Origin of the sequence: Haloterrigena sp. KLK7, assembly GCF_037914945.1 — an archaeon.
GTDB lineage: Archaea > Halobacteriota > Halobacteria > Halobacteriales > Natrialbaceae > Haloterrigena > Haloterrigena salinisoli.
In genome coordinates, this window is sequence record NZ_CP149787.1 from 55,091 (window position 1) to 110,894 (window position 55,804).

Annotated in this window: 55 protein-coding genes and 1 tRNA gene (2 of these 56 cut by a window edge); 34 read left to right on the plus strand and 22 right to left on the minus strand. The window is 67.0% G+C overall.

Annotated elements, in window-relative coordinates; all coding sequences use genetic code 11:
* The 3 genes from surE to WD430_RS00300 all read left to right on the plus strand — a co-directional run.
* On the plus strand, positions 1-738 hold the 3' portion of the coding sequence (gene surE / locus WD430_RS00290; protein ID WP_339104038.1) for a 5'/3'-nucleotidase SurE. Its footprint begins 69 nt before the window's first position; 738 of the gene's 807 nt are visible here — the last part of the coding sequence; its start codon lies off the left edge, out of view; its stop codon occupies positions 736-738.
* Positions 739-1,182: 444 nt separating this feature from the next.
* Complete coding sequence (locus tag WD430_RS00295) at positions 1,183-1,569, plus strand: hypothetical protein (protein ID WP_339104039.1); 387 nt, start codon at positions 1,183-1,185, stop codon at positions 1,567-1,569.
* A 316-nt stretch (positions 1,570-1,885) separates the two neighbouring features.
* On the plus strand, positions 1,886-2,032 hold the full coding sequence (locus WD430_RS00300; RefSeq protein WP_339104040.1) for a DUF1328 family protein: 147 nt from the start codon (positions 1,886-1,888) through the stop codon (positions 2,030-2,032).
* Between the two features lie 67 nt (positions 2,033-2,099).
* On the opposite strand, the gene WD430_RS00305 is transcribed toward WD430_RS00300, so the two are convergent.
* Positions 2,100-2,420 carry a HalOD1 output domain-containing protein gene (locus WD430_RS00305; protein ID WP_339104041.1) on the minus strand — a complete coding sequence of 107 codons (321 nt, stop codon included), beginning with the start codon at positions 2,418-2,420 and terminating at the stop codon, positions 2,100-2,102.
* A 706-nt stretch (positions 2,421-3,126) separates the two neighbouring features.
* Between WD430_RS00305 and WD430_RS00310 the strand changes: the two genes are divergently transcribed.
* From WD430_RS00310 to WD430_RS00355, 10 genes are all read left to right on the plus strand, one after another.
* Positions 3,127-3,288, plus strand: coding sequence for a hypothetical protein (locus WD430_RS00310; RefSeq protein ID WP_339104042.1), 162 nt, complete (start codon positions 3,127-3,129; stop codon positions 3,286-3,288).
* A 170-nt stretch (positions 3,289-3,458) separates the two neighbouring features.
* Entirely contained in the window at positions 3,459-3,851 is a 393-nt protein-coding gene (locus WD430_RS00315; protein ID WP_339104043.1) for a hypothetical protein, read from the plus strand.
* A gap of 172 nt (positions 3,852-4,023) precedes the next feature.
* The gene (locus tag WD430_RS00320) at positions 4,024-5,538 is read left to right on the plus strand and encodes an SLC13 family permease (RefSeq protein ID WP_339104044.1); all 1,515 of its coding nucleotides are present in this window, start codon (positions 4,024-4,026) and stop codon (positions 5,536-5,538) included.
* A 107-nt stretch (positions 5,539-5,645) separates the two neighbouring features.
* Positions 5,646-6,296, plus strand: a complete 651-nt coding sequence (locus WD430_RS00325; protein WP_339104045.1) for a helix-turn-helix domain-containing protein — start codon at positions 5,646-5,648, stop codon at positions 6,294-6,296.
* 124 nt (positions 6,297-6,420) lie between these two features.
* Positions 6,421-8,331 (plus strand): ABC transporter substrate-binding protein, encoded by a 1,911-nt coding sequence (locus WD430_RS00330; protein ID WP_339104046.1) that lies wholly within the window; start codon positions 6,421-6,423, stop codon positions 8,329-8,331.
* Between the two features lie 14 nt (positions 8,332-8,345).
* The gene (locus tag WD430_RS00335) at positions 8,346-8,522 is read left to right on the plus strand and encodes a hypothetical protein (protein WP_339104047.1); all 177 of its coding nucleotides are present in this window, start codon (positions 8,346-8,348) and stop codon (positions 8,520-8,522) included.
* Positions 8,519-9,514, plus strand: a complete 996-nt coding sequence (locus tag WD430_RS00340; protein WP_339104048.1) for an ABC transporter permease — start codon at positions 8,519-8,521, stop codon at positions 9,512-9,514. Before WD430_RS00335 ends, WD430_RS00340 begins: the two co-directional genes overlap by 4 nt.
* Positions 9,511-10,431 carry an ABC transporter permease gene (locus WD430_RS00345; RefSeq protein ID WP_339104049.1) on the plus strand — a complete coding sequence of 307 codons (921 nt, stop codon included), beginning with the start codon at positions 9,511-9,513 and terminating at the stop codon, positions 10,429-10,431. Before WD430_RS00340 ends, WD430_RS00345 begins: the two co-directional genes overlap by 4 nt.
* Positions 10,428-12,530, plus strand: a complete 2,103-nt coding sequence (locus WD430_RS00350) for an ABC transporter ATP-binding protein (protein ID WP_339104050.1) — start codon at positions 10,428-10,430, stop codon at positions 12,528-12,530. The genes WD430_RS00345 and WD430_RS00350 overlap by 4 nt, the downstream gene beginning before the upstream one ends.
* A gap of 5 nt (positions 12,531-12,535) precedes the next feature.
* Positions 12,536-13,906 (plus strand): hemolysin family protein, encoded by a 1,371-nt coding sequence (locus WD430_RS00355; RefSeq protein ID WP_339104051.1) that lies wholly within the window; start codon positions 12,536-12,538, stop codon positions 13,904-13,906.
* Positions 13,907-14,062: 156 nt separating this feature from the next.
* Here WD430_RS00355 and WD430_RS00360 read toward each other — a convergent pair whose 3' ends face one another.
* The 3 genes from WD430_RS00360 to WD430_RS00370 all read right to left on the minus strand — a co-directional run bounded on the left by WD430_RS00360 (position 14,063) and on the right by WD430_RS00370 (position 15,721).
* Complete coding sequence (locus WD430_RS00360; protein ID WP_345786463.1) at positions 14,063-14,779, minus strand: hypothetical protein; 717 nt, start codon at positions 14,777-14,779, stop codon at positions 14,063-14,065.
* A 313-nt stretch (positions 14,780-15,092) separates the two neighbouring features.
* The gene (locus tag WD430_RS00365) at positions 15,093-15,515 is read right to left on the minus strand and encodes a hypothetical protein (RefSeq protein WP_339104053.1); all 423 of its coding nucleotides are present in this window, start codon (positions 15,513-15,515) and stop codon (positions 15,093-15,095) included.
* Complete coding sequence (locus WD430_RS00370; protein ID WP_339104054.1) at positions 15,515-15,721, minus strand: hypothetical protein; 207 nt, start codon at positions 15,719-15,721, stop codon at positions 15,515-15,517. Before WD430_RS00370 ends, WD430_RS00365 begins: the two co-directional genes overlap by 1 nt.
* 248 nt (positions 15,722-15,969) lie before the next feature.
* Between WD430_RS00370 and WD430_RS00375 the strand changes: the two genes are divergently transcribed.
* Positions 15,970-16,977 carry a site-specific integrase gene (locus WD430_RS00375; protein WP_339104055.1) on the plus strand — a complete coding sequence of 336 codons (1,008 nt, stop codon included), beginning with the start codon at positions 15,970-15,972 and terminating at the stop codon, positions 16,975-16,977.
* 86 nt (positions 16,978-17,063) lie between these two features.
* Here the strand turns inward: WD430_RS00375 and WD430_RS00380 are convergent.
* Positions 17,064-17,135, minus strand: a tRNA-Ala gene (locus tag WD430_RS00380).
* A gap of 159 nt (positions 17,136-17,294) precedes the next feature.
* On the opposite strand from WD430_RS00380, the gene WD430_RS00385 reads away from it, so the two are divergent.
* The 6 genes from WD430_RS00385 to WD430_RS00410 all read left to right on the plus strand — a co-directional run bounded on the left by WD430_RS00385 (position 17,295) and on the right by WD430_RS00410 (position 23,202).
* Positions 17,295-18,893 (plus strand): long-chain-fatty-acid--CoA ligase, encoded by a 1,599-nt coding sequence (locus WD430_RS00385; protein WP_339104056.1) that lies wholly within the window; start codon positions 17,295-17,297, stop codon positions 18,891-18,893.
* Positions 18,894-19,170: 277 nt separating this feature from the next.
* On the plus strand, positions 19,171-19,641 hold the full coding sequence (locus tag WD430_RS00390) for a 30S ribosomal protein S15 (protein WP_339104057.1): 471 nt from the start codon (positions 19,171-19,173) through the stop codon (positions 19,639-19,641).
* 8 nt (positions 19,642-19,649) lie between these two features.
* On the plus strand, positions 19,650-20,855 hold the full coding sequence (locus WD430_RS00395) for an exonuclease (protein WP_339104058.1): 1,206 nt from the start codon (positions 19,650-19,652) through the stop codon (positions 20,853-20,855).
* Entirely contained in the window at positions 20,852-21,172 is a 321-nt protein-coding gene (locus tag WD430_RS00400; RefSeq protein WP_339104059.1) for a KEOPS complex subunit Pcc1, read from the plus strand. Before WD430_RS00395 ends, WD430_RS00400 begins: the two co-directional genes overlap by 4 nt.
* On the plus strand, positions 21,169-21,807 hold the full coding sequence (locus WD430_RS00405; RefSeq protein WP_339104060.1) for a 30S ribosomal protein S3ae: 639 nt from the start codon (positions 21,169-21,171) through the stop codon (positions 21,805-21,807). Before WD430_RS00400 ends, WD430_RS00405 begins: the two co-directional genes overlap by 4 nt.
* A gap of 168 nt (positions 21,808-21,975) precedes the next feature.
* Positions 21,976-23,202, plus strand: coding sequence for an iron-containing alcohol dehydrogenase family protein (locus WD430_RS00410; protein ID WP_339104061.1), 1,227 nt, complete (start codon positions 21,976-21,978; stop codon positions 23,200-23,202).
* 23 nt (positions 23,203-23,225) lie between these two features.
* Here WD430_RS00410 and WD430_RS00415 read toward each other — a convergent pair whose 3' ends face one another.
* The 6 genes from WD430_RS00415 to WD430_RS00440 form a co-directional block, all read right to left on the minus strand.
* Complete coding sequence (locus WD430_RS00415; RefSeq protein ID WP_339104062.1) at positions 23,226-23,690, minus strand: hypothetical protein; 465 nt, start codon at positions 23,688-23,690, stop codon at positions 23,226-23,228.
* A 107-nt stretch (positions 23,691-23,797) separates the two neighbouring features.
* Positions 23,798-26,176, minus strand: a complete 2,379-nt coding sequence (locus WD430_RS00420) for an MEDS domain-containing protein (RefSeq protein ID WP_339104063.1) — start codon at positions 26,174-26,176, stop codon at positions 23,798-23,800.
* 77 nt (positions 26,177-26,253) lie between these two features.
* A complete protein-coding gene (gene queC, locus WD430_RS00425) occupies positions 26,254-26,985 on the minus strand; it encodes a 7-cyano-7-deazaguanine synthase QueC (protein WP_339104064.1) in 732 nt (243 codons plus the stop codon).
* Between the two features lie 18 nt (positions 26,986-27,003).
* Positions 27,004-27,828: a 7-carboxy-7-deazaguanine synthase QueE gene (locus tag WD430_RS00430; RefSeq protein ID WP_339104065.1), complete on the minus strand. Its 825-nt coding sequence runs from the start codon at positions 27,826-27,828 to the stop codon at positions 27,004-27,006.
* A 1-nt stretch (position 27,829) separates the two neighbouring features.
* The gene (locus tag WD430_RS00435) at positions 27,830-28,354 is read right to left on the minus strand and encodes a 6-carboxytetrahydropterin synthase (RefSeq protein ID WP_339104066.1); all 525 of its coding nucleotides are present in this window, start codon (positions 28,352-28,354) and stop codon (positions 27,830-27,832) included.
* Between the two features lie 245 nt (positions 28,355-28,599).
* The gene (locus WD430_RS00440) at positions 28,600-28,956 is read right to left on the minus strand and encodes a helix-turn-helix domain-containing protein (RefSeq protein ID WP_339104067.1); all 357 of its coding nucleotides are present in this window, start codon (positions 28,954-28,956) and stop codon (positions 28,600-28,602) included.
* A gap of 206 nt (positions 28,957-29,162) precedes the next feature.
* Between WD430_RS00440 and WD430_RS00445 the strand changes: the two genes are divergently transcribed.
* Positions 29,163-29,849, plus strand: coding sequence for a molybdopterin-binding protein (locus WD430_RS00445; protein ID WP_339104068.1), 687 nt, complete (start codon positions 29,163-29,165; stop codon positions 29,847-29,849).
* Positions 29,850-29,870: 21 nt separating this feature from the next.
* Here the strand turns inward: WD430_RS00445 and WD430_RS00450 are convergent, their stop codons facing one another.
* Positions 29,871-29,996 carry a hypothetical protein gene (locus WD430_RS00450; protein WP_339104069.1) on the minus strand — a complete coding sequence of 42 codons (126 nt, stop codon included), beginning with the start codon at positions 29,994-29,996 and terminating at the stop codon, positions 29,871-29,873.
* Between the two features lie 210 nt (positions 29,997-30,206).
* Between WD430_RS00450 and WD430_RS00455 the strand changes: the two genes are divergently transcribed.
* From WD430_RS00455 to WD430_RS00470, 4 genes are all read left to right on the plus strand, one after another.
* Complete coding sequence (locus WD430_RS00455) at positions 30,207-31,415, plus strand: ATP-NAD kinase family protein (protein ID WP_339104070.1); 1,209 nt, start codon at positions 30,207-30,209, stop codon at positions 31,413-31,415.
* A 119-nt stretch (positions 31,416-31,534) separates the two neighbouring features.
* Positions 31,535-32,566: a PhoU domain-containing protein gene (locus WD430_RS00460; RefSeq protein WP_339104071.1), complete on the plus strand. Its 1,032-nt coding sequence runs from the start codon at positions 31,535-31,537 to the stop codon at positions 32,564-32,566.
* A gap of 201 nt (positions 32,567-32,767) precedes the next feature.
* On the plus strand, positions 32,768-34,057 hold the full coding sequence (locus WD430_RS00465) for an MFS transporter (RefSeq protein WP_339104072.1): 1,290 nt from the start codon (positions 32,768-32,770) through the stop codon (positions 34,055-34,057).
* 77 nt (positions 34,058-34,134) lie between these two features.
* Positions 34,135-34,638 carry a DUF5797 family protein gene (locus tag WD430_RS00470; RefSeq protein WP_339104073.1) on the plus strand — a complete coding sequence of 168 codons (504 nt, stop codon included), beginning with the start codon at positions 34,135-34,137 and terminating at the stop codon, positions 34,636-34,638.
* Positions 34,639-35,021: 383 nt separating this feature from the next.
* Here WD430_RS00470 and WD430_RS00475 read toward each other — a convergent pair whose 3' ends face one another.
* Positions 35,022-36,071, minus strand: a complete 1,050-nt coding sequence (locus WD430_RS00475) for a DUF5787 family protein (RefSeq protein ID WP_339104074.1) — start codon at positions 36,069-36,071, stop codon at positions 35,022-35,024.
* Positions 36,072-36,184: 113 nt separating this feature from the next.
* Entirely contained in the window at positions 36,185-36,619 is a 435-nt protein-coding gene (locus WD430_RS00480; protein ID WP_012942575.1) for a bis(5'-nucleosyl)-tetraphosphatase, read from the minus strand.
* A gap of 227 nt (positions 36,620-36,846) precedes the next feature.
* Between WD430_RS00480 and WD430_RS00485 the strand changes: the two genes are divergently transcribed.
* The 4 genes from WD430_RS00485 (at position 36,847) to WD430_RS00500 (ending at position 40,655) form a co-directional block, all read left to right on the plus strand.
* Positions 36,847-37,182, plus strand: coding sequence for an uS10/mL48 family ribosomal protein (locus tag WD430_RS00485; RefSeq protein ID WP_339104076.1), 336 nt, complete (start codon positions 36,847-36,849; stop codon positions 37,180-37,182).
* A 133-nt stretch (positions 37,183-37,315) separates the two neighbouring features.
* A complete protein-coding gene (locus WD430_RS00490; protein ID WP_339104077.1) occupies positions 37,316-37,843 on the plus strand; it encodes a DUF302 domain-containing protein in 528 nt (175 codons plus the stop codon).
* A 56-nt stretch (positions 37,844-37,899) separates the two neighbouring features.
* A complete protein-coding gene (locus WD430_RS00495; RefSeq protein ID WP_339104078.1) occupies positions 37,900-39,183 on the plus strand; it encodes an amidohydrolase in 1,284 nt (427 codons plus the stop codon).
* A 218-nt stretch (positions 39,184-39,401) separates the two neighbouring features.
* The gene (locus WD430_RS00500; protein ID WP_339104079.1) at positions 39,402-40,655 is read left to right on the plus strand and encodes a M48 family metallopeptidase; all 1,254 of its coding nucleotides are present in this window, start codon (positions 39,402-39,404) and stop codon (positions 40,653-40,655) included.
* Here the strand turns inward: WD430_RS00500 and WD430_RS00505 are convergent.
* Positions 40,649-41,473, minus strand: coding sequence for a DUF4397 domain-containing protein (locus tag WD430_RS00505; protein ID WP_339104080.1), 825 nt, complete (start codon positions 41,471-41,473; stop codon positions 40,649-40,651). The genes WD430_RS00500 and WD430_RS00505 overlap by 7 nt on opposite strands.
* A gap of 361 nt (positions 41,474-41,834) precedes the next feature.
* A complete protein-coding gene (locus WD430_RS00510) occupies positions 41,835-43,238 on the minus strand; it encodes a geranylgeranyl reductase family protein (RefSeq protein WP_339104081.1) in 1,404 nt (467 codons plus the stop codon).
* A 216-nt stretch (positions 43,239-43,454) separates the two neighbouring features.
* On the opposite strand from WD430_RS00510, the gene WD430_RS00515 reads away from it, so the two are divergent.
* Positions 43,455-43,790: a 2Fe-2S iron-sulfur cluster-binding protein gene (locus tag WD430_RS00515; protein ID WP_339104082.1), complete on the plus strand. Its 336-nt coding sequence runs from the start codon at positions 43,455-43,457 to the stop codon at positions 43,788-43,790.
* Positions 43,791-43,847: 57 nt separating this feature from the next.
* Here WD430_RS00515 and WD430_RS00520 read toward each other — a convergent pair whose 3' ends face one another.
* On the minus strand, positions 43,848-45,023 hold the full coding sequence (locus WD430_RS00520) for an MBL fold metallo-hydrolase (RefSeq protein WP_339104083.1): 1,176 nt from the start codon (positions 45,021-45,023) through the stop codon (positions 43,848-43,850).
* 101 nt (positions 45,024-45,124) lie between these two features.
* Here WD430_RS00520 and WD430_RS00525 point away from each other — a divergent pair, with 101 nt between their 5' ends.
* Positions 45,125-45,769: a rubrerythrin family protein gene (locus WD430_RS00525; RefSeq protein ID WP_339104084.1), complete on the plus strand. Its 645-nt coding sequence runs from the start codon at positions 45,125-45,127 to the stop codon at positions 45,767-45,769.
* Positions 45,770-45,862: 93 nt separating this feature from the next.
* On the opposite strand, the gene WD430_RS00530 is transcribed toward WD430_RS00525, so the two are convergent.
* The 4 genes from WD430_RS00530 to WD430_RS00545 form a co-directional block, all read right to left on the minus strand.
* On the minus strand, positions 45,863-47,377 hold the full coding sequence (locus WD430_RS00530; RefSeq protein WP_339104085.1) for a glycosyl hydrolase family 28-related protein: 1,515 nt from the start codon (positions 47,375-47,377) through the stop codon (positions 45,863-45,865).
* 2 nt (positions 47,378-47,379) lie between these two features.
* Positions 47,380-47,550, minus strand: coding sequence for a hypothetical protein (locus tag WD430_RS00535; RefSeq protein ID WP_339104086.1), 171 nt, complete (start codon positions 47,548-47,550; stop codon positions 47,380-47,382).
* Positions 47,551-47,793: 243 nt separating this feature from the next.
* Complete coding sequence (gene ftsZ, locus WD430_RS00540) at positions 47,794-48,969, minus strand: cell division protein FtsZ (RefSeq protein ID WP_339104087.1); 1,176 nt, start codon at positions 48,967-48,969, stop codon at positions 47,794-47,796.
* 157 nt (positions 48,970-49,126) lie between these two features.
* Positions 49,127-50,479 carry a D-aminoacyl-tRNA deacylase gene (locus WD430_RS00545; RefSeq protein ID WP_339104088.1) on the minus strand — a complete coding sequence of 451 codons (1,353 nt, stop codon included), beginning with the start codon at positions 50,477-50,479 and terminating at the stop codon, positions 49,127-49,129.
* Positions 50,480-50,684: 205 nt separating this feature from the next.
* Here WD430_RS00545 and WD430_RS00550 point away from each other — a divergent pair, with 205 nt between their 5' ends.
* Positions 50,685-53,189 (plus strand): PAS domain S-box protein, encoded by a 2,505-nt coding sequence (locus WD430_RS00550; protein WP_339104089.1) that lies wholly within the window; start codon positions 50,685-50,687, stop codon positions 53,187-53,189.
* 82 nt (positions 53,190-53,271) lie between these two features.
* On the plus strand, positions 53,272-54,540 hold the full coding sequence (locus tag WD430_RS00555; RefSeq protein ID WP_339104090.1) for a hypothetical protein: 1,269 nt from the start codon (positions 53,272-53,274) through the stop codon (positions 54,538-54,540).
* A gap of 42 nt (positions 54,541-54,582) precedes the next feature.
* Here WD430_RS00555 and WD430_RS00560 read toward each other — a convergent pair whose 3' ends face one another.
* A complete protein-coding gene (locus WD430_RS00560; RefSeq protein ID WP_339104091.1) occupies positions 54,583-55,530 on the minus strand; it encodes a calcium/sodium antiporter in 948 nt (315 codons plus the stop codon).
* Between the two features lie 179 nt (positions 55,531-55,709).
* Between WD430_RS00560 and WD430_RS00565 the strand changes: the two genes are divergently transcribed.
* Positions 55,710-55,804: the 5' portion of a shikimate dehydrogenase gene (locus tag WD430_RS00565; RefSeq protein WP_339105841.1), read on the plus strand. 715 nt of this gene lie beyond the right edge of the window; the window shows 95 of its 810 coding nt (coding positions 1-95); its start codon is at positions 55,710-55,712; its stop codon lies off the right edge, out of view.

Below are 55,804 nucleotides of genomic sequence, written 5' to 3' on the forward strand. Positions count from 1 at the left end.
TACGACGCCCTCTCGGAGCTGGGCAACGTGACCGTCGTCGCCCCCGCGACCGATCAGAGCTCCTGTGGCCGCTCGATGTCCCACGAGGTCGACGTCGAGGAGCGCGAACTGGGGTACGCCCTCTATGGCACTCCCTCGGACTGCGTCGTCGCCGGACTGGCCGAACTCGGCCCGTTCCCCGACATCGTCGTCGCGGGCTGTAACGAGGGCGCGAACCTGGGCGAGTACGTCCTCGGGCGCTCGGGGACGATCAGCGCCGCCGTCGAGGCCGCCTTCTTCGACGTGCCCGCGATCGCGACCTCGATGTACGTGCCCCCCGAGGAGGGCCCGCTGAGCGAACTCGAGTTGACGGCCGAGGACTTCGCCGAGGCGACCCGCGTGACCTCCTATCTGGTCGACAACGCCCTCGAGGCCGGCGTCTTCGACCACGCGGCCTATCTCAACGTCAACGTCCCGCTGGCCGACGGAGATCCGGCGCCGCTCGAGATCACCCGGCCCTCGAAGCGCTACGAGATGGACGCCGAGCGCGACGGCGACCGCGTCCACCTCAAGGACCGCGTCTGGGAGCGCATGGATCCCGAGACGCTGCCGGATCCGGACGGGACGGACCGCCGCGCGGTCGTCGAGGGACGGATCAGCGTCTCGCCGCTGACCGCACCGCACTCGACGAACCACCACGAGGCCCTGTCGGCGCTAGCCGATGCGTACCCGGAGTCGGTCGACTCGGCGGAGCGATAATCGCCCCGAAACTGAGAGATGGGTGACGATGTCCGGCGGACCGGTGGCGAGACGCAGCGAACCGCTCCCGAGCGGCGCCGTCACCTCGAGGGGAACGGCGCCGGTACCGGCCGCTACCGAACTGATTTGTATCGGGGTGGTGAACGGTCAGCCATGGCGAGGGTCGGAATCGGTCACCGAACGGCGACTGGAACCCTCGAGCGTGCCAAAATCGGCCACTGCGCGCGTGGTCCGCTGTGACGCCGCGTCCCGGTGAGAGCGCGTCTGCTCGGTGTGGCAATAACCGACTTGCGGGTCGCAAGGCCCGTGCTATTCGCCGACCGAGGCGTTACGATAGTCAGCCCATAATTAGCAGCTACAGAGATAGGTGCCAAATGAAACACAAAACCAAGGTAGATCGGTATCCAACGCACACAACTAACGACCACGGAGGGTGATCAACGGATGGTATTCAATGCACTCTGGACCCGTCTTTCGTCGCTCTGGTCGAGCGACTCGACAGGCGAGACGGAAGACGGCGAGACGACGGGCGAGGAACCGGACGACAGCGAGGACGAAACACTGAGCTACGCCGAAGAGCTCGAGTACGGGGTCGACGAACACGACCTCCCCGACGAGGACAAAATTCTCAGACTGCTCGTCAAACGCGGCGGCCGCGTCGATCGATCGACCGTCCGCCAGGAGACCGGCTGGTCGGAGGAGCGCCTCGAGGATGTCATCGACCGCATGGAGGACGAGGGGCAAGTCAGCGCGATCACCGTCGGTCGCAAACGGGTCGTCTGCCGGCGCGGGTTCGAGCCGAAGGGGTATCGCTCCCACCTCAACGAGTAACGGATCGACGCGGATACGTTCGGGACGCCGGGACGGTTTCGACGGGGCCGAAGTCGACGGTAGTAGCGTTCTCGACGACTGATTTTCCAACGGGACGTCTGCACCGGACTCGAGCGTCGGCCGTGCGCGGCGCCGGGACACTGGAATCGCTTTTCCCGTGGCTCAGAGCGCTCGAGTCGAGTCGGATCCGCCTGTAATTCGAGTCGACCGGACGGTTGCGGCGGTCGACAGGAGGGCTCGCCGCGACGGCGCTACCCCGGCGCGGACGGCGTACGAAGGCCGAATCCATATCCCTCGGACAGCCGTCTCTAGAGACATGTTAGAACTCGCACTGCTGTTCTTCGTGATCGCGATCATCGCCGGTGCGTTCGGCGCGGGCGGCGTCGCCGGAATGTCAATGGCCATCGCGAAGTGGCTCGTGCTGGTGTTCGTCGTCCTCGCGGTCGTCTCGCTGTTGCTGTGACCGCGTGGGGACGTCGAACCGATCGACCGCTCCCGGCGCGATCGGCTGGTATCGGGCGATTGGACGCTTAGCCGTACGCGGGCGGCGACGAGGGCCGCTGGAGCGCCAGATCGTCCCGACAGAGAACGCCGTCGACGAAGAGCCGCCCGTCGCTGGTGAGCGTCACCTCGTGGTCGGCGATTTCGAACGTGAACTCCCAGCACCCGCCGTCGTGCGCGGCGAGTTCCGTCAGGACGGCCGGGTTGATGTGCTCGTAGAGCGTGTACTCGACCTCGTCCAGATCGAGCCGATCCGCGGTGGCCAGCGCCTGCACGACGTCCACGATGATCTCGTCCTCCGTTCGGCGGGGCGTCGACTCCCAGTGGGGCCGCGACCGGCGGTTATCCATCGCCGGAGCCCCGCTGTGAACGCGCGCGCACTTGCCCACCGACCCTCGCGGCGACGGCCGATGATCGTCGGACGGCGCGACCCCGACGGTTCGATCGCCGCTCGGAACTCGAGGCGTCGATCGGTTCGTAACGGGACGCGTCGCGTGCGAGGGACTGCCGTCGCCGTGCGTTCCGCCGGCGTGAACCGAACCGCGACGCTGCGATAGCCGATTTCCGGTACGCCACCCGCGTGGATCCCCACCACTGGTCGATCATCGTCACGTACGGCCCGTCCAGCGGACCGCTAATAAATAGGTTGTCACTAAATCCAATAGATTGCAGTTCCGGCACACCGTACGACGTTCCTGATTGTGTCTCCGAGACGATAGTATCGGTGTTCGATACTGACAATGATACGATACCGTGCCGAAACGTAACTAGTTGGCCTGCGATTGCGACGACACCGACGGTAGGAGAAAATCACTGGACGGCGACACGATCTCGGTAATCGGTATGCGGATCCGACGGGGTCGAAATATCGTCACCCACTTTCTCACACGAAGATTTCTTTGAAACGAATAGTGGGCGAACTCATTTGACAATCCCCGTCGAATTCCGAGAGGAGTACTTATATTCCGTTGTGACTTTCCAAGTAGTAAGGTTCTTTCATGTAATCCGCGTTCTGTCGTCTCGGGGATGGCTCATAAGGACGATGTAACGCGGGTTATGGCAGTCTGTGAAGAGTGTGGCTCCGTCTACGCGGCCCGACAGTGGCCCGACGGAACCGTTCGCGTTATCGGGCAAGAGGGGTGTTCCTGTGGCGCAACGACCTTCGAAGTCGCCGACGACTCCGAGGGAGAGTCGCCGCCCGATCCCGGGACCGAGTAGCGACGGCGACCGACGCTGGGATGCGGAGCGAGCCGGCCGCTGGTAGCGTGCCCGGCGATGCCGGGCGACGGCGACCGATACCGGCGGCGAGCCGCGTAGCGTGGAAAACTTGGTGGTCCAGTCACAACGCTAGCTCAGATGCATCCACACGACCACGCGAGGTGGGGGCGATGATCCTCGACGATTCCGAGCGACCGGCGGCGGAGTACGAGGCGCTGGCCGACGCTCTCGAGGGGCTCCGCGAGGAGGTCGCGACCGAACAGCTCCGGGACTCGCGGCTCGAGGGGCTGTTCGACGAGTCGACCACGAGCAACCCCGACATCTGGAACACGGTGACGGCCTTCATCGACGTCGAGGACGGCGAGGCCGTGGTGACCGACGAATCGAAACTCGCCCAGGGGAAGTGGGCTCCCGAGATCGTCGACGACTGCGACGCCATGCTGACCGTCGACATCAACTACGGCCAGATGCCCGACGAGTTCGCGTACACCGTGACGAAGAAACTGGACCGAAAGATCGAGGAGGCGCGTGCGGAAGCCGAGAAGGCTCGAGACGAGGAGTAACGGAGAGTTGCTGTTCGCGAGCCGGAACGCCGCCGGCTCGTTCGAGGTGCTCGAGCCCCGTCTTCCCGTCTCGACGCGGTAAGTACTCGTTTCCATCGACAGCGCCGTCCCGAGTGCGTTCTCGAGCGCAGTGTCACCAGATTCTTCACGGGGAACGACGACGATGGCGGTAATGGGAGACCGGGACGGCGCGGGAGCGACGGTGCGAACGGCGCTCCGATCGCGGCAATCCATGGGGCTGCTCGCGGCCGTTCTCATCCTCGCGGTCGGGACGGTGCGTCCCCCGCCGGCGGCGTTGACCGTCGCGGGGCAACGCGCGCTGGCGGTCTTCGCGTCCGCGCTCGTCCTGTGGCTGACGCGGCCGGTTCCGTACGTCGTCTCGAGCGTCCTCAGCGTCACGTTACTGTTCGCGCTCGGGACGGTCGATTCGTTCAGCGCGGCGGCGACGGGCTTTACGTCGACGCTCGTGTTCTTTCTGCTCCTCCTGTTGCTGCTCGGCGACGCCACGACGAGCGTCGGTCTCGATCGACGGTTGGCGCGCCGACTGCTGACGGCGGACAGCACGCCGCGGCGCGCGTTGCACTCGGTCGCCGGGAGCGTCCTCGCGCTGGCGCTGGTGATGCCGTCGGCGATGGCCCGCGCGGTAACGTTCATCCCGATCGTGAAGCGACTCGCGGCCGCGTTCGGATCGGCCGACGACGGCTTCGAAACCGGGGCGTTTCTCGTCCTCGGTCACGTCAACCCGATCGCGTCGATGGCGCTGATGACCGGCGGCGGAATGGCGCTGGTCACCTCCGAGATCGTCGCGACCTCGGTGCGGCCGATAACCTGGGTCGACTGGGCCGTGTTGATGCTCCCGCCGACGATCGGTCTGTACGCGGCGGCGACCCTCTGTGCGGGCCTGTTCGCGGCGGTCGACGGAGAGTCGACGCTCGGCGCGAACGCCGGGACGCGACTGGAAGCGGACGGGGAGGGGACTGAATCCGAGACCGACGGTGACAGACCGAAACTGGAGACGGACGGGGAGGGGACGCGACCGGAGACGGACGGCGACGGACCGCCCGCGCTGACTCGGGACCAACGCCTCGTCGGGCTCGTCCTCCTCGGCGCCATCGCGGGCTGGATCGTCGGCTCGTTCGCGGGAGTGCCGACGGTCCTCCCGGCGGTCGCCGCGGTCGTCGTCCTCTCGCTTCCGTCCGTCAACATCATCACGGCCGACGATATCACGGCGGTGAACTGGGGAATCATCTTCCTCATCGGCGCGATGTTATCGATCCTCGAGGTGCTGGAGGCGACCGGCGCGATCGTCGCGGTCGTCGACGCCCTCACGCGGTGGATCCCGTTCGCGGCGCTCGCCCACTGGCAGCTCGTCGCGGTGTTGATCGGCCTCGCCGTCGGGATTCGAATCCTGTTCTCGACCGGTTCGGCGGCGATCGTCGTGGCGCTCCCGATCGTTCTCGAGCTCGCGGCCGTTTTCGACGTCAACCGGCTGTATCTGGCGCTGACCGTCCTGCTGGTCGTCGGCTCGACGACGGTCCTTCCGTTCAACACGACGGCAGTGCTGGTGTCGATGGATCGCGGGCCGCTGTCGCACCGCGACGTCGCCTCGTTCGGCCTCGTGACGATGCTGCTCGCGGTGGGCGTCGCTGCCGTTTCGTGGCTCGTCTACTGGCCGTTAGTGGGCTGACAACCGATCGCGATAAGCGTGAGGTATATATGAACGGGCCGGACTCTTCCCTGTAGGGAGGGTCGCCAATTCTACGCGTCGAGTTCACGACGGTGCCGACTGGTGTGATGGCAAAGCTGCAGCGAGAGATGGACGACGTCCGGAGTATCGAGCTCGACAACGCCTTCTACGTCGAAGACGGGACGTGGATCGAGTCTCTGACCGTCGCGTCGAACTCGGAGTTCGACCCGGAAACCGTCATCGAGGAGATCTCCGGCGCGTCGCTGTTCTACAGCAGCGAAATCCCGACCGCGTCGGAAGACCTCACGATCCGTCGGCTCACGATCCTGGCCACCGAATCGTATCCGTTCATCCTGAGTCTCGTCCTGCGCCAGGAGGCGATTCCGAACCGCATCGTCCTCCAGAACGGCGACTTCGAGGTCGTGGTGACGACGCGCGACTGGGACCAGTTCCGCTCGATGGCCGACGAGGTCCAGGAGACCCTCGGCGAGTTCGAACTGCTGTCGGTCACCCAGAACGAGGACCCCGGCGAACCGCTCGATAGCGGGAGATTAACGGAGGTTCTCGTCTCGAAACTCACCGACGAGCAGTTGGCGGTCCTCGAGACCGCCTACGAGCACGGCTACTTCGACATCCCTCGCGAGTCGTCGGCGACCGAACTCGCCGACGAACTCGAGATCGCGCAGTCGACGGTGAGCGAGCGACTTCGGACCGCCGAGCGAACGTTGCTCGAACTCATCTACGGGCCGCGAGAGTGAGATCACCTCGAGTGGTATCCATTCATCACATCGGGCTAATATAGCCGACCCGACTTAAAGAATGATAGCTATCGAGGCCGATAGGGAGTAAACAGAACCTAGTTAGCCCGTAACGTGGGGGTGGATGACGACCCAAGAAAATCATGACAGATCGGTCGCTGGGGGAAGTGACCGACTCACACGACGCGGCTACGTCGCCGCGGCCGCCGCGGCGCTCGGGACGAGCGTGCTCGCGGGCTGTAGCGGCAGCCGCGGCACCAGCCTCGAGCCGGACGTCCCGGACGGCGTTCCGGAGACCGTCGACACGCAGTACTGGCGGGACTGGGAGACCGTCGACGCCGACTCACCGCCGTTGGACTACAGCGCGACGGCCGGTGCGGTACTCGATCGGTTCCCCGTCGAGTTCTCGAGCGAGGACGACCCCTGGATGCGCGAACACGCGTTGATGGTCAAACGCGGCCTCGAGGACCTGGGAATCGCCGTCAGGCTCAACGACCGACCGCTGAATCAGCTGTACGCCCAGAGCTGGACGGCAAACGGGCTCGAGGCGGTCGTCTCGATGAGCACGCACGGGCCCGACCCGCAGCGGGGACTCGATCCCAATCCGCTGTTGATGCGCCGGACCGAGGGCTCACTCTCGAACTACGACAACTACTACCACCCGGAGCTCCAGGAGGTGCTCACCGAGCAGGCCCAGACGACCGATCGCGCCGAACGCGAGGAACTCGTCGACCGGGCACAGGAGCTCTTCGCCGAGGACGTCGGGGGGCTCATCACGCTCTTCCCGAACATCATCACGGCGGTGAACACGGAGCGGTGGACCGGCTACGTGGAGACGCCGGGGAACGGCCCGACGATGGACTCGTTCGTCTGGACCGAGGTCAACCTCCAGCCCGAGACGGACAGCCGAACCTACGTCAAGGGCGTCACCACGTCGATGAACTCGCTGAACCTGCCGTGGGCCGCCGGCGGCGCGGAGGCCAAGCGACTCACGTTCATCTACGACGGCCTGTTCGACGCGACGCCCGACCTCGACGTGGTGCCCGCGCTCGCGACCGGCGGCGGGTTCGTCGACGACACGACCGTCGAACTCGAGCTCCGCGAGGGCGTCGAGTGGCACGATGGCGAGGCGTTCACCGCCGAGGACGTGAAGTTCACCGTCGAACTGTACGACGAATACGCATCGACGAGTCAGGTGCCGTTCTACGAGCCGATCGAGTCGGTCGAGGTCCTCGGGGATCACGAGGTGCGGTTCAACCTGTCGAACCCCGACGCGTCGTTCATGACCCAGCGGCTCGTCCGGAGCGTCATACTCCCGAAACATCGGTGGGAGGACGTCGACAACCCGTCCCAGCACAATCCGGATGCGCCCGTCGGAACCGGCCCCTTCCAGTTCGAGAACTGGGAGCAGGGGACCCGGTTCGAGGCCACGCGCAACGACGGCCACTGGATGTTCGACGACGACTGGCGGGCCGACGCCCTCGGCGACCAGGCCGAGCGCGGCCCCGGCGTCGAGAGCGTCATCTGGATCAACGTGAGCAACGTCGACGCGCTGATCGGCTCGCTCCAGAGCGGGTCGATCGACGCCATCGGGACGAACCTCTCGGACCTGCAGGCCGACCGCGCGGCCAACGCGGACGGAATCGAGAAAATGTCGACCGGGAGCTACGCGCCGCTGGACACGAAGCTCATGTTCTCCTGTCCGCCGATCCGGGACAAGGAGTTCCGCATCGCGCTGGCGAAGGCGGTCGACTCGAAGGGGTTCGTCGAGGACTTCCTTCAGGGTCAGGCGACGGTGCCGGCCGGCGAGAACCCGATCTCGTCGCTCACCCAGTGGCACAACCCCGATACGACCGACTACAGCTACGACGTCGAGGAAGCCAAGAACGTCCTCGAGCGAGCGGGCTACACCTGGGACGACGACGACAATCTGCGCTTCCCCAACGGCGAGGCGTGGAGCGCGTTCGTCGAACGAATCCAGCCCGAGAACACTCACAAACGCCGCGAGGAACTCGGTCAACCCGACTTCTCATGAACAACCAGTACCCAATGCATCACACCACAGCCCGTTTCCCGCGAACCCCGCGGGAGCGGAACCGATTCGAGGCGAACCGACACCCCGACCGCGCCGCCGCTCGAGCCGATGGCACGTCCCTCGAGCGCGGCGACGTCGGTGCGACGAAGCGGCCGGCGACCGAGCGCGATACCGCGGGTGAGAGCCGATGAGCAAGTTCCAGCGGTTCCTGCTCAAGCGGCTCGCGATCTCCGTCCTGCTGACGCTGATCGCGGTCTCGGTCATCTTCGTCGTCCTGCGGCTCCTGCCGGGGAGTCCCTTCGAGGCGCTCGTGACCTCGGGGAACTTAAACCAGGAACAGATCGACGAGATCCGGGCGATGTACGGCCTCGATCAGTCGATCTGGGCCCAGTACGTCAACTACCTCGGGAGCCTGCTGACCTTCCAGTTCGGCTACTCGATCCTGCGGAGCCAGCCGGTCTGGGACGTCCTCGAGCCGCGGCTGATCAACTCGCTGATCCTGCTGGTACCCGCGCTGGTGACGACGGCGATCCTGAGTTCGGTGCTGGGCATGTACGCCGGCTGGAACCGAGGGAGCCGCCTCGAGAAGTTCAGCATCGTCTCGACGACGCTGCTGCGCTCGACGCCCGTCTTCATCACGGCGATCTTCTTCATCATCGTCTTCGCCTACAACCTCGAGATCGTGCCCGCGCTCGGGATGCGGTCGATCCGAGCGACGCCGGACGGGTACATCGAGACGTTCGCCTCGCTGGACTTCCTCCATCACTACATCCTCCCGTTCACCGTCGCCGTCCTCTACTACAGCGGCGACTTCCTGTTGCTCGCCCGCAACGGCGTCGTCGAGAAGCGGGGCTCGGAGTTCCTCAAGCTCCACCGGGCGAAGGGGCTCTCGGAGATGGAGCAGCTGGCCCGCGCTGGCCGCAACTCGATGCTGCCCATCCTGACCTACTTCACGCTGCGGCTGGGCATGATCTTCCAGGGCCTGATCCTGCTCGAGGTCGTCTTCAGCTGGCCCGGTATCGGCCGCGAGCTCGTGTTGGCCATCCAGCAACAGGACTACCCGCTGGTTCAGGCCGCCGTCTTCATCATGGCGCTGGCGGTCATCATCGCGAACCTCGCCGCCGACGTCCTCTACGCGTACTTCGATCCGACCGTCTCGACGAACGGAGGTGGATCCGCATGAGCACCGAAACGAAACCCAAGGCGGAGCTGTACGAGCGCATCGACTCGCTGTGGACGACCGTCCGCGACCAGTTCGCGTTCCTGCGGGGGGACCCGCTGGCCTTCGGCGGCATGCTCGTCGTCGGGGCGTTCGTCTTCCTCGGGCTGTTCGGGCCGTTCCTGGCCCCTCACGACCCGATCGAACACACCGTCCGCGGCGACGGCGGCTCCGTGCTCCGGCTCGCCGCCCCGAGCGCGGACGCGTTCTTCGGGACGACTGCGTACGGGAAGGACGTGCTGAGCCAGTTCCTCGCCGGCGCGCGGCCGACGCTCATCGTCGGCCTGTTCGGCGGCCTGGGCACGGGCGCGCTCGGCTTCACCGTCGGCGTCGTCAGCGGCTACTACGGCGGCTGGGTCGACGAGCTCCTGATGCGGCTGACCGACCTGACGTTCTCGCTGCCGTTCATGCCCATGGCGTTGCTGCTGCTGACGTTCATGACGCCGAACATCTGGCTGATCACCGCGATCATCGCCGCCTTCCTCTGGAAGATGCCGGCGCGGGTCGTCCGCTCGGAGGTGCTCTCGGTCCGTGAACGGACGTTCGTCAAGTCCGCTCGAGCCAGCGGCGCGAGCGACCTGCGGACGATGCTGTACCACGTCGCGCCGAACGTCCTGCCGATCGGGTTCCTCTACACCGCCTACGGCGTCGCCTGGGCGATCGCCGCGCAGGCGAGCCTGGCGTTCCTCGGCTTCGGCGACCCGACGATGACCAGCTGGGGCCGGATGCTCCGGCAGGTGTTCGCGTCGGGTAACATGCGCGTCGCGTGGTGGTGGGTGCTCCCGCCCGCTATCGGTATCGCTGCGATAACCACCTCGGTGTTCCTCATCGGCCGAGCCTACGAGGAAGTCATCAACCCCGAAATCCAGACCGACCAATGACGCTACTCAACGTCGAAAACCTCAAAGTCACGTACGCGACCGACGACGAACCAGTCCACGCCGTCAACGACGTCTCGTTCAGTATCGACGAGGGCGTCAACTACGGCCTCGCCGGCGAGTCCGGCTCCGGGAAGTCCACCGTCGCGGAGGCGCTGCTGGGGCTGCTCCCGGGGAACGGCACCGTCGAGGGCGGAACGATCGAGTTCAACGGGACGGACCTCACGTCGCTCTCGGAGGCCGAACGGCGAGACGTCCTCTGGGAGGACATCGCCTACATTCCCCAGAGCGCGATGGACTCGCTCGATCCCGTGATGTCGACCGGCGACCAGATCGCGCAGGCGATCCACACCCACCGCAACGTCTCGGATGCGAAGGCGCGCGACCGCGTCCGCGAACTCTTCGAGATCGTCGGCCTCGATCCAGACCGGATCGACGACTACCCACACGAGTTCTCCGGCGGGATGCGCCAGCGGGTGACCATCGCGATGGCGCTGGCCCTCGAGCCCGACCTCATCATCGCCGACGAGCCGACGACCGGGCTGGACGTCATCGTCCAGGACAAGATCATCGACAAGATCTTAGAGATCCAGGAGCGGATGGACAGCTCCCTGCTGTTGATCACCCACGAGATCGGCGTCATCGCCGAGACCTGCGACGAACTCTCGATCCTCTACGGCGGGAAGGTGATGGAGCAGGGCAGCGTCGACAACGTGCTCGTCAACCCCACCAACCCCTACACGATGGGGCTGAAGAACTCCTTCCCCGAGATCGACGAGGAGGACGGAGACCCCGTCGCGATCCCCGGCTCGCCGCCGAACCTGAACCGAGAGCCGACGGCCTGCGTGTTTCGGGACCGGTGTCCGTTCGCCACGGACGAGTGCGGGGAGTCGCATCCGGACCTGGTCGATCTCCCCAACCGCAACCACCGCTCGGCCTGCCACCGCGTCAAGGAGGCGGCCCAGCTCCGACGGGACGCCGTCGAGCCGGAGACGTGGGGCATCCCCGACGAGGGCGACGCCGACTCCGACCGCGGCGAGGTCGTCCTCGAGACCGACGAGCTGGAGAAACACTACGAGCAGAGCCAGCCGCTGCTGGACAAGTTCCGCGGCGAGGACCCCGACCACGTGAAGGCGGTCGACGGCGTCTCGCTGTCGGTCCGCCGCTCGGAGGTGCTCGGCGTCGCCGGCGAGTCCGGCTGCGGGAAGTCGACGCTCGGCGAGACGATGGCCCTGCTCGAGGATCCCACCGGCGGCGAGCTGACGTTCGACGGGGAGCCCTACGAGTACTACCAGGACGGCAACCTCCAGGAGTTCCGGCGGAAGGTCCAGATCATCTTCCAGGACCCCTTCGACTCGCTGAACCCGCGCCAGACCGTCCGCAAGCTCGTCGGCGAGCCGCTGACGATCCACGACTACCGCACCGACGAGAAGGAACAGGCGATCGTCGAGACGTTGGAGAAGGTCGGGCTGACCCCCGCCGAGAAGTTCCTCGATAGCTACCCCCACGAGCTCTCCGGTGGACAGCGCCAGCGCGTGGCGGTCGCCAAGGCGCTCGTGCTGGACCCCGACTTCCTGATCTGCGACGAACCGGCGTCGATGCTCGACGTCTCGCTGAAGGTCAACCTGCTGAACCTGCTGCGCGGGCTGGCCGACGCCGAGGACATCGGGATCGTCTACATCTCCCACGACCTCGCGAGCCTGGTGCAGGTCTCGGATCGACTGGCGATCATGTACCTCGGACGGATCATCGAGGAGGGCGACGTCGACCGGATCGCGGCCCGACCGAAACACCCCTACACCGCGTCGCTGCTGTCGGCCGCACCCGAGAAGGATCCGACCGCGGATCGGACTCGCGTCCTGCTCGAGGGCGAGCCGCCGGACCCGGTCGATCTCCCCTCCGGCTGCGCGTTCGCCCCGCGGTGTCCGAAGGCCCGGGAGTCGTGTCGGGAGGCCGAACCGGCCATCGACGAGACCGGCGACGAGAGCCACCGGGCGGCGTGTTACTTCCCTGAGGACGAGGACGGACCGGCCGCGACGGAGGCGGCCGCGCCGGACGACGAGTTCCCGTCCTCGGCGAACACCGATTCGGTAGGTGACTGATCGGTATGTCCGGCCTCGAGGCGACTACGGTGCTGGCAAACGTGGGCAGCCCGGCAGCCGCATCTGATATCGTCGGTTTCGACCCGTCGACGAACCTCGTGGCCGCCGCCGGCGTCGCGACGCTGCTGGTGTTGCTGGTCCTGTCGGGGTTCTTCTCGTCGGCCGAGATCGCGATGTTCTCGCTGGCCCAGCACCGCATCGAGGCGCTGGTCGAGGACGGCGCGCCCGGTGCCCAGACCGTGCGGGCGCTCAAGGAGGACCCCCACCGGCTGCTGGTGACGATCCTCGTCGGCAACAACCTCGTCAACATCGCGATGTCCTCGATCGCGACGGGACTGTTCGCGATGTACACGAGCCAGGGACGGGCGATGCTGGCGGCGACGTTCGGCGTGACGGCCGTCGTCCTGCTGTTCGGCGAGAGCGCGCCGAAGTCCTACGCCATCGAGAACACCGAATCGTGGGCGCTTTCGGTCGCCCGCCCGCTCAAACTCTCGGAGTTCGCACTGTTCCCGCTCGTGGTCACGTTCGACGCGCTGACCCGCGTGGTCAACCGACTGACCGGCGGCACGGCCGTCGAGGAGTCGTACGTCACCCGCGACGAGATCCGGGAGCTGATCCGGACCGGCGAGAGCGAAGGCGTCATCGAGGCCGACGAGCGCGAGATGCTCCAGCGCGTGTTCCGGTTCAACGACACCATCGCGAAGGAGGTCATGACGCCGCGGCTGGACGTGACTGCAGTCAGCCGAGAAGCGACCGTCGACGAGGCCGTCGCGAAGTGCGTCGAGAGCGGGCACACCCGCCTGCCGGTGTACGACGGCGATCTCGACACCGTCGTCGGCGTCGTCGAGCTCGGCGACCTCGTCGGTGGTCGCGAGTCGACCGATGACGGCTCGCTCGAGGCCCACGTCGAGGAGACGCTGCACGTCCCCGAGAGCAAGCAGGTCGACGACCTGTTCCGCGAGATGCGCCAACAGCGCGTCGAGCAGGTCGTCGTCATCGACGAGTTCGGGACGACGGAGGGGATCGTCACCACCGAGGACATCGTCGAGGCGGTCGTCGGCGAAATCCTCGAGACCCAGGAGGACGACCCGATCGAGACCGTCGACGAGCGGACGGTCAGGGTCGACGGCGAGGTGAACATCGAGGCCGTCAACGACGTCACCGGCGTCGAGTTCCCGGAGGGCGAGGAGTTCGAGACGATCGCCGGCTTCGTCTTCAACCGCGCCGGCCGACTGGTCGAACCCGGCGAGACGTTCGCCTACGACGGCGCCGAACTGACCGTGGAGCGCGTCGACGACACGCGCATCAGGCGAGTGCGTATCAGCGAGTCGGATCCGTCGGCAGCGGACGGTTCCGGTGTCGCGGCCTCGAGTTAGCGGTCGATTTTCTCCGGCCCGTTGGATGTGGTCACTCTATTCGGTTACATCGGACGATCGGGTCGCGGCCGACTGATCCGTCTCACGAAGGACGGACGTCTATCGAAGACACGCGGCGGGAACCAGGGCTCTCGGATCCAAGACGGGATCGACCGCTCAGACCCAGCCCCAGCGCATGTAGACCATGACGACGATGATCGCCAGCTGGAACCCGCCCTGGACCGCGCTGAGTTTCGCGTTGCGCATCCCGTAGTAGCTGATCACGTCCGGATCGGGATTGGCCGAGACCATCTCGAGGTAGATCCGCGCCTCACCGGGGAGGAGCACGCCGAAACCGAGCACGGTGAGGACGGTGACGATCGCGAGCGCGAGCATGATCGATGGGCTCGTCGGTGCAAAGTCGGGCAGCGTCGTGGCGAGGTACGCGACGTGGGCGACTGCGGCGACCCCGAGGACGGCCAGCCAGCGGCGGTCGCGAAGGGCGTCGAACTGGTGGCCGATCAGAAGGAGCGCTGGAAGGACCGACGCCGTCGAGAACACCGCGATCCACGGGTGAGCGGGATCGAACATTCCCATCCGCATCGCGAGCGAGATCCCGCCGAAGATCGTCACGACGGCGAGCGTCGGCATCAGAAACGTCATCTTCGGGGTAAACCGCTCGAAGACGCTCGCCCGTTCCGAGGTCTCGAGGCCCCCGAGAACCGGCCCGAGCACGAGCGCCATGAACAGGTCGATCCCCGTCCAGAGGACGCCCGCCATGACGTGGACGTAGGTGTGGTGCTCGAGGGTTCCGAACTGGGTGGCGTAGACGAGCGCCGCGATCGGGACGAGGACCGCGCCGACGGCGAACGCCGGATTCGCTCGGTGTCCCATTCCCCTGACCGTACCGTTGACAGTCGCTCCCATACCATCTCGAAGCGGGCGGGATCGGGATAAAAGTCATTGCTGAGCGGAATCTCAATCGGAGCGACGTCGGTGTCGGTGCCAGCTATCACAGCCACAGTTCTCGTCGCTGACTCGAGTTGTACGTCTGTGACTGGGGCGGATGGAACGATCTCGAGACCTTCCTCGAGCATTACAGGGGAAGCTACAGTCCCGAAGCACAAAACGAGAGCGCGGTAGGGTCGGTTGGCTATGAGAGTCGTGTAATCACTGCATTGAGACACCGTTTCCTAGCCCCGTGTTCTTAGTTATCAATAACGAGTTCTTCGACGTGGCTAGCATTGAACTGACTTACAAACTTTTGAGAGAGATCCCGAAGGTGAGTGCGAGATCGCCGGTTGGCATTTGGCTGTGTCTGCTCAAGTCGAATTTTCTCGAAAAGATCGTGGAGAGCAACGTGATGCGTGTATGTCGGCTCTTCCCCAGGATCAGTCGCGGTGTGGAGTATCCAAACAAAACCGTCGGTAGCAATACCGCAAATCGGTCGGTCAGTAGCCATCTGCAGGTATTCGAACGACTCTTTTCGAGCGTTCTCGATTCGACCTGGTTTTTTCACTTCACCGAAATTCGTGACATCGAGGTTTAGTGCGGTGAAATCGGGATAACGGCCACCGAGTCCATTGAAGCCGGTTGGCTGGAATCGAGGCTCATACCCGAGAACCTGCATTACTGGATCGACAATGCACCCTCGATAAATCGTTCCGGCTTCTGTTCAAGTTCACTACCTTGGAGAACCGCACCCTCGAGAATAACCTTCGCAGCGTGCTTCTCCCCCGCCTGTTCATTCAGTACCCGAATGAACCGCTCAATAGCACGAACTAGATTTTGACTCCGTGCTTCGGTTTGAATATCAGATAGGTCGTCCTGCTCCATCGACTCATTGTCTACTTTTCTATCAAATTAACCTATTGGCAATGCTATCCCTGAAGCGCTTGAGGCGAGGGCGCCGGAACGCCGCCCGAAAGGTAGTTCCGGTGATCCGGAATGAATCTCGGAACTTCCGTGGGGACGACACCCCACGCACGGCAGGAGGTATCGCCAGCTAAAAGGTCTGACGACCGCCGCATCTGCGGCGCTCGAGTAGACAGCGACGACGCTCAGTACGGGGGGCTCGAGAACGTATGAGCGACGATCTCGAGCCAATTACACCTCGAGAGGCGGTCGAGTGCTACGTCGCTCACCGGGAGCCAGAGTTAAGCGAAAAGACCCTCCAGAATCACAACTACCGACTCAATTCCTTCGTCGAATGGTGTGAAAAAGTCGGCCTCGAGAACCTCAACGATCTCTCCGGACGAGACTTACACCGTTACCGGGTCTGGCGCCAGCAGGACATCAACCTCGTCACGCACCGCGGGCAACTGGCGACGATCCGGGTCTTCCTCGAGTTCTGCGCCTCGATCGATGCCGTCGAACCGGGAATGCGTGAACGGGTGAAACTTCCCGAGGTCGATCGCGATGAAGACGCACGTGATGAACTGCTTGACGCTGAGCGCGCAGAGCAGATTCTCGGCTATCTCGAGCGGTACAAGCGCGCGAGCCGCGATCACGTTCTCGTCGCGATCCTCTGGCATACGGGGATTCGCCTCGGGAGCCTCCGCGCGGTCGATCTCGAGGACTACGAGCCCGACGAACAGTGTTTCTGGCTCCGCCACCGACCCGAAACGGGAACACCGCTCAAGAATCAGGAACCGGCCGAGCGTGCGATCGCACTCGACGACTATTACTGCGACATTCTCGACGAGTACATCCGATTTCATCGGCACGACGTCACCGACGACCACGGACGCCAGCCGCTCGTGACGAGCGATCGCGGCCGGTTGAGTTCCAGTCAGATACGCTCGGAGGTGTACCGACTCACGGAGCCCTGTATGATCGAGGACTGTCCCCACGATCGCGAGCCAATGGACCGCGAAGCGCGTGAGTACGGACGCTATTCGGAGTGTCCCAGTAGTCTCTCACCACACACGATCCGACGCGGTGCGATCACCCACCAACTCCGGGAGGGTGTCCCAGAACGAATCGTTAGCGACCGATGTGACGTTTCACCGGAGGGTCTCGAACACCACTACGACCGACGTACGGACCGAGCAAAGATGGAGCAGCGACGTGACTTCATCGAGGACCTCTAGGAATCTGGAGACAGCAATCAGCGACAACTGCTGATTGCTCAAACCCAGAATTCAGGGAGTAGAACGCCTGAAACGATAGAATTGTATGGACTCGCCGGGATTTGAACCCGGGGCCTCTCCCATGCCAAGGGAGTGATCTACCTCTGATCTACGAGCCCTCGTACGCATTCCTCCCTTTTCCGCGGGAATAGATAAACCCCTCGAAATACTCGAGCCACCCCACGCATTAGCACACCACTCACACTCCCTCTCACCCGCCTACCAGCGGGGGTAAACATTTGGCCTATAACGTGGTCAGTGGTAACGGGTGCCACAATATGAAACAGGAGATGCTCACCACGGACTTCCTCGAGCGGGCGGTCGACAGCTACGGCGACGTCACCGGCGTCGTCGCCCACGACGGGACGGAGTACACCTACGAGGAAGTCAACGACCGCGTGAATCGGCTCGCACATGCCCTCGAGGACAGCGGCGTCGAACAGGGGGACCGCGTCGCCCTGCTCGCGCCGAACACGCACTACTTCATCGAGACGCTGTACGCGACGAACGAGCTGGGCGCGGTGTTCGTCCCGCTGAACTACCGGCTGGCGTCGGGCGAGTACCAGTACATCCTCGAGGACTGCGCGGCGGGGACGATCATCGCGGACTACGACTACGCCGAGAAGATCGAGGCGATCCGCGACGGAGTCCCGGCGGACACGTTCGTCGGGTATCGAGCCGACGAAATAGACGGTGACTGGGAGGACTACGAGGAGTTCCTCGAGGACCAGCCCACCGACGAACCCGACCGACCCGAGATCAGCGAGGACGACGACGCCAGCATCAACTACACCTCGGGGACGACGGGCGATCCGAAGGGCGTCGTCCGCACCCATCGCACGGAACACTGGCACGCCCTCGTGCTCAACCAGCACATGGAGATCCGAGACGACGACACCTACCTCTGGACGCTGCCGATGTTCCACTGCAACGGTTGGGGCCACACCTACGCGATCACGGGCACTGGCGGGACCCACGTCTGCCAGCGGACCTTCGACGCCGAGGGCGTCTTCGAGCGCGTGCGCGAGTACGACGTTTCGTTCATGTGCGGGGCGCCGACGGTGCTGAACAATCTCATCCAGTACCACGAGGAACACGACGACCTCGAGACCACGGGCGACCGCGACGTTCGCATCGCGACCGCCGGCTCGGCGCCCGCCACGGCCACCATCGAGACCGTCGAGGACGAGTTCGGCTGGCGGATCATCCACATCTACGGGCTCACCGAGACCGCGCCGATCATCACGACGAGCAACTCGCCGCGCAGACTCGCCGAGCGCGGCCGCGAGCTCAAGGTCAAGCAGGGCAGCCAGACGCTCTGTACCGACGTGCGGGTCGTCGACGAGGACGGCGAGGAAGTCCCCCGCGACGGCGAGACCATCGGCGAGATCGTCGTCCGCGGCAACCAGGTGATGGACCGCTATCTCAACAAGCCCGAGGCTACCGAACAGGCCTTCAGCGAGCGCCTCGAGGGCTACTTCCACACCGGTGACCTCGCGACGATCGACGCGGACGGGATGGTCGCGATCCAGGACCGCAAGAAGGACATCATCATCTCGGGCGGCGAGAACATCTCGAGCATCGAGGTCGAGGACGTCCTCTACGACCACCCCGACGTCTTGAAGGCCGCCGTTATCCCCGTGCCCAGCGAGCAGTGGGGCGAGACGCCAAAGGCGCTGATCGTCCCGCGCCAGGAGGCCGATCCGACGACCGACGAGATCCTCGAGTTCGTCGGCGATCGCCTCGCGGGCTACAAGAAACCGACCAGCGTCGACTTCGTCGATGACCTCCCCGAGACCGCGACCGGCAAGGTCCAGAAGTACGAGCTCCGCGAGGAGTACTGGGACGAAGAGGAGACGCGCGTGGGACAGCAATAATCGGTCGCTCGAGCACTCCCCGCTTTCAGTACTGGGGCTTTCGTGGTGTTTTCGGCGTCGTCGCCCGCTCTCGAGCACCGATCAGCGATGACTCGAGCGTGCCGCTCTAGAAACCCTTTAGTCCGTCCGAACGAAGGGATGCATGGGAAGCGCACGGCCGCAAATCTGACGGTGCCGTCCACTCTTTCGGACGGCTTGGGATTGCGGAAGTGCACGGACAGTCGCACCGCGACTGTCACACGACTTCAGCGGTCAGTGCGGTTCCTATCCTCAACCAATGGCACGAATGCACACCCGCCGTCGCGGCTCGTCCGGATCGGACAAGCCGGCGGCAGACGACCCACCGGAGTGGAGCGACGTCGACGCGGCGGACATCGAAGACCGCGTCGTCGAACTGGCAGAGCAGGGCTACGATCCCAGCCAGATCGGGATGAAGCTGCGTGACGAGGGCGTCACCGGCACGCCGATTCCGGACGTCAAACTGGCGACCGGAAAGAAGATCACCGAGATCCTCGAGGAGAACGACGCGCGATCCGAGTTCCCCGAGGACCTCTACAATCTGATGAAGCGCGCCGTGCGCCTGCGCGAGCACATTCAGGAGAACCCGCAGGACTACCAGAACAAGCGCGCCCTGCAGAACACGGAGTCGAAGGTCCGTCGCCTCGCCGACTACTACCGCGGCGACGAGATCGAGCCGGACTTCACGTACACCTACGACGTCGCGAAAGAGCTCCTCGACGAGGAGTAATCCGCTAGATGGCCACCGAAGGTCGGTCCGCCGAGCCGCCGTCTGCCCCCGCCGCGGAGGCGATCGGGAGCGCCGGCTTCGTTCACCTCGTCGCGCGCGCCGACGGCGACGCGCTGGCCGCCAGCGGCCTGCTCGCGCGGGCGCTGGCCGACCGCGGGACGCCGTTTCAGGTGAGCGTCGGCCGCACCGTCGCCGACCGGACCGACCGCGTTCGCGACCGGGAGGCGGCGGCCGACGACGTCACGGTCGCCATCGGCGCCGTCGACGCGGACGCGACGCGGCTCGACGCCGACGACCGTCCCGCCACGCTGGCTGCCCTCGAGGCCGTTCGCGACCTCGAGGCGGCGCCGGATCACGGCCTCGCGCTCGCGGGGCTCGTGGCCGCCGGGGTCGAACCCGGCGCCGGCGAGAGCGAGTGGGTCCTCGAGACCGCCCGGACGCAGGGCCTGGTCGACCGCCGACCGGGCGTCGCGGTGCCGACGGCCGATCCGGTCGACGGCCTCGCCCACTCGACGCGCCTCCGCGCGCCGTGGTCGGGCGACCTGAGCGCGACGCGGACCGCGCTCGAGGGTCTCGGTGTCGACCTCGCCGCGCCCGACGCATTCGACGCGGACGCCCACCGCGCGATCGGCTCCGCCGTCGCGCTGGACGTCGTCGGCGACGACGACGCGGTGCCGGCCGCGGCCGAGACGGTCCAACGCGTGCTCCGGCCGTACGCGATGGCCGCGCCCGACGCGCCGTTCGAGACGGTCGGCGGCTACGCGGACGTCCTCGAGGCGACCGCCCGCGCGGAACCGGGCACGGGCGCCGCGCTCGCGATGGGCCACGACGCCCGCGAGCCGGCACTGGACGCCTGGCGCGAGTACGGCCGGCGCGCCCACGAAGCGCTCGAGGCCGGCTCGACGGGACGCTACGACGGCCTGTTCGTCGTCGATATCGACGACGGCCCCGTCGAGGCGGTCGCCCGGATCGCCGCGGCCTTCCGGTCGCCGGAAGCGACCGTCCTCGCCGTGGCCGACGGCGAGGGCGAAGCGGCGATCGCCACCCGCGGCAACGAGCCGCTGGGGGCGACCGTCGAAGCGGTCGCTCGAGAGCTCGAGGACGCGGGGATCGAGGGGGTCGCCTACGACGGCGGCCGCCGCCGCGGCTACCTGCGGTACGATCCCGGCGTGGACGAGTCGACGCTGATCCAGCTCGTGAGGGACCGACGATGAGTCGGCGCGCGACCATCCGAACGAGCCACGACGATCCGGAACTCGTCGCGCGGGCGCTGCGCCCGGACAACACCGACGAGATGGAGACGATCGTCGAGCGCGCGGACGGTGATACCGAGACCGAGGGCGCCGTCGTCACGCAGATCGAACGCGAGACGACCGGCGGCCTCCACTCGAACGTCGACGACTACGTGGTCAATCTCGAGGTGGCGATCGACGTCGCCAGCTCCGGACGGAATTCAGGGGAACAGGACGAGCGACCAACGGGCGCGGGGACCGCGTCCGATGCGGACGACGACACTACAGATACACAATGAGTGAACGATCAGTTTCACGCGCGAAACAGGAGAAGCGGTGGTACACCGTCCTGGCACCCGAGCAGTTCGACCGCCAGGAACTCGGCGAAACCCCCGCTGACGAACCGGAAAAGGTCTACGACCGAACCATCGAAACGACGCTCGGCGAACTCAACAACAACGCCAGCGAGAACAACACCAAGCTGACCTTCAAGATCACCGACGTCGGCAGCGACTCGGCGTACACGGAGTTCATCGAGCACTCCCTGACCCGGGACTACCTGCGCTCGCTGGTCCGACGGGGCGCCTCGAAGGTCGAGGCCTACGTCACCGTCCTCACGACGGACGACTACCGCGTCCAGATCCAGCCCGTCGCCTTCACGACCAAGAAGGCCGACGCGAGCCAGGAGAAGGCCATCCGCGACCAGATGGTCCAGATGATCGAGGAGGCCGCCGCCGAGCGCTCCTTCGAGGAGCTCATCGACAGCGTCGTCGAGGGCCGACTCTCCTCGGGGATCTACGGCGAGGCCAAGACGATCTACCCGCTGCGCCGCGTCGAGATCCAGAAGGCCACCCTCGAGGCCCACCCCGAGGAAGTCGCCGAAGAGGAGGCGACCGCGGTCGACGTCGACGAAGACGACGTCGCGGCCGAGTAAGCGAGATTCGAGCGACGCGGGACTCTCGTCGTTTCGAATCGAGATCGATTTTTCTCGAGCCCGGACCCCTCGTCGAGCGGACGCACCGTCCGGAGCGTACTGTCCGTCGGCAGCGAGGAGATCGCCGCTGCGCTCGCTTTTAACAGGACGCGACCTGTACGGCCGTACATGACACCGACCGACTCGAGCGGCCGCGACGCTCCGTTCCGGTTCGACTACGACCCGGCGACGATCCGCTTCGGCACCGGCAGCGTCGACGATCTCGAGGCCGAACTCGAGGCCCTGGGTCTTGAGCGCGCGCTGGTCGTCTGCGGCTCGACGGTCGGCGACACGCCGACGGTGATCGAACCGGTGAAATCCGGTCTCGGCGACCGACTGGCCGGCGTGTTCGACGAGACGACCTCGGCGAAACGCCTCTCGACGGCCCTCGCGGGCCGGGACCGCCTCGAAGCCGAAGACGCCGACGCGATCGTGGCCGTCGGCGGCGGCAGCAGCGTAGACGTCGCGACGGTCGTCAGCGTCCTCGCGGCCAACGGGTACGGGCCGGCGGCCGCCGGCCGGGAACTGGCCGAGACGGGCACGCTACCGGTCCCCGACGAGGGACTGGTGCCGATCGTCGCGGTGCCGACGACGCTGGCGGGGGCCGACCTCTCGAACGTCGCCGGTATCACCGCCGATCCCGACGAGGGACCCGTCGACGAGACGGTCAGCGGCGGCGTCTCCCACCCGGACCTGATGCCCGGGGCGGCGATCTACGACCCCGAACTGGTCGCGACCACGCCGGACTCGATCCTCGCCGGGTCGGCGATGAACGGCTTCGACAAGGGCATCGAGACGCTCTACGCGGGCAACGCGACCCCCGTGACCGACGCGACGGCCAGGCACGGCCTCGAGAAACTCGAGGACGGACTCCGCGCGTTCGGCGACGGGGACCGCGACGTCGAGACCCTCGAGACGGTCCTCGAGGGAATCGTTCTCGTCCAGTACGGTATCTCCCGGCCCGGTGAGACGACGCTCTCGATCGTCCACGCCTTCGGTCACGGGCTGACGCGAGGGTACGACGTCCAGCAGGGGGCCGCCCACGGGATCGTCGTCCCGCACGTCCTCGAGTACCTCTTCGATCAGAACGACGTCGACGCGCGGGCGGGAATGCTCGCGAACGCGCTCGGCGTCGGCGACGCCGCGGACCGCGGCGCGGCGGTCGTCGAGGCGGTGACCGAGATTCGGGACGGGCTCGGTCTCCCCGCGCAGTTGCGCGATGTCGACGGACCTCGGCCCGAGGAGTTCACCGCCGTCGCGGAGGCGATCCTCGCCGACTCGTTCGTGGCCAACGCGCCGCCGGGACTCGATCCCACGGTCGACGAGATCGAGGGGATCCTCGAGGCGGCGTGGTGACCTCGAGCGGGCGAGATACGCGTTCAGCCGTCGGAATCGGTACCCTCGAGCGCCGGCGGTGGCTCGACGCCCCGACGCGGCGGCCGCAGGCCGTCCTGCAACGGCGAGACCAACCACGCCGCGTAGATGCCGGCGATCGTCGCGCCCGCCGCCGCGACGAACAGGACCGTGGGTGCCGCGAGGTGGACGATCTCGAGCAGGGAGAGCCCGGCCCCGCCGCCGAGCAGGAGGCTCGTCGCGGCGGTTCGGATCTCGTCGGGGATCAGAGAGAGCACCCGCTCGCGCCAGTAGACGGCGTAGCAGAACCCACAGAGCGCGCCGAGGACGACGGCGGCCGAGTGCTCCGTCGGTGACGGAACGGCGGTCTCCCGGGTCGCGAAGAAGGCGAACACCGGGAGGCCGACGACGATCCCGACGAGTTCGCCGCGGCGGTCGTCCGGCATCGTCCAGCCGTCCTCGTCGCGAAACCACTCGAGGAGCGGAAGCATCGGTATCGACGTTCGGTCCGTCGTGTTAATAGGTTAACGTTTCCTCGGTCCTCGAGGTCGGAACCGAAACCCGATCTGAACCACCGAGCGCCCTCACCTTCGCTCTCTCACTTTCGGACGGCCGAGTCGGGAAACGTCACGGAGAACGTCGCTCCCTCGCCGGGTTCGGAGTCGACCCGGATCTCGCCGCCGTGGCGCTCGACGATCCGTTGACAGAGCGCCAGGCCGATCCCGGTCCCGTCGTACTCCGCGCGGCTGTGCAGCCGTTCGAACACCTCGAAGATCCGCTCCTGCTCCGCGGGCTCGATGCCGATCCCCTCGTCGCTGACCGAGACGGTCCACTGGGGACCGTCCCGCGTGGCCGCGATCTCGACTCGCGGCGGCTCGTCCCCCGAGTACTCGAGCGCGTTCGACAGCAGGTTCTGGAACAGCTGGTGGAGCTGGTTCCGGTCGCCCGAGACGGTCGGCAGGTCGCCGACCTCGATCTCGGCGCCGGACTCCGCGATCCGGAGCCGGAGGTCCGTCAGGACGTCGTCGATCACGGCCTCGAGATCGACGGGCTCGAACGGATCGCCCTGCGTCTCGACGCGGGAGTACGCGAGCAGCCCGTCGATCATCGCGCGCATGCGCTCGGCGCCGTCGACCGCGAACGCGAGGAACTCCTCGCCGTCCGCGTCCAGTTCCGACTCGTACTCGTTCTCGATCAGTTGGAGATAGCTCGAGACCATCCGCAGCGGTTCCTGCAGATCGTGGCTGGCCGCGTAGGCGAACTGCTCTAACCGCTCGTTGGACTGCCGGAGCCGGTCGATCGTCTCCTCGAGGGTCTCCTCGTAGCGCCGCCGCTCGAGTTCGTACCGGACCCACTGCCCCATCAGGTCGTGGAACGTCCGCTCCGCCTCGGTGAACCCCTCCCGGCGGGGCGTCGACGAGACGAAGAAGAACGTTCTGTCGAGACCGTCCCCGACCGAGAGCCGCGTGCCGAGGTAGGATTCGACGCCGAACTCCTCGTAGGCCGCCGTGCCCTCGAACCCGGCGGCCTCGGGATCGGTGATACACGCGGTGTCGTCGTCCGCGCGGTCCGCGTCGTCGGTGAACACGCGACAGTACGTCTCCGAGAGGTCGACCTCGGCGCCCGGCCGCAGGGAGTCGTGGTCGCCGCTGACGGCCTCGACGACGAACCGGTCGGTCTCGGGGTCGATTCGGGCCAGCCCGCCCAGATCCATCTCGAACCGGTCGCAGCCGAGTTCGAAGATGGCCTGCAGCGTCTCGTCGAACGATCGGTCGGGATCGGACGCGAGCTCGTACAGGCGGCGCTGGGCGCGCTCGCGCTCCTTGCGCTCGCTGATGTCGCGGACGATCGCCAGCAGACACGGGCGGCCGTCGACCGTGATCTTCGACGCCGAGAGCTCCGCCGGGATCGGGTCGCCCTCCTTGGGGAGACAGCTCAACTCGTCGGTCCATCCGCTTCCCTCCTCGAAGACGGTATCGACGAACTCTCGGAACGCCTCCATCTCGTGGGGGTGGCAGTCCGACGGGCCGAGCTCGAGCAGTTCCTCGCGGGAGTAGCCCAGCATCTCGCAGCCGGCCGGGTTGGCCTCGAGGATCTCGTCGGCGGAGGGGTCGTTGATAAAGATCGCGTCCTGGCTGTGCTCGAAGATCTTCCGGAAGCGTTCGGTCGCGCGCTCGAGGGCCGCCTTCGCCGTGGTCCGCTCGCGCAGCGTGGTCGTCATTCGGTCGACCTCGCGGGCGGGCCGATCCGGGCCGAAGAACTCCTCGGGCGGCGTGTAGTAGACGTTCCGAGAGACGACGCCGTCGTGGACGAGCAGCGGGTGCGTGCGGATCACGTCGTGGACGACGTCGGCCGGGAACCGCTCGCGGTTGTACTGGCAGCAGACGGCGTACTCCTCGCCCTCGTAGATCGAGTTGAGGATCGCCTCGTACTCGACGAGTCGGTCGAAGTCGGCGCCGTCGCCGGTGTCGTCCCCGCCGTCACCGTCACCGAGCGCCCACGTCATCTCGGCGGCCGCCCGAATCCCCGAATACCCCGCGTCCTCGGTCGCCGTCGCGAGCGACTCCTCCCAGAACCGGAGCATCGCGTCGCGGTCGAACGCGCCGCTCTCGCGGTAGGTCTCGTCGGGCGTCAGGACCGAGAGCGCCCCTGACTCGAGGGCCTCGTCGACGTCGATACCGTACTCCCGCATGGCCGTCAGGACCGTCTCCCGCGAGTTCTCGTCGGCGATGTACAGACAGCGCTCACCGCGCTCGAGGCCCCGTCGAACGAACGGGATAGCGGCCGCGAACTGCTCGTCGCGGTCCTCGTAGAGGAGCGCGACGTGATCGGTCGAATCGGAGTGATCGTGTCCGTGGTCGCGGCCGTAATCCGCGGACTGGGCGGTCGGTCCCTCGAACGCCGACTCCGCCCGCAGTATCTCGAGTTCCGATTCGCGGGCGAGCCGCCGATCAGCGCGATCCGACCGCTGCGTCATTAGTCGCTAGTACTCGCGGTCGGCCATAAAATGTGAGGGGGAGGTCCGAACGATGGACGGCCGTCCAGCTATCGCCGTCACTCGTCGACGTACGACGGTCGTTCGGCGTACTCGATCGGGTCGCGAACGCCGACGTTCCGGAACGCCTGCAGCCGGAACGCGCAGGCGTCGCAGGTTCCGCAGGCGGGTTCGTTCTCCCGGTAACAGCTCCAGGTGTGCTCGTAGGGGACCTCGAGGTCGACACCGTGTTCGGCGATGTCGGTCTTGGACCACTCGACGAACGGCGCCTCGATCGAGATGCTCGTCTCGGGTTTCGTTCCGACGTCGACCACGTTCTCGAAGGCCTCGAAGAACGCGGGGCGACAGTCCGGATACCCCGAGAAGTCCTCGCTGTGGGCGCCGATGAAGACGGCCTCGCAGTCGTTGGCCTCGGCGTAGGAGACCGCCATCGCGAGCAGGTTCGCGTTCCGGAAGGGGACGTACGAGGTGGGGATCTCGTCGCTCTCCATGTCGGCGTCCGCGACGGCCATCTCGTCGTCGGTCAGACTCGAGGCGCCGATCGCCGAGAGGTGGCCGGTCTCTATCTGTAGGAAGTCGGCGGCGTCGAGTTCGTCGGCGAGTCGCCGGGCGCACTCGAGTTCGCGGTCCTCGGTTCGCTGGCCGTAGGAGGTGTGCAGGGCGTAGATCTCGTAGCCCCGGTCGCGGGCCTCGTAGGCGGCGGTGGCGCTGTCCATGCCCCCCGAGAGGAGGACGACGGCGCGCTCGGAAGACGATTCGTCGGTCGCTGAGTCGGTGGGTGCGTCGGTCATGGCTGTTCGAATCGGTGGTTACGTCTCGGGCGCGTCGTTCCAGAGGTCGACGTGCAGCCGCGGGGTGTACCGGAAGCCGTGCTCCATCGCGAGGTCGGCGACCCGAGTTCGGGTCTCCGCGAGCCGCTCGCGGGTCGCGCCCTCGGGCATCAGGAGCACGTCGTCGTCGCGGATCGGAACGTCGGCGACGTCCCGGAGGTCCGCGAGCAGGTCGAGGACCTCCGGCATGTCGTCCGCGTCGGTGACCACGAACTTCAGCTGGAAGTCGTAGTCCTCGACGAGACCGGCCAGCGCCTCGAGGTCGATGCGATCGGTCTCGTGGCGCTCGGCCCATCGCTCCGCGTCGGCTCCGTCGGCGTCGTCCGGCGCGCGCTCCGGCGTCGGCGTGCTGCTCTCGAGTTTCGGGCTGATCGAGGCGAGGTCGATCGGGGCCTCGCGGTGGATCGTCCCGTTAGTCTCGACGGTGGTGTGGTAGCCGCGGTCGGAGAGCGCCTCGAGGAGATCGACGCTCTCCTCGTGCAGGAGGGGCTCGCCGCCCGTGAGCACGACGTGGTCGGCGTCGTGGGACTCGATCTCGGCGAGGATCTCCTCGAGGCCGAGCCACGCGTGGGTCGGTTCCCAGGAGGTGTGGTAGGAGTCGCAGAACCAACACCGGAGGTTACAGCCGCTCGTGCGGACGAACACCGACGGAACGCCGGCGAGGGTTCCCTCGCCCTGCAGCGAGTAGAACAGTTCGTTGATCGGGAGGCCGTCGTCGGGCCGTTCGCCGCCAGTTCCCGTCTCGTCTCGAGCGTCGGCGCCCTCGTCCGCGCCGTCGCGGTCGACGGAATCGGAGACCGGCATCTCAGAACCGGCCGCCCCCGCAGAGTTCGCTGGTCTCGTTGACTCGGACCGTCACGTCGGAGACGGTCTCGGGGAGCGCGGCCACGAGCTTTCGCTCCAACAGCACGCTCATCACCTCCGCCGTCGGCGGGTGCTCGAGGACGACGACCGCGTCGTCGTCGCCCGACGCCTCGAAGGCTTCGATCAGGGGGTCGCCGGCCTCGAGGAGGAACCGGTGATCCCACTCGTCGATGACGTCGGTAATATCGCCCTTGTCGGCGACCCATCCCTCCTCGGCGAGGTCGCCGACGACGGTGACGGCGACCTCGTAGTTGTGGCCGTGCGGTCGCGCGCACTTGCCGTCGTGGTGGCGGATCCGGTGGCCGGTACTGATCCGGATCGGGCGGTCGTGGCCGACCCGGAGAACGCGTTCGGTGCCGACGACGGACTCCTGATCGCCGCTCGCTCCCGCCGAGGTCTCGCTGCGTTCGGCCTCGCTGTCGTCGGTCGCGGCCGGTCGATCAGTACCGCCGGACGGTTCGGTCATACCCCAGTATTCCCGCGAGATTACTTAAGGATGACCGACTGCCGGCGGCGACCCGTTCGGACGACCGTCGAGTCGCCTCGACGCGAGTCACGGCATCGAATTCGAGTCGCGGGCGCTACGCCGAGCGATAGCTGCACGCCGAAAAGCGACCGTCAGCGTCGGCGGCCGATTCCGCCGGCGGCTCCCTGTTACCCTCGTCTCCCGTCTCCGATTCGCGATTCCGATCGGCTCCGTGACGGCTCGAGCTAGTCCCTGAGCTGGTCCTGCAGTCTGTTCTTGGCCTCCGTTCGTCGCTTTCGCGAGAGCTGCGGGCGATCCTTCGAGAAGTCGACGTCGATCTCGTCTACGGTTCGCCGGTAGATATTCGTTCGGCGCCCCTCCTCGGAGAGCTGTCGTCCCTCGCAGGTCAGCAGTCCGGCCTCGACGAGTTCCTCGATGCGCCGATAGCACGTCGCGATCGGAATCTCGATATCCTCGCTCAAGGCCTGTGCCGACTTCGGTGTACCCGCAGCACAGAGGATCTCTGCGCTGTACTTGTTCCCGAGCGCCGAGAGGACCGCAGTCGAATCCGTCTCGGCTCCATCCGTCCGACTCTGAGACATCGTTCACTCCCTAACGAATCAATAAAATTGAATCTTGTGGTTATCTGACCGGTCCAGTTATATACCAGTCGCCGATCCGACGGATCGGCCGCCGTCCGAACCAGGGACGCCTCGAGTCCACCGGTCGGCCCGCGTTTCTGACACGGCTTCCGCCTGCGGACCGAATCCTCGATACTCGTTTCAATCCGGGACTCGAACGGACGAGTATGAACGTCGCGGTCGTGACAGTCGGAGACGAACTGCTCGCCGGGCAGACGACGAACACGAACGCCGCTTGGCTCGGTGAACGACTCAGCGAGCGCGGCGTCTCGGTCGAACGCGTCGTCACGGTCCCCGACCGAGTCGGCGATATCGCGCGCGTCGTCAACGAGTACCGCGCCGAGTACGACGCCGTCATCGTCACCGGGGGCCTCGGGCCGACCCACGACGACCTCACCATGGAGGGCGTCGCCGCCGCGCTCGGGCGCGACCTCGAGGAACACGACGAGGCGCTCGCCTGGCTCGAGGAATCGGGCTACTCGCGGGACGACCTGACCGCGGGGACGGCCGACCTGCCGGCCGGCGCCCGGGCGCTGCACAACGACGAGGGCGTCGCTCCGGGCGCGGTCGTCGAGGACATCTACGTCCTCCCCGGCGTGCCGGCGGAGATGAAGCGGATGTTCGAGTCGATCGAGTCCGAGTTCTCCGGCACGCCGACCTATCGCGAGGAGGTCGTCGCCGACGAACCCGAGAGCGCGCTGCTCGATCGGATCGCCGGCGTTCGCGAGCGGTTCGACGTCACCGTCGGGAGCTATCCGGGCGAGTCGGTCCGCCTCGCCGTCCAGGGGACCGACGAGGAGGCGGTCGCAGCGGCGGCCGCGTGGCTCCGCGAGCGCGTCGACGTCGCCGAGTGAGAAGCGCGGTCGGCGGTCGCGTTACCGGTAGAGATAGGCGAGCCAGACGACCGTAACGAGGAGGCTGAGGACCAGCGCCCCCCAGCCGACCAGTTCCATCGGTAGTTCCGGGCTTTCCGAGAGCACGACCTGCGTGAGTGTGTCCATGTTCGGCGGTCCGTCCCCGTCCCCCTTAACCTTTCAGAAAATCGGCGCGTCGGTCGGCGCGCGTCCGGTCGCGAACGACGGCGGTGACCCGCCCGACGCGGCCCGTTCGCGCGTACCGAGGCGAGTCCGACCGCGCCGCGACGGCGACTCCGCGGCATCGATCGCTCGAGACACCAGACGGCTTATTGATCGGCTTCGCCTACGTCCGCCATGGACTCGCTCGGCGTGGTCGTCAATCCGATCGCGGGAATGGGCGGTCGGGTGGGACTGAAGGGAACCGACGGCAAACTCGCGGAAGCGCGCCGCCGCGGGGCCGAACCGCGGGCGCCGGACCGGGCGCTCGAGGCGCTGCAGTCGCTGCACCGGCGCGCGCCCGACGCGACCGTCTACACCGCGGCGGGCGTCTTAGGCGAGCGGGCGGTCCGCGACGCCGGCTACGAACCGATCGTCGTCTACGATCCGGCGGCCGACGACGCCGACCCGTCCGAGACGACTGCTTCTGGGGACGTCGATACCGATCCGAGCGACGCGGCGCGACCGATCGATCCGGCGACCGCCGAGACGACCGCCGCCGATACGCGGGCCGCCGTCCGGGCGTTCCTCGAGCGCGATCATCAGACACCGTCTGATGGACCGTCAGAACGCACGCGTTCTGACGACGGCGTCGATCTCGTCCTGTTCGTCGGCGGCGACGGCACCGCCGTCGACGTCGCCGAGGTGCTCGAGGAGAGCGAGGGCGAGACGCCGATGCTCGGCGTTCCCGCCGGCGTCAAGATCTACTCGTCGGTGTTCGCCGTGACGCCCGCGGACGCGGGCCGGATCGCCGCCGAGTTCGACCGCGCGGCCGACCGCGAGGTCAACGACATCGACGAGGACGCCTACCGCGAGGGGGCGGTCCGGACCGACCTCAAAGCGATCGTTCCCGTCCCCGTCGCGCCCGACGTCCAGTCGAGCAAACAGGTCTCGAGCGGGAGCGTCGACTCGCTGGCCGCGGGTTTCGCCCGCGAGGTCGACCCCGAGCGGACGTACGTCTTCGGTCCCGGCAGCACCGTCGGCGCGATCGAGCGCGAGCTGGGAATCGACCCGTCGCCGCTGGGCGTCGACGTCTGGCGCGACGGGACGGTGCTGGCCCGCGACGCCGCCGAGAGCGAGATCCTCGAGGTCCTCGACGAACCGGCGACGATCGTCGTCTCGCCGATCGGCGGACAGGGATTCGTCTTCGGTCGCGGCAACCACCAGCTCTCGCCGGCGGTCATCCGTCGCACCGACGACATCGAGATCGTCGCGTCGGGCACGAAACTCGACGGGATCGACGCGTTACGGGTCGATACCGACGACGCCGATCTCGACGAGGAGCTCCGCGGCTGGGAGCAGGTCCGGACGGGCCGGTTCACGACGCGCCTCGTGAAGGTCGTCTGAACGAATATTGTTTAAGGGACGTGCGATTCCGGCCCCCACAATCATCCATATAACTATCCGTCTCGGATATAAGGTAAATATAGTCAAGATTAAGGTCGTGTCCTCCCTTAGGATGTCATATGGAAACGCGGAAAGTGCAACGACTCGGGCCGTCGACGCTCGCCATGACGCTCCCCGCCGAATGGGCGTCCGAACACGCCGTCGAGAAGGGCGACGAGGTGTCCCTGCGGACCAGCGGCAAGGGGACGCTGACCGTCATGCCCGAATCCGCCAGTTCGGAGGAGACGGAAGCGATCATCCACGCCGACGATCTGGACGCCGACGCCGTCGAGCGCGCGATCGTCGCCCAGTACGTCCTCGGGCGGCGCGTCATCCGTATCGACACCGAGGACGGCGCCTTAGAGTCCGATCACATCAACGCCGTCTACCAGGCCGAGACCCAGCTGATGGGGCTGGGCGTCATCGAGGAGACGCCGGAGAGCATCTCGATCCGCTGTTCGGTCGACCCCGAGGACTTCACGCTGAACAACCTGCTCGGGCGCCTCGAGCGAACCGGCCAGACGATGCGCGGCGAGGCGATCAAGGCGCTGGCCCACGGTAACCCCGATCTGGCCCAGCGCGCCCTCAACCGAGAACGACAGGCCAACAAGATCTTCGTCCTCCTGTTGCGCCTGATCTTCACTGCCTACCAGAACCCCAACCTCGCCCGTGCGGTCGGCCTGAACAGCGGGTTCCCGCTGATCGGCTACCGCTCGATCGCGAAGAACCTCGAGCTGACGGCCGACAACGCCGAGGACATCGCCGAGATCGTCATCGAGACCGAAGGACACAGCCTGAACGTCGACAGCTCCGTCATGCGGGACATCCGCGAACTGAACGAGATGGTCGACGAGATCATGTCCAAAGCGGTCGAGTCGGCCGTCGAGCGCGATTACGACAAGTGGACCGAAGTGCAACAGCTGTTCCACGACATCTCCGATTTCGAACGGGAGATCCTCGACGAACTCCCGGAGATGTCCAACGAGGACCTGCTTCGCGTCCGCGAGGTGCTCGTCAGCCTCCAGCAGACGGCCCAGTACGCGATGCGAAACGCCGAGATCGCTGCCAACCTCGCGCTCAACGAGGAGTCCGAGCACACGACGATCAACTGATCGACCGCCCGATTCCGACCGCGACCGCGATCGAACGAGGCACTCGCGGCCCGCCGTTCGCCCACTCGAGTGACGGTCCCGTTCCCCTTCTCGTTCCCGTTCTCTCTCCATGATGCACCGAACGCTCCGGCTCGACTCGAGCGGGTTCGAACGGGTTTCGGTTCGAAACGCTAATCGGACGCGATACCGCACGTAGTGTCGATGCGGGAGCTTCGTCGCCGAATCGTCGCCCAGTTCGCCGTCGACCGTCGCGTCCTCGCACTGGCCTTCGCCCGGATGGCCGACGGCATCGGCAACTCCTTTCTGATCATCGTCATCCCGCTGTACGTGACCAGCGACGTCGTCGGCGGGGCGACGTTCGGGCTTGGCGAGTCGATGCTCATCGGCGTCATCCTCTCGCTGTTCGGCTTTCTCAACAGCAGTTTCCAGCCGTTGACGGGGCGACTCTCGGACCGGTCGGGCCGGCGCAAGCCCTTCATCCTGATCGGGCTCGCCGGTCTCGCGGCGACGAACCTCTCCTACGTGTTCGCGGAGTCGTACCTCTCCTTGCTCGTCGTTCGCGGCCTGCAGGGGGTGAGCGTCGCCTTCATCATTCCGGCGTCGGTCGCGCTGGTCAACGAGTTCGCGACCAGTCAGGATCGCGGCGGAAACATGGGCGTCTACAACACGTTCCGGCTGATCGGGTTCGGTTCCGGTCCCATCGCGGCCGGTGCCGTCGTCAACCTCGGCCCCTACGCGCTCCTCGGAGAGGTGACGATCAGCGGCTTCGAGGCGGCCTTTTACCTCGCGACGGTGACCGCGCTGCTCAGCTACGGCCTGGTGACGCTGCTCGTCTCCGATCCCGACGCGACGAAGGCCAACGCCGGCGCCGACCTCTCGATCGATATCCTGGATCCGTCGGGGAAGCACCTGCTCGATCCGATCTTCACCCTCGGCGTCGTCTCCCTGTTCATGGCCGCGGCGATCGCGCTGTTCGCGACGATCCAGCCGCAGGTCAACGCCCGCCTCGAGCAGGGGTCGACGTGGTTCGGCCTCCAGTTCGCGGCGTTCATCCTCGCGCAGGTCGCCCTGCAGACGCCGATCGGCCGGGCTTGCGACCGATACGGCCGTCGGCCGTTCATCCTCGCCGGGATGCTACTGCTGATCCCGACGACGTTCATCCAGGGTTTCATCGCGTCGTCCGTGCTGATGTTCGCGGCCCGACTGCTCCAGGGCGTCGCCGCCGCGATGGTGTTCGCGCCCGCGCTCGCGCTGGCCGGCGACCTCGCGGGCGAGGGCGAGTCCGGGTCGAAGCTCTCGATTCTCACCATGGCCTTCGGCTACGGCATCGCCGTCGGGCCGCTGACCTCCGGCGCGCTGATCGGCTACGGCTTTCAAACGCCGTTTCTCTTCGGGACCGCGCTGGCCGCTCTCGGGGCGCTCCTCGTTTATACGCAGGTCGAGGAGACTCTCGAGTCGACGGCGTCGGTGCCCGTCGTCGGGGACGATTGAGCCCCGGGTCGACCGCGGAGCCGCGATCACGCCGCGGGACGCAACGCAAAAGTAGCGGATACGCATACGATTCGACGATGACGCTCTCGGAGGAGGCACGGGAACGGTTGGCGGACGTGGTGGAGCTACAGCCGACGAAGAACTCGGAACTGCAAGAGCGGTGGGACATGGAGAGCGGCAGCGAGGTCCACCAGTACCTCGAGAACGAACTGGGCGACTACTACTTCCGGGACGACAACAGCCTGATCCGCGCGACCAGCGAGGCGAACGACCTCGTCGACGTCGAACCCGGTATCGAGAGCGACCCCGAGGACGATGGCGTCCCCTCCCGGATCCGGGTACCGGAGCTCCAGACGCAGATCGTCGCCGTGCTGGCCGGCCCCGATGAGGAGTCCGAGAGCGTCGTGTCGGTGCTTCACAAACTTCGCGAGGCGTACGACGTCGATCCCGAGGCCGAGGACGTCCGCTCGGGGCTCCAGAGCCTGCGCCGCAAGGGCGTCGTCGAGGTCGAGTACCGCACCGTCCCCACGTTCCGCCTGACGGTCGACCGCGACGAACTCGAGGTCGAGAGCTCCGAGTAAGGGCTGATCAGTCACAATCAGCGAGTTACAGTTGCGGTCAGTCGTGCCGAGATTGGAACCGAGTTCTCGGTCGATACTCGACTCGAGGACTGCGATCCGTTTCCGAGTTCACCGGTTCTATGGGCAGAGCGTACGTTTTGAACGGTATACTCGAGACAAACTGAGACGAAACCAAATGTCGTGCTATCGTGGCAACAGGGAGCGCCACGCCCTCCCCAGCCGATTCGCTCACTCACTTCGCTCGTTCGCTCATCCCTCGCACGGTTTCAGCGACTGCCTTCGCTCTCGCTCAGGCAGCCGCAAGCGCCGCCACCGTACACGGTTTCTCGGACCGGAGCACAGTGTCCGGAATCGCACTTGTACCGAGGTTCGCGAGTTAGACGCTACAGTCCCGGCCGCTGCCGACGGCGACGCGCCTCGAGCAACTGCCGACATCGCTTCCCGGGGCCGCCCTCGATCGGCCAGCCCTTGGTCCGCCAGACCGGCGGCTCCGGTTCGAAGTCGCCACAGCCGCCGGAGCACTCGGCGGCCGTCTGGCACCGCTCCTTCGCGGCGCAGTGGGGCTCGAGGTGGGCGCCGTCCCGCGCGCGCAACTCGAAGTGCCGGCAGTCCGGGCGCATGGTGTCGACGAACGAGCGCCAGCCGCGCTCGTAGGCGCGTTCGGCGATCTCGAGGCGCGTCTCTCGCTTCTCTTCGGGATTCGCGTACTCGAAGCGCGCCGCGGAGCCGTCCCGCCGGCCGCCGTCGGGACGCTCCACAATGCGCGTCCCGGGCTCGTCGACGGCCAGCGAGCGGGGGTACCACGCGACCTCGGCGGCGAGCGTCTCGGGCTCGAGCGCGAGGATGCCCGCCTCGACCGGCAGGTCCTCGAACAGCGCCCGCTCGACGCGGTCGCCGGTCTGCCGGGTGGCGACCCAGACCTCGTCGGCCAGCCCGACGGCGACGTCGTACTCGAGTTGCGAGCCCAGCGCGCGGGCGGCGCTGGCGTCCAGGTCGGGCTTGTTCTCGATGGCGACGATTCGGTCGACCCAGTCGGGATAGACCCACTTGCGTCGGATCTCGATGCGGTTCCCGTTCTTGCGGGTCTCGAGGATGTCGCGACCGTCGGCCCGATGGACGGCCTCGCGGACGTACCGCCACGGATAGCCGGGGTGGGGGAGCGCGTCTCGATAGTACGTCCACTCGGCGGGGGCGTTGCGAACGACGTGCAGGAGGTCGCCGTCGAGCCGCTCGAGGCCGAACTTCGCCCGCTCGCGGAGCGCTTCGGGGTCGCACTCGAGGACGATGGTGTCCCACCGGCGGCGTTTCGTCCCGAGCTGCCGGGCGACGATAATCGCGCGGTCGTCACTGGCGGCCTCCTCGGGCGGCCAGGCGCGTTCCGCCCAGCGACAGGTTCGGAGTTCGAACGCGAACTCGGTCGTGTACCGATTCACGACTCGGCTTCGGACCGCGCGAGCAAAAGCGCTACTCGATAGAACGCCGCCGACCGTCGCCGGCGGGCTCGAGATCGGGAATCGGGACCGACCCCGCGGTCGTTCGACCGCCCCTACTCTTCGTCCTCCTCCCGTTCGTCGAGAAAGTCGTGGGCCTGCTCTAAGATCTCTCGCGGACCGTCCTGCGTGACGGTGTTCACCGCCTGTTCGTAATCGCGCCACTGCAGGTCGCGATGTTCGTTTGAAAGTTCCGCGCTCGCCTCGAAGGACTTCGCCACGAAGAGGTGAACGGTCTTGTGGATCGTCTTGCCGTTCGCCTCGAAGACGTAGTCGTAGTCCTCGCGAAAGCCGTCGAGGAGCCGGAACTGCTCGATACCTGCCTCTTCCTTTACTTCGCGGATCGCCGTCTGCTGTAGCTCTTCATCTCCTTCGACACCGCCCTTGGGAAACTCCCAATCGCCTGGGCGGCTCTTGAGTAGAAGATACTCGCGCCGGCCCCGCGTATCGCGGAAGAGGATCGCGCCTGCGCTCGTAGCTTCGACTGCCATTAAGTGAGCTAATAGGTGGGACGTTAAGAGAATATCGGACTGTTCGTCCAGCGTACACGGATTGCCGTGCCGATTCGGCGGCCGTCGCGGCCGAACGCTCGCCGTTTCCGGGGCTATCGGTCCGTTTCGCGAATCGTTCGCCCACCGGTCGGCCCGACGCGAGCGGCGCCCGCGCCCCATCTCAGCAAGCTTTTACGCGCCGGCCGTTGACGAATGGACGACTAGCCATGACCTTCGTGACCCGTTTGACGCTCCAGAGCGGCGATCGCGCCGCGCTCGACGCCATCGTCGACGACATCAAGACGACCGCCGAACGCAAGGGCGCCGCGCTGAAAGGCCCCCACTCTCATCCCCCGCAGAAACACTCCGTTCCCCAACACTGCCGGCTCCACGCCGACGACGAACGGCGATTCTCGTCGTGGGAGTACACCGTCTTCACCCGCGAACTCGAGATTCACGGCCACGATAATCTCGCGCGCAACGTCGCCTCGCAGGACTTCCCCGATTCGGTCCACATCGAGGCCGAGGTCGAGCAGATCCACGGCGCCGGTCAGGGCAACTAGCGGATTCTCCCCGCGGGCCGCCCGGTCTCGAGTCTCCCTCCGATTCCGTTTGCGATCGTTTCACCGGCCAAACGTTCCGTTAGCCGAGCATACGCCCGCATAACTACCCGCGGATCGATGTACGGTCGGCGCGATGACTGACGATCGATCCGACACGGCACGACGACGGTTCCTTCAGGTGCTCGGCGCGGGAACGGCGCTCGGTGCGGGAGCGGCGACGGCCGCGGCCGGTGGCGACGCTGACGACGATCCGAAGAGACCGCTCGAGGATCCGGGGCTGGTGACCCTCGAGAGCGACGACGGCTTCGAGACGACCGTCGCGCGCGTCGAACCGGCGCTCGAGGAGCGGGATCTGCAACTCGTGGCGACGGTCGACCACGCCGCCAACGCCGAATCGGTCGACATGGACCTGCCGCCGACGACGCTGTTCCTCTTCGGTAATCCCGCGGTCGGCACGCCGCTCATGCGAGCGAGTCGTTCGATCGCGATCGACCTCCCGCAGAAGCTGCTCGTCTGGGAGGCCGACGGACGGGTGTTCGTGACCTACAACGATCCGCAGTACCTGGGGCGGCGCCACGAGCTCGAGGGCGTCGACGAACGGCTCGCGAACGTCGCCGACGCTCTGGATAATCTCGCGCGCGCCGTCGCGGACGGCGCCTGAGGGAGATCGTTCGATTCGACGTGAGGACTTTTCATCGCTCCCGATGAGATGGGGGTATGAGCACCGACGATCTCGTCTCGCTGCGTCGCGACCTCCACCGCAAACCCGAACCGGCGTGGCGCGAGTTCTACACGACCGCTCGCATCGTCTCCGAACTCGAGTCCAGACTGGGCGACGACCTCGACGAACTCCACGTCGGCCCCGACGCCATCGCCGGTGACCACCGGATGGGCGTCCCCGACGCGGCAGACCTGACCCGCTGGCTCGAGCGGGCCCGCGAGGCCGGTGCCGACGAGGCGATTCTCGAACGGCTCGAGGGCGGCTATACGGGCGCCGTCGCCGTCTTAGAGCGCGGCGAGGGACCGACCGTCGGCCTGCGCGTCGACATCGACGGCCTCCCCCGCGAGGAGAGCGACGCTCCCGACCACGCTCCCGCCGCGGAGGGGTTCCGCTCGGAGCACGCGGGCGCGATGCACGCCTGCGGCCACGACGCCCACGCGACGATCGGTATCGGCGTCCTCGAGCGCATCGCCGCGAGCGACGACTTCTCGGGGACGCTGAAGGTGTTCTTCCAGCCCGCCGAGGAGGTCGTCGGCGGCGGCAAGTCGATGGCGGAGAGCGACCACATCGCGGATGTTGATCACCTGCTCGCGATCCACATCGGACTGGACCATCCGACCGGCGAGATCGTCGCCGGCATCGACGGCTTCCTCGCCGTCCGCCACCTCGAGGCCGAGTTCACCGGCGAGTCGGCCCACGCCGGCGGCCACCCCGAACAGGGGCGCAACGCCGTGCAGGCGATGGCGACGGCCGTCCAGAACCTCTACGGCATTCCGCGGCACAACGACGGCAAGACCCGAGTCAACGCCGGCGTCGTCGAGGGCGGCAGCGCCGCCAACATCGTCCCCGAGGAGGCCCGAATCCTCGCGGAAGTTCGCGGCGAGACGACCGACCTCATGGAGTACATGGACCGGAAGGCGCGCCACGTGATCCGGTCGGCCGCCGAGATGCACGAGTGCGAGGTCTCGTTCGGCCTCGGCGCCGAGGCGCCGAGCGCGACCAGCGATCAGGCGCTGGTCGATATCGTCGCCGACGTGGCGGGCGAGACGCCGGGCGTCGAGAACGTCCTCGAGCGCGACGAACTCGGCGGCAGCGAGGACGCGACGTACCTCATGCGGGCCGTCCAGGAGAACGGCGGCGAGGCGTGTTACGTCGGCATCGGAACCGACCACCCCGGCGGCCACCACAGCGCCACGTTCGACGTCGACGAGGCGAGCATCGCCCACGGCGTCGACGTCGTTTCCGGCGCGATCGAACGGCTCGGTCGCGGGCGACCGTGAGCAACACCGATCGTCGTCTATCGTGGTGAGCAGGCGTTCGGTGACTACTGAGCCGATACAAGACGGGAAGCGAGACGGGTCGAAAAACGAGCGGTGTGACCGAAGTCGGAATATTATTGCAGGCCAGAAGTGTACCCCATAATACGAGTGTCTCGCGATCGGTGGCCGGTTCGCGTCGCTGCGCGTCGTCGACGCGAGGCGAGTACTACGAAGGGACTATGCGAGAGAACTCTCGATTCCGAACCCGTTTCGCGCTCTGGACGCGACTGCTCGTCGCGGGAGTGATCCTGACGGCGACGTTACTGGTCGCGATCGGGGGCGAATTACTGATCGTAGGCCTGATCTCGGTGATTACCTATGCGGCCGTCGTCGGGGCAACCGCTGCCGCTCTTTCGCCGATCCCGGCCCTCGGGGCCCTCGGACCGGCGGTCGGATTGGGCTGCTACCTCGGCCTCCTCTTCGTCGGCGTGCACGCGTTTCGAATCGCTCATTCGGACGAACTCGACAGTGGTTTCACCGTGATCGTCGCGGAGATGCGGGCGACGGTGGCCTCGCTACGGCGGCGACTCGGCATCGCCGGACTGCTCGTCACCGGCCTCGGCGTCGGGGTCGCGCTCCTCCTCGCACACCGGTTCGCCGGATCGGAAGGCGTCGAGACTGCCGGACTGATCGTCCCGGCCGTCGTGACCCTGTCCGTCGTCGGCACGCAGTTCGTCCGTACCGTGCGATCCGAACTGTCGGGCGACGTCGCGGTCCTCCGGACGCTAGACGAGACCGTCGCACTCTCGGACGACGTCGACCGCGATCCCGAACTCGAGGACCTTCGTCGCCGCGTCGAGCGACTGGCACAGCAGGCCGACGTCCCCGCGCCGACCGTCGAGATCGCCGTGACGCGGACGCCGACGGCGATGACGGTCGGCTACCGGCCCGCGACGTCGACGATCGTCCTCTCGCGCGGGCTGGTCGCCGACCTCGACGACCGGGAACTCGAGGCCGTGCTGGCGCACGAACTGGCCCACGTCGCGAACCGCGACGCCGCCGTCATGTCGGCGATGACGGTCCCGGCGTCGAAGGCCGAGGAGTTCTTCGAGCGCTACGACGGCGGCGTGCTCGGCCTGCTAGTCCTGGCGCTGCAGGGCCTTTCGCGGTGGTCGGTCATCGTCGTCGCCCGCTACCGCGAGTACGTCGCCGACGACGGCGCCGTCGCGATCACCGGCGATCCCGCCGGCCTCGCGAGCGCCCTCGAGACGCTCGACCGATCGGTCGGCCGGCGTCCCGCGACCGATCTGCGACAGCACCGTACCGCCGCGGCGTTCTCGATCGTCCCGCCGCCGCGGGAGGAACACCGGTTTTTCGACCGCACGCGGCGGTTCGTCGAACGACGGCTCTTCGGAACGCATCCGCCGACGGAAAGACGGATCGAGCGGCTCCGCTCGACGACGAGCGACTCGCCGGCCGCGGCCGGTCAGTGATCGCCGTCGCCGCCGCCGTGATCGACGACGACCTCGAGGTCGAACGGCTCGTCGACCGGAGCCGACTTGGGCTTGAGGTAGCCGACCGCGAAGGCCGAGGAGACGGTGCCGGCTTCGGGTTCGACGTCGAACGTCGCGACCACGTCCCCGTCGTTGGTTTCGGTCGCGGGCCGAACCTCGAGCGTGTACATATCGGCGGGGACCTCGACGGCCGCGGCGTCACCGAAGGCGGCGTCCTCGACCAGCACCGTCTCGCCGTCGCCGACGGTGACGTCCACCGCGGGGGCGTCGGGCGAGGCGTGGACGAGACGGATCCGGGCGTTCTCGCCCGGGTCACTCAGGTCGTCCTCGAAGACGGCGACCTCGAAGGGCCGGTTCTCCTCGGCGAGTTCGCCCACCGCGGCGACGGTGTAATCGCCCTCGCCGACCTCGAGGTCGTCGTCGAAGACGACCGTGTCGGGGTCCCCGGCGGCCGTGATCTTCACCGCGTACGTCCCGGGCTCGAGCTCGAGGTAGTCGCTGACGGCTCGGTAGGGGACGTCCTCGAGGACGGCGTCACCGTCGACCCAGACGTCGACGTTCGGTGCGTCCGGCGAGAGGTGGGCGACGCGGACGTTCCCCATGGACTCGTTCATTTCGTCCTCGGAGTCGTCCATCGTCTCGTTTTCGGTTCCGTTGTTCATCTCCTCGCCGTTCGAGCCGTCGGACATCTCCTCGTCGTCCGATTCGTCGCCACCGCCAGTACAGCCGGCAATCGCGACGATTCCCGTGGATCCGATCAGTGACAGTGCGCGTCGGCGTGTGTGATTCCGTGCCATCGACAGTACGTATCAGATCGTTGTGAATCACGAGTTTCCCTAACAGAGTAGGGTTTCGGCCAACACCGATTTACGTCATGTACCCATTCACATCCTCACGGAATCCGTTTTGTCGAGCGATCTAGGTGAATTCGCTCGAGTTCTTCGGCCAGGAGTGGCTTCCGAGCACCGCGAGGAGGCCACGACTCGGGGAAGGGCAGGCTGCGCCCTATTACCGACCGCGAGCGAACGGAGTGAGCGAGCGGGCCGACGACCGATGTGAAGGACGCTACGCGTCCGGAACGGAGGGAGGAGTGCTTTTCATCGAAGTTTTACCGAGTGCGGTCGCGCAGCGACCGCACGCAGCGTAAAAGTTCGTCTTTTAGTACTTCGGCTCCGCCCCGGTCGTCTCGTAGACGTCGTCCATGATGTCGTCGCGGCGCTGTTGCCAGTGCTCGAGGGCGGCGGGATGGTTCGGGTAGTGCTCGTAGAGTTCGAGCAGTTCGTCGGCCCGGCGTTTCGTTCGGAAGAGGTTCCAGATCGTGCCCCAGTGGTCACGGCTCTTGTACAGGCTCTCGATGGCGAGCATCGGACTGATGGACGTGCTGCCGGAGTAGAGCGCTTCGGCGAGCTTCTCGCCGGGCATGGCCGCCAGCAGCCCCATCAGGTCGTCGACGTCGACGGCCGTCGAGAGGATGTTGTAGACGTCGAGCGCGGCGTAGCGGGCGCCGAAGTGGTCCATCACGCGCTCGTTGTACTCCCAGAGGGCCTTCTCGCCGACGTCGCCGTCCTCGAGGCCCTCGACGATCGCCTCGGCGGCGTACTTGCCGGCGTAGGCCGCGCCGGCGATGCCGCCGCCGGTGGTCGGGTTGACGTGGCCCGCGGCGTCGCCGACGGCCACGTAGCCGGGGTGGACGGCGGAGTCGTAGGGCCGTCGCGTCGGGAGCGCGGCGCCGAGTTTGTCCTCGACCTCGGCGCCCCGGAACTCCGCGCGATTTTGAAGGTCGCGCTTGAGGTCGTCGACGAGTTTCATCGGCTCCTCGGTCATCTGGAAGCCCAGGCCGGCGTTGATCTCGGTCTCGGTCCGCGGGAAGTACCAGAGGTAGCCCGCGGCGCGCTCGGTCGGCTTGAAGACCAGCGCGTCGTCCCACTCGACGGGCTCGTCGACGTGGACGATCTCGCGGTAGGCCGAACAGAAGTGGCTGTAGTTGACGTTGGTGTCGAACGTCGACGTCGAGAAGTCGACGTTGTCCTGCAGGACCGACAGCGAGCCCGCGGCGTCGATGACGACGTCGGCCTCGTAGGTCCGGGCGTCGCCCTTCCGGACCGCTTCGACGCCGGTGACGCGGCCGTCGTCGGCCTGCGTGACGTTCTTCACGACCGTATCGTAGTGGAGGTCAGCGCCCGCGTCCGCCGCGCCCTCGATGATCAGGCGGCCGTACTCCCAGCGGTCGATGACCGCCAGTTCGCCGGGGATGGGAATCTCGAGGACGGTGTCCTCCTGGGGGATCTCGAAGCGGCCGTGATCGACGCCCGTGTTGGTGAAGGCGGATTCGATCTGCGATTTCGGAATCGAGTCGGGGAAGGCGTCGGCGCCCTTCAGGGCGTCCCCGCAGGCGATGTGGCCGGCCTCCTCCTCGGTCTTGCGCTCGAGGATCACGACGTCGTACCCCTCGCGTGCGACGGTCGCTGCGGCGTAACACCCTGCGGTCCCCGCGCCGACGACGACCACGTCCGGCGAGTAGGTCTCGGACGCGGCGGCCGTCGACTGCTCCTGCGTACTCATACTAACAGTGTCTACACCACGGGGAGAAAACGTTTTATGTGTTATTTGTCGGCACCGCGAGGCCAAAACCGGACGCCGACGGCTCGATGTTCGTCCGCGTTCGGTCGCGAGACGGCATCAGCGGTCCGAACGGGTTCCGCCACGCGAGTCTCGTTGCTCCTATCACGACGCGGAGGGGAATAAAGAGTTTTAGTGAGGTCGTCCGTATCGGATGCTATGACTGAGTACACGGTCGAATTCGTCGGGACGGGCGAGACGATAACCTGTTCGGACACGGAGACGATTCTCAGCCGGTGTCTCGAGGAGGGCATCGCCCAGGAGTACTCGTGTCGCGTGGGGATGTGTCTGGCCTGCTCGGCGGAGATCGTCGAGGGCGAGGTCACCCAGCCCGCGGCGCGCGGACTCACCGAGGAGGAGGCCGAGAACTACGCGCTCACCTGCATGGCGCGCCCCCAGTCGGATCTCACACTCGACCGCGGCAAGTATCCGCCGAGCATCGAGAGCGACCTCGAGGCCGAGGGCTCGAGCGCCGGCGCGACCGCGGACGACTGACCGTTCGCGACGGTCGCACCCGTTCCTTCTCGCGCAGTCGCCCGACGAGTGAGACGCTCACTCGGCGACCGCGCAGTTGTTCGGCCCGAGTTCGAGTTCGAACGCCGTCTCCTCGTCGACGTCCTCGCGACCGAGATTCGCCGCCACGATGCGCTCGTGGTTGGACGGCCGCGGCGGGAGGTCGCTCGTGGCGTACTCGACGAAGGCGGCTTCGTCCATCGAGAACGCCGCGAGTCGGCCGCGCACCGAGCCGAGACGGGCGGTGTAGGTCCCGTTCTCGCGCGGGTCGGCGGCGTCGCTGTAGTGGCCCGGTGCGATGGTCGTCTCGTCCGGGATATCCTCGAGTCGCTCGTTCAGCGTCTCGTATAGTCGTCGGGCGGCTTCGGACGCCCCGTCGTCGCCGCGTTCTAGGTCCGGTCGCCCGACGCCCTCGAGGAACAGCGTGTCGCCGGTGAACACGGCGTCGCCGAGCCGGAAGGAGAGCGACTCGGTCGTGTGGCCCGGGGTCGCGACGGCGGTCAGCGTCGCGTCGCCGACCTCGAGTTCTCCGGTGTCCCCGAGGGTCGTCGCGTCGAACGCGAGCCCGCGGTCGCGGGCGCCCTCGGGGAGAATCGGCACCGCGTCGGTTCGATCGGCGAGCTCGCGGACGCCGCTGACGTGGTCCGCGTGAACGTGTGTGTCGACGGCGTACTGAATCTCTGCGCCGCGGTCGTCTGCGTCCGCGACGTACCGGTCCGCGAACGCGCGGAGCGGATCGATCACCGCCGCCTCGCCGTCGCTGTAGATCGCGTAGGCGAGACAGCCGCTCGAGGGGCGGTCGTACTGGACGACCGTCGCGGGCGCGTCGACTGCGAGTTCGCGGGCGAGGGAGAGGTCGGCCCAGGCGTCCATCCCGCCGGCGAGGTTGCGGGCCTCGATACCGGCGTCCCGGAGGAGCCCGACGGCGTGTGCGCTCGCCTCCCCGCGCCCGCAGACCGCGACGATCGGCTCCTCGAGGTCGCCGACGAGGTCGGTCACGCCGCCCGTCGCCTGCGCCTGGATGAACTTCATGTGGGGGATCTGGACGGCCTCGACGCCCTCGCCCTCGAGGCGCCAGCGCTCGAACTCGTCGCGGTCGCGGATGTCGAGGACGGTCAGGTCGTCGCCGGACCGCAGCCGGTCGGCCAGCGTCTCGGGTTCGATCGAGGGCTGTTCGTCTGCCGGCGGCTCCGCAGGCTCGCTCCCGTCGGTCATAGGCGCTCGTACGCCGCCGCGACGGTTAACGTCGCGGCTCGGACGCGGCGGTCCGCGGAACCGCCACCAACGTTCAACACGATCCGCGGTGTCGAAGGGGTATGGACGCCGACGAATTCCGGGACGCGATCGAGGACTCGATGGACAGCGAACTCGAGCGACTCGGGTCGTCCAAACTGCTCGTCGCGCTCACCGACGCGGAGCTGACGGAAGAGACGGTCCTCCGAACGGTCGCGACCAGCGAGCGGACCGCGGCGGAGACGTTCGAAACGTGGGCCGACGACGAGAGTCACGAGGACGCGCGGGAGACCTTCGCGGCGTTTCGCGACCGAGAGCGCGAGCACTACGAGCGGGTCGCAGACCTGTTCGAGGACGGCCGCGAGGAGTTCGAGGACGATGAGACGGCGGTTGGTCCGATGCACGAACGGCTTCGATCGCTCGAGGCGACGCCGGAACGCCTCGGCGGCGCCGTCGGGCGGGCGCTGGTCGGCGAGCGGACGCACCTGCAGGTCGTGAGCTTCTTCGTCAACGAGGGCGACGAACGCCGGGCCGATCTGTTTCGCGAGTTGCGAAGCGAGACGACGGAGCAGGGCGACCGGGCGCTCGAGGTACTCGCGGATGTCTGCGATGGGGACAGTGACTGGGACCGCGCTCGAGAGGCGGCCGAGGACGTGATCGAGGTCGCCTACGAGGCGTACGCTGACTCGCTGGACGACCTCGGCATCGATCCGAAGCCGATCTGTTGACTCGGCGCGTGGCGAACTCGCTCGAGTCCGGACACAGTACGGGGATCGATGAACGAGGGACGGAGACCGAGGGCTCGAGTAGTCTGGCGACGGTTACGACGTGATCCAGTCACGCGTCTCGCCGTCGACGACGACCTCGCTCCCGACGTCGTCGAAGGTGACGCCGCCGTAGGCGACCTCGCTGTCGGCACCGATGTAGACGCCCGCGTCGCCACAGTCGGCCGCGCGAGCGGTCGTGAGCGTGGCGTCGACGTTCTCCCGGAACCGGAACGCCTGATCGTCCGCCCCCTTCGCGGTGACGGTGCTCAGCTTCAGGTCGGTCGTGTCGTCGAACAGGATCGCGTTCGTGAACGCGCCGTCGACGACGACGTTCGAGATCGCCGCGCCGTCGAATCCGGCCGCGTACAGCCCCGACCCGGCGGCCAGCCCGTCGTCGTCGGTTCGGACGGTGACGTTGTCGATCGTCAGTTCCCGTCGGCCGCTCTCGCGGTGACCGAGCGAGATCCCTCTCGCGTTTTCGAGACAGGAGACGCTCCCGATCGTCAGATCCGCGAGCAGCCCGCCGGTATCGGCCCTGATCGCCGAATGCCGGCAGCCCGAGATGTAACCGTCCGTGATCGTGATCGACTCGTTACCGTCGCGGTGGAGATGGACGCCGTAGTCGGGACCGTTCGACGGATCGATCTCGAAGTTCTCGAGGGTGCAGTTTCTGGTCGGCGTGTCGTCGTCCGCGACGAGAGCGTCCTCGCGCCCGTCCCAGACACTGTTCGAGGCCGTGCCCGCGGTTTGATTGTCGAACTGCACCGGCGCGTCCGAGTCTCCTTCGCCGCCGCAGGTCGCCCGGAACCCGTCGATGACGACGTTCTTGGACGAGACGACGTCGATGTGATGGTAGTGGATCCGGTCGCCGTAGACGTTCTCCAGTCGAACGCCGTCCGCGTGCGCGGGCATGATCCCGGTCGACTTCGGCGAATCGATCCGGACGTCACAGACGGCCCAGTTCGAGGCGCCCTCGTACCCGGTCGCGTCGTAGCCCCTGTTGGAGAGCAGGGCCCGGCCTTCCTCGCCCTCGGGGCGGTGTCCCTCGAAGACGGTCGCCCGTCCGGCGCCGAGCAGGATCGTGTCGTCGCCAACCAGCGGCGTCCGCTCGAGGAGGTACCGACCGGGCGGGAAGTAGACGATTCCGCCGCCGGCCTCGGCGACCCTCCCGAGGAGGTCGTGGACCGCCTGCCCGACTTCGGTCACCCCGTCGCCCTCGATCCCGTGGGCCTCGACGTTCCAGACGGGTGACTCAGCGGTCCGTGCGTCGACGATCCGCGCCGTCTCCACGTTCGCCCCCTCGAAGTGACTCGTTCCCGGTACCGGTCGGTCGGCGCTTCCCTTCCCGCTGAAGTACGTCCAGTCCTCGCTTTCGGCGTCCCAGCGCCAGGTGATCCCCTGATCGGTCGCGTGGTAGAGTTCGTCGTCGTACTCGCCCGCCGCCGGTCGCTCGGCGATCGGTCCGCGAACGATCGCGTGCTCGTCGACCGCCTCGACCGCGTCGGTGTGGTCCCACTCCTCGCCCTGCTCGTAGGTCCCCAACTCGAGACGCGGTGTGTACTCGGCCATAATCACTCGGTGCCGTAGCCGTCGCCGTACGCGCCGCCGTATCCGGAGTGCGCGCTCTTCGTCGCCCCGGCGAGTGCGGCCGCGGGTTCGGTGTCCGTACATCCCGCGAACGCGACGCAACCGCACGATACCGCGAAGAGAAGATCCCGCCGCCGCAGTTCGGAACTGTTCATACCCCGTGACCGCCCCGGCGCCGTATAAAATTGATTGTACATCGAGTTCGACAGCGGGACCGCCCGTGGCTGCCGCTTATGCTTGATATCTGTTAGAATCGGATCCCCCGTGCAACCGACGACGAGTCCGCGGTGCGCTCGAGGATCGCGGACGCGGTTCCTCGAAGACGCGAGTACAGGTGACTAGAACGGTGTAGATGGACTCCCTCCCGATCCGCGCTGTCCGAACGACCCGCGTCGCGATCAGTCGACGAAGTCGATGTCGTCGCCCCCCGCCTGGCCGGTCATCTCCGGCTGGACGGTCTCCTCGTCGGGACGGCCGTAGATCTGCGGTGACTCGACGCCGGTGACGACGATCATCGTCCGCATGCTGCCCTCGAGGCTCTCGTCGATCGAGGTCCCCCAGATGATGCGGGCGTCGGGGTCGATCCGGTCGTAGATCTCCTCGACGACGCCTTCGGCCTCCTCGATGGCCATGTCGTTGCCGCCGGTGACGTTGACCAGCGCGGAGCTCGCGCCGGAGATGTCGACGTCCAGCAGCGGGGAGCGCAGCGCGGTCTTGACCGAGTCCTCCGCCTTCGCCTCGGAGTCGGATTCGCCCAGTCCGATCATGGCGACGCCGCCCCGTTCCATGACGGTCCGAACGTCGGCGAAGTCGAGGTTGACGAGGCCGGGCTTGGTGATGAGTTCCGTGATCCCCTTGACCGAGCGCATCAGCACCTCGTCGCTGACCTTGAACGCCTGTCGGACGGGGAGCTTGCCGACCGAATCGAGCAGGCGGTCGTTGGGGACGACGATGACGGTGTCGCTCACGTCGCGCAGGCGCTCGAGGCCGGCCTCCGCGTTCGTTCGCCGGACCTCACCTTCGGCGGTGAAGGGCGTCGTGACGATCGAGATCGTCAGCGCGCCGGCCTCGCGGGCGGCCTTGGCGACGACGGGCGCGGAACCGGTCCCGGTCCCGCCGCCGAGACCGGCCGTGACGAAGACCATGTCCGAGCCGTCGATGGCGTCGTAGATGTCCTGCTGACTCTCGAGGGCGGCCTCCTCGCCGACCTGCGGGAGCGACCCGGCGCCGCGGCCGCCGGTCTTCTCCTCGCCCATGAGGATCTTGGTGTCGGCCTCGATCTCTACGAGGTGCTGGACGTCGGTGTTGGCGGCGACCAGTTTCGCGCCGTGGATGCCCTCCTCGTGCATGCGATTGACCGTGTTCCCGCCGGCGCCGCCGCAGCCGACGACCGTGATATCGGTCTGGAGGTCCTGAAGAACGTCCTCGAGTTCGTCGTCAGTCATCGTCCCGGTCCGCCGGCCGTTCGACGCGTCGCCCGCGGACTGGCCGTCCTGGGGCGGAGCGTCGTCGGGGACCTCGGACTGCTCCCCGGTTTCGGCTTCGTCGATCGCATCGTCGATGATGGAGTCCATTCTTGGCACTGTCTAGAAGATGGAGCATAATTACCTTTCCCCTACACGTCAGACGCATGTCCGACAGAGCCGGTGAGACGTATCTATCACCTACCCGATTCCGTGAATCACGTCCCCGGACGCGGTATCCGGTGCTTACTGTGGTCGTTCTATCCGGTTACTTCGAGAACCGATCGGTCTGCTGACGCCGAACTCTCTGCGGACTGATCGTTTCTCCCTCGACGGTGACGGGCTCGCCGTCGGCGAGCGCGCCGAATTTCGGTCCCTCGGGGACGCCGACCTCGCGCGCGAGAGCGGGATCGAACGCCGTCCGCTCGGCGACGACCGCGTCGTCCGCGACGGTCACGTCGTCGTACTTCGCCTCGAGGACGGCCGCCAGTTCCGCGACGAGTTCGTCCCGCGGGCCGTCGGCGGTCCGGTCCGCGCCGTCTCCCGCGTCGGGAACGGCGACGCGCGATCCGACGCGGCTACCGCCGTTCTCGGTCGCGAAGGCGACGGTGTGGGACTCGACGATCTCGCGCACGCGGTCGGGATCGATCCCCTCTGCAGTGTCGACCAGATCTGCCGGCAGGTCGACGACGCTGAACGCGTCCGCGCGGCGGTCGCCGAATCGAATCCCGTCGTCGACGCGTCCGAGGTCGGACTCGACGGCGTCGACCAGTTCGAGCGATCGGTCGCCGACCTCGCGGAGCCACGTCTCGCTGACGATCCGGTGGCCCAGCTCCTCGAGCGTCTCCTCGAGGACGGGCCAGTCGCCGTCGAGAAGGGCGATCTCTGCCTCGCTGGCCTCGAACGCGGCCGCGAGCACGTCGCGATGGGTCGTCGGGTGGGCCATCGCCTCGAGGGCCCAGTCGGCCGCGACGTGGCCGACCGCCCACTCGGTCTCGCGGACGACGCGCTCGAACCGCGGGGCGTAGTGGTTGCCGCCGAAACCGACGATCTGCCGCGAGCGGTGGGGATCGACGCCGCGCAGATCCAGAATCGCGCGGGCGACCGCCTCGGCGCCGGCGGGGTCGTCCCACTGCTCGTCGCCGCTGCCCAGTTCCGCGAACAGCGACGGGCAGCCGACGTCGGTCGGGCCGTGGTGGGTACACTCCATGCCCACGTCGTACGCCTCGGGGGCGTGCTCGTCGAAGGCCTCGAGCAGTCGCGCGAGCGCGTTCGGACAGGCCGCGGCCACGGCGTCGGGCTCGCCGCCGAACTCGGCCGGCCCGAAGTTCCCCGTGAAGTGGCCCGTCAGCAGCGGCCCCGTGTCGCCGGAGTGTCGCGACGCGAAGACCAGCAGGTCGGGGTCGCAGTCGAAGGCCTCGACGGGGCGCTCGAGTTCCAGGTGAAAGTCGTCGAACGATCGGAGCTCGGCGCCCTCGAGGCGGTAATAGGTCCCGCCGCCCTCGGCGTCGGGTCGGGAGTCGTCCTCGAGGGCCTCCCAGTCGGCGAGGTCACGGAGCTGGTCGCAGACGTGGACCGACGCGCGGTCGGCCCGGCTCTCGACGATCGCTAGGTCGCTCATACTCGGTTGACTGGGCCGCGACCCGGTAACGTCGTCGGTTCGCGGTACGACACCGGTTCCAGTTACATCAATAATTAAAAACCACCATATAAATGGGTGGCACAGGTCGCCGTCGGTTTTTCCGCGTTCCGGATGGTAACTGGTAACGGGAACCACTGGAGGGGACGCGGCCGGCACGCCGTGTTCTGCACGCACCTGACTACCAATGACAGACACATCCTCGGAGTGCGACGGCGAGACGAACGGGTCGGAGGACGGATCGAACGGCGACGAACTCCCGGAGTTCACCCTCGACGTTCGCCGGCTGACGACCCGTCTCCCCGATTGCGCCGTCGCGATCCTCGACGCCGACGGTCGTATCGCCACGTGGAACGAGGGCGTCCGGGAACTCACGGGATACGAGGACGCCGAGGTCGTGGGTCGTCACTACCGGATCCTCTTTCCGCCGGAAGAGCGCACGACCGGCCGTCCGGAGCAGTTGCTCGAGCGCGCACGAACCGAGGGGCGGGTCACGGACGAGGGGTGGCGCCACCGGAGCGACGGCAGTCGATTTCGGGCCCGCGAGGCGATCGTGCCGATCCGCCGGACCGAACTCGATGACTCGGCGGCGTTCGACCCCGACGCGACCTCGCGCGACGGGACGGACGAGTCGGTCGGCGACGTCGTGGCCTACGTGAGCATCCTCCGAGACCGAACGGACGAGTACGAACGCGAGCGGAACCTTCGCGAAGAGAAGGCGTTCGCGGAGAGCATCTTCGAGGTCCAGCCGGACGTCGTCTACGCCTTCGACGCGGATGGGAACTTCCTCGAGTGGAACGACCGCGTCCCGGAAGTGACGGGATACGCGGAGTCGGAACTGGCCGAGATGGAGCCCTTCGAGTTCGTCGCACCGGAACACCGCGATCTGGTGGCCGACGCCGTCCAGCGGATTCTCGAGGAATCGCTGTACGTCTCCGTCGAAGCGGATCTGCTCACGAAGGACGGGCGTCGAATTCCCTACGAGTTCAACACGTCCCGGATCACCGACGAGTCCGGGACCGTCCTCGGCTTCACCGGCATCGGCCGCGACGTCAGCGACCGCGAGGCCCGCGAGCGGGAGCTCCGCGAGGAGAAGGCGCTGACCGAGAGCATCTTCGAGGCCCAGCCGGACCTGCTCTACGCCTACGACACCGAAGGGAACCTGATACACTGGAACGATCGGTTCGAGCAGGCGACGGGCTACGGGCCGGACGAACTCGAGGGAAAGCATCCGCTCGAGTTTATCGCCCCATCCGATCGCGATCACATCGCCGACGCCATCGAGCGAATCCTCGAGGACGGCGAGCGCGTCTCCGCCGAGGGAAGGGTGCTGACGAAGGACGGCGCGGTCGTCCCCTACGAGTTCAACAGCGCGCGGATCACCGACGACACCGGGTCCGTCCTCGGCTTCACCGGCGTCGGCCGCGATATCACCGACCGGAAGGCCCGCGAGCGGGAACTCGAGCGCCTGGAACGGCTCAACGCGACGATCAGGACGGTCGACGAGGCGATGGTCACGGCCGAGACCCGCGACGAGGTCGAGTCCGCGATCGTCGAGACGTTCGCCGACGCGAACGCCTACCGATTCGCCGCTATCGGTCGGGTCGACCGGGCGATAGCGAGCGACCGGCGGCCGTGGGATCCGCAGGCGTGGGCCGGGATCGATGCGACCGCGGTCGAGACCGTCCTCCCGACGTTCGTCGAGCCGCCGGCCGGCGCCCCGGACGAGTCGGCGCTCGAGACGGAAACCGTGGCGTGTTATCACGCCCTCCGCGAGAGCGACGTCGACGAGTGGCGTCGCGACGCTCGCGAACGCGACTACGGCGCGGTCGCGGTCGTCCCGATCACCGCCAGTGGCCGCACCTACGGGCTGCTCGTCGTTGGGGCCACCGAGTCGGCGGCGTTCACCGACCGCGAACGGGAGGTCCTCACGGAGTTCGGCGGCACGATCGGGCACGCGATCAACGCGATGGCCGTCCGGCGGCTCCTCTATCAGGACGTCGTCGTCGAACTCGAGTTCGAAACCACCGACCGGCGGGACGTCTACGTCGACTGTTCGGCCCGCCTCGACTGCCGGCTCTCGGTCGATCACGTGTTGCCGCTGACCGACGAGCGGTTCATCCATTACGTGACCGTCGCCGACGCCGATCCCGACCGGGTCCGATCGGTCGCGGCCGACTACGACGCGATCGAGGAGATCCGTTCGGCCGATACCGACGGGAGAGAGAGCCACTGGGAGGTGGTCGTCGCCGGGCCGACGATCACCGGCTTGCTCGCGGATTACGGCGCTCGGATCCGCTCGCGAGTCGTCGACGGCGGCGTCTCGACGACCGTCGTCCAGGTCAGTCCCGACGTCGAGGTTCGCGATCTGGTCGACGCCGTCACCGCGGCCTACCCCGAGACGGAGTTCGTCTCGAAACGGACCGTCGAGCGACCCGTCGAGACGGGCAGCGACTTCCGTCGACGCGTCGCCGAGGAGTTGACCGAGAAACAGCGGACGGCCCTCGAGGCGGCCTTCTACGGCGGCTACTTCGAGTGGCCGACGCGAAGCAGCGACGCCGGCGAGATCGCCGACCGACTCGGAATCGCCCGCCAGACGTTCCACCAACACCTCCGAGTCGCTCAGGCGAAGTTGCTCACGGCGTACTTCGAGACCGGAACCGGCGCCGACCGCGATCTACGGGGGGAATGACGGAATTCTATCGCGGTATCTCTCGGTCATACCAGAGCACGCTGGTACACCCCTTTCCCGCATCGATCCTCTCTATCGACTAATGAATCCCGGCTCTGATACAGAACGGCTGACCGACGCGTTCGATGGCCTCGCCGCGCCCCGACGGCGGTATCTCCTCTCGGTTCTCTCCGACCGTCGGGAGGCCATGTCGCTGGACACGCTCGCGACCGAAGTCGCCGTCCGCGACCACGGCTCGCCGATCGTCACCGACGAGCAAGTCCAGACCGCGCATATCGAACTCGTTCACAACCACGTCCCCCGACTGCTCGAGGCCGGGCTGCTGGTCGAGGAACCGTCGGCCGACGGAACGCGACGGGTCGCCCTCGCCGACCGGCCGCTGTTCGACGCCGACTGGATGGCGTTCCTGCTCGAGAACCCGACCGGCGGTACGGAGTGGGACGAACAGCGAGTGAACCGAACGCTCGAGGCGCTGCGTCCCGCCCGCCGTCGCACGATCTGTAGCGTCCTCGCGAGACACCCCGACGGGCTCGCCGTCGCCGACCTCGCCGCGACCATCGTGGCGCGGACCGAGGAGACGCGGCTCGTCGACGTCGACGAGTCGGCGCGGGCGCCGATCGAGACGCGACTCGTCCACGACGACCTGCCCGCGCTCGAGAACGCCGGCCTCGTCGCGTACGATCGGTCGAACGGGACCGCCTCGATCGAGACCGACGCGGCTCAGTGGCGAGCGCCGTGGCTGGCCGCGGGACCGCTCGCGGACGTGAGCGCGCTTCTGCGATCGTCCGGCGGCCCGTCGGAGACCGCCGGCGTCGACACAGGGAGCGCGACCGCAGACGTCTCACCGGACGCGGGCACGTGCCGAACGCTCGAGGGCGCGGAGAGCGTCATCGCCAGAAGCCACGAGATCGCGGACAGCGCCGACGAGGAACTGTTCGTGACGGTTCCCGACGCGGGGCTGCTCGGCCAGCGCTGTCTCGAGCGCTGGCGGGCCGCCGCCGATCGCGGGGTCGACGTCTACGTCGGCTCGCGGTCGCCCCGCGTCCGAGACACCGTCAGATCGGCCGTCCCCGAGGCGACGATCTGCGAGCCCCAGTGCGACTGGCTGAACTTCCCCGTCGGGCGGATCCACCACGGCCACGTCGTCTTCGCCGATCGCGAGCGCGTGATGCTCGTCACGTTCGACGAGGAGCCGTCCGACGCGTCGGGGACGACCGCCATCACCGGCGACGGCGCGGAGAACACGCTGGTACGGCTCGTCCGCGAACACGTCGGGCCGCGACTGGACCGACTGCAGTCGCAGTGCGCCGACGAGACCGCAGACGAGGAGTCGACGCCGCTCCCGCTCTAGGTGATACCGTCAGCTGACATCGTCATCTCGTGACGCGCTCTTCTAAGACGGGAACAGCAAGTAGATGAACCCGGCGTAGCCGACGACGAGCGCGGCACCGTCGAGTCGCGTGAGCCGCCGTCCGTATCCCATCATCGCGACCAGGACGACCGTGAAGACGATCAGCACGGGGAGCTCGAGCCGGAGCGTGCTCGAGGCGATGTCGATCGGCGTGATCAGGGCGACGATTCCCAGCACGGCGAGGATGTTATAGATGTTCGAGCCGACGACGTTGCCGATGGAGAACTCGGTCTCGCCCCGGACGGCGCCGACGACGGAGGCCGCCAGTTCCGGCAGCGAGGTGCCGAGCGCGAGCACCGTCAGTCCGATGAAGAGGTCGGAGAAGCCGAGCGCCGACAACAGCCCGGTACCGCCGGAAACCAGCCACCGCGACCCGACGAGGAGCGCGACCAGTCCGCCGAGGACGAGCGCGACGTCCCGCGGGGCGATGCCGCCGCCGGCGTCGGGATCGTCGACCATCGGCGCCGGATCGGCGTTGACGTAGTAGAGCAGGTAGCCGGTGAAGCCGGCCAGTACCAGCAGGAAGATCGCGCCCTCGAGGCGACCGATCGTTCCGTTGGCGCCGAGGGCGACCAGCAGTATCGCCGCGAACACCATGAACGGGACGTGCCGGCGCATGACGAGCGAACTGACCTGCAGGGGCTTGATGAGCGCGGAGACGCCGAGCACCAGGCCGATGTTGGCGATGTTCGAGCCGATGACCGCGCCGAGCCCGATATCGGTCGAGACGTTCAGCGCACCGATCGTCGAGACGAACAGTTCCGGCGCGGTCGTCGCGAAGGCGACGACCGTCACGCCGACGGTCGCCGCCCGGAGGCCGATCCCCAGCGCGAGCCGGCCGGCCCCCGCGACGAGCAACTCCGCGCCGCCGTAGAGCGCGACGATACCGGCCGCGAGCAGGACGAGATACAGCGGGATGCCGGAGAGCATAGCGGCGGCTACTCGAGAGGGGACCAAAAGGAATCCGAAAGCCTCCGACGCCGGTCCCGGGCCGCGTTCGATCGATATCGTCGAGTCGGGTCGGGTCGGGTCAAATTCGGATCGCGCGCGGACGCTCCGTCGAAGTCGCACCGATTATAGTCCCCTCGGAGTGACTGTGGGGTATGGCTATGGACGTCTTCGGGTTGCTCGGCAATCCGGTCGGACACTCGCTGTCGCCGCCGATGCACGACGCTGCGTACGACGAACTCGGTCTCGAGGCTCG

What these genes read in the sequence shown, in the direction of transcription:
- WD430_RS00345 (WP_339104049.1), top strand. Translation starts at nt 9,511, where the DNA reads ATGAGCACCGAAACGAAACCCAAGGCGGAGCTGTACGAGCGCATCGAC.
- WD430_RS00390 (WP_339104057.1), top strand. Translation starts at nt 19,171, where the DNA reads ATGGCACGAATGCACACCCGCCGTCGCGGCTCGTCCGGATCGGACAAG.
- WD430_RS00420 (WP_339104063.1), bottom strand. Translation starts at nt 26,176, where the DNA reads ATGACGCAGCGGTCGGATCGCGCTGATCGGCGGCTCGCCCGCGAATCG.
- WD430_RS00465 (WP_339104072.1), top strand. Translation starts at nt 32,768, where the DNA reads ATGCGGGAGCTTCGTCGCCGAATCGTCGCCCAGTTCGCCGTCGACCGT.
- WD430_RS00340 (WP_339104048.1), top strand. Translation starts at nt 8,519, where the DNA reads ATGAGCAAGTTCCAGCGGTTCCTGCTCAAGCGGCTCGCGATCTCCGTC.
- WD430_RS00460 (WP_339104071.1), top strand. Translation starts at nt 31,535, where the DNA reads ATGGAAACGCGGAAAGTGCAACGACTCGGGCCGTCGACGCTCGCCATG.
- WD430_RS00470 (WP_339104073.1), top strand. Translation starts at nt 34,135, where the DNA reads ATGACGCTCTCGGAGGAGGCACGGGAACGGTTGGCGGACGTGGTGGAG.
- WD430_RS00430 (WP_339104065.1), bottom strand. Translation starts at nt 27,828, where the DNA reads ATGCCGGTCTCCGATTCCGTCGACCGCGACGGCGCGGACGAGGGCGCC.
- WD430_RS00500 (WP_339104079.1), top strand. Translation starts at nt 39,402, where the DNA reads ATGCGAGAGAACTCTCGATTCCGAACCCGTTTCGCGCTCTGGACGCGA.
- WD430_RS00510 (WP_339104081.1), bottom strand. Translation starts at nt 43,238, where the DNA reads ATGAGTACGCAGGAGCAGTCGACGGCCGCCGCGTCCGAGACCTACTCG.
- WD430_RS00350 (WP_339104050.1), top strand. Translation starts at nt 10,428, where the DNA reads ATGACGCTACTCAACGTCGAAAACCTCAAAGTCACGTACGCGACCGAC.
- WD430_RS00515 (WP_339104082.1), top strand. Translation starts at nt 43,455, where the DNA reads ATGACTGAGTACACGGTCGAATTCGTCGGGACGGGCGAGACGATAACC.
- WD430_RS00545 (WP_339104088.1), bottom strand. Translation starts at nt 50,479, where the DNA reads ATGAGCGACCTAGCGATCGTCGAGAGCCGGGCCGACCGCGCGTCGGTC.
- WD430_RS00485 (WP_339104076.1), top strand. Translation starts at nt 36,847, where the DNA reads ATGACCTTCGTGACCCGTTTGACGCTCCAGAGCGGCGATCGCGCCGCG.
- WD430_RS00355 (WP_339104051.1), top strand. Translation starts at nt 12,536, where the DNA reads ATGTCCGGCCTCGAGGCGACTACGGTGCTGGCAAACGTGGGCAGCCCG.
- WD430_RS00520 (WP_339104083.1), bottom strand. Translation starts at nt 45,023, where the DNA reads ATGACCGACGGGAGCGAGCCTGCGGAGCCGCCGGCAGACGAACAGCCC.
- WD430_RS00480 (WP_012942575.1), bottom strand. Translation starts at nt 36,619, where the DNA reads ATGGCAGTCGAAGCTACGAGCGCAGGCGCGATCCTCTTCCGCGATACG.
- WD430_RS00435 (WP_339104066.1), bottom strand. Translation starts at nt 28,354, where the DNA reads ATGACCGAACCGTCCGGCGGTACTGATCGACCGGCCGCGACCGACGAC.
- queC (WP_339104064.1), bottom strand. Translation starts at nt 26,985, where the DNA reads ATGACCGACGCACCCACCGACTCAGCGACCGACGAATCGTCTTCCGAG.
- WD430_RS00305 (WP_339104041.1), bottom strand. Translation starts at nt 2,420, where the DNA reads ATGGATAACCGCCGGTCGCGGCCCCACTGGGAGTCGACGCCCCGCCGA.
- WD430_RS00410 (WP_339104061.1), top strand. Translation starts at nt 21,976, where the DNA reads ATGACACCGACCGACTCGAGCGGCCGCGACGCTCCGTTCCGGTTCGAC.
- WD430_RS00330 (WP_339104046.1), top strand. Translation starts at nt 6,421, where the DNA reads ATGACGACCCAAGAAAATCATGACAGATCGGTCGCTGGGGGAAGTGAC.
- WD430_RS00535 (WP_339104086.1), bottom strand. Translation starts at nt 47,550, where the DNA reads ATGAACAGTTCCGAACTGCGGCGGCGGGATCTTCTCTTCGCGGTATCG.
- WD430_RS00320 (WP_339104044.1), top strand. Translation starts at nt 4,024, where the DNA reads ATGGGAGACCGGGACGGCGCGGGAGCGACGGTGCGAACGGCGCTCCGA.
- WD430_RS00365 (WP_339104053.1), bottom strand. Translation starts at nt 15,515, where the DNA reads ATGCAGGTTCTCGGGTATGAGCCTCGATTCCAGCCAACCGGCTTCAAT.
- WD430_RS00375 (WP_339104055.1), top strand. Translation starts at nt 15,970, where the DNA reads ATGAGCGACGATCTCGAGCCAATTACACCTCGAGAGGCGGTCGAGTGC.
- WD430_RS00450 (WP_339104069.1), bottom strand. Translation starts at nt 29,996, where the DNA reads ATGGACACACTCACGCAGGTCGTGCTCTCGGAAAGCCCGGAACTACCG.
- WD430_RS00530 (WP_339104085.1), bottom strand. Translation starts at nt 47,377, where the DNA reads ATGGCCGAGTACACACCGCGTCTCGAGTTGGGGACCTACGAGCAGGGC.
- WD430_RS00395 (WP_339104058.1), top strand. Translation starts at nt 19,650, where the DNA reads ATGGCCACCGAAGGTCGGTCCGCCGAGCCGCCGTCTGCCCCCGCCGCG.
- WD430_RS00300 (WP_339104040.1), top strand. Translation starts at nt 1,886, where the DNA reads ATGTTAGAACTCGCACTGCTGTTCTTCGTGATCGCGATCATCGCCGGT.
- WD430_RS00505 (WP_339104080.1), bottom strand. Translation starts at nt 41,473, where the DNA reads ATGGCACGGAATCACACACGCCGACGCGCACTGTCACTGATCGGATCC.
- WD430_RS00445 (WP_339104068.1), top strand. Translation starts at nt 29,163, where the DNA reads ATGAACGTCGCGGTCGTGACAGTCGGAGACGAACTGCTCGCCGGGCAG.
- WD430_RS00415 (WP_339104062.1), bottom strand. Translation starts at nt 23,690, where the DNA reads ATGCTTCCGCTCCTCGAGTGGTTTCGCGACGAGGACGGCTGGACGATG.
- WD430_RS00400 (WP_339104059.1), top strand. Translation starts at nt 20,852, where the DNA reads ATGAGTCGGCGCGCGACCATCCGAACGAGCCACGACGATCCGGAACTC.
- WD430_RS00325 (WP_339104045.1), top strand. Translation starts at nt 5,646, where the DNA reads ATGGCAAAGCTGCAGCGAGAGATGGACGACGTCCGGAGTATCGAGCTC.
- WD430_RS00550 (WP_339104089.1), top strand. Translation starts at nt 50,685, where the DNA reads ATGACAGACACATCCTCGGAGTGCGACGGCGAGACGAACGGGTCGGAG.
- WD430_RS00405 (WP_339104060.1), top strand. Translation starts at nt 21,169, where the DNA reads ATGAGTGAACGATCAGTTTCACGCGCGAAACAGGAGAAGCGGTGGTAC.
- WD430_RS00495 (WP_339104078.1), top strand. Translation starts at nt 37,900, where the DNA reads ATGAGCACCGACGATCTCGTCTCGCTGCGTCGCGACCTCCACCGCAAA.
- WD430_RS00360 (WP_345786463.1), bottom strand. Translation starts at nt 14,779, where the DNA reads ATGGGACACCGAGCGAATCCGGCGTTCGCCGTCGGCGCGGTCCTCGTC.
- ftsZ (WP_339104087.1), bottom strand. Translation starts at nt 48,969, where the DNA reads ATGGACTCCATCATCGACGATGCGATCGACGAAGCCGAAACCGGGGAG.
- WD430_RS00385 (WP_339104056.1), top strand. Translation starts at nt 17,295, where the DNA reads ATGAAACAGGAGATGCTCACCACGGACTTCCTCGAGCGGGCGGTCGAC.
- WD430_RS00370 (WP_339104054.1), bottom strand. Translation starts at nt 15,721, where the DNA reads ATGGAGCAGGACGACCTATCTGATATTCAAACCGAAGCACGGAGTCAA.
- WD430_RS00555 (WP_339104090.1), top strand. Translation starts at nt 53,272, where the DNA reads ATGAATCCCGGCTCTGATACAGAACGGCTGACCGACGCGTTCGATGGC.
- WD430_RS00490 (WP_339104077.1), top strand. Translation starts at nt 37,316, where the DNA reads ATGACTGACGATCGATCCGACACGGCACGACGACGGTTCCTTCAGGTG.
- WD430_RS00560 (WP_339104091.1), bottom strand. Translation starts at nt 55,530, where the DNA reads ATGCTCTCCGGCATCCCGCTGTATCTCGTCCTGCTCGCGGCCGGTATC.
- WD430_RS00440 (WP_339104067.1), bottom strand. Translation starts at nt 28,956, where the DNA reads ATGTCTCAGAGTCGGACGGATGGAGCCGAGACGGATTCGACTGCGGTC.
- WD430_RS00310 (WP_339104042.1), top strand. Translation starts at nt 3,127, where the DNA reads ATGGCAGTCTGTGAAGAGTGTGGCTCCGTCTACGCGGCCCGACAGTGG.
- WD430_RS00335 (WP_339104047.1), top strand. Translation starts at nt 8,346, where the DNA reads ATGCATCACACCACAGCCCGTTTCCCGCGAACCCCGCGGGAGCGGAAC.
- WD430_RS00295 (WP_339104039.1), top strand. Translation starts at nt 1,183, where the DNA reads ATGGTATTCAATGCACTCTGGACCCGTCTTTCGTCGCTCTGGTCGAGC.
- WD430_RS00455 (WP_339104070.1), top strand. Translation starts at nt 30,207, where the DNA reads ATGGACTCGCTCGGCGTGGTCGTCAATCCGATCGCGGGAATGGGCGGT.
- WD430_RS00315 (WP_339104043.1), top strand. Translation starts at nt 3,459, where the DNA reads ATGATCCTCGACGATTCCGAGCGACCGGCGGCGGAGTACGAGGCGCTG.
- WD430_RS00525 (WP_339104084.1), top strand. Translation starts at nt 45,125, where the DNA reads ATGGACGCCGACGAATTCCGGGACGCGATCGAGGACTCGATGGACAGC.